A 57,671-nucleotide genomic window follows, 5' to 3' on the forward strand; every position below is an offset into this window, starting at 1 on the left:
GGATTCTAGAGGGCTTTATGTCTGGTGTTCCACGTGAGATCGATGAGACTGCCTATATTGATGGTTACAGTTTCCCTAAGTTCTTTATCAAAATTTTTCTTCCATTAGTGCGTTCAGGAATCGGCGTTACTGCCTTCTTCTGTTTCATGTTCAGTTGGGTCGAACTGTTATTAGCAAGAACATTAACGTCAGTAGACGCCAAACCTATTTCGGCGGTAATGACTCGAACCGTCAGTGCATCAGGCATTGATTGGGGTGTCCTGGCTGCTGCCGGCGTACTGACTATTTTACCGGGTATTTTGGTTGTTTGGTTCGTTAGAAATCATGTCGCCAAAGGATTTGCTTTAGGCCGTGTTTAACCTTCAAAAATTTAAGAGGACTACATTATGAGTTGGATGGCTTGGACAACACCTTCAGCCCTATTTTTCAGCACAATCGCTTTAATGCTGGTCACGATGACGGTATTAGAAATTAGGTATCCCTGCGTTGAGCGTAAAGGATTCCTACCCATAAGCACGACAAGAGGAGATAGGCTTTTTATTGGACTATTAAGCGCCGCTTTTATTCATTTAGGCTTTGTTGGCTTTAGTGAGTTAAGCATCTGGGTTCCTTTCAGTTTATCCATAATCTGGTTAGGTTCACTGATGAAATGGGGTTAATCCTTAAAAATGAAACACAATAAATGTACTCAAAGGAGCAAGGAAATGCACAAAAACAACACATTTACGGTCCGGAGTTTGACCATCGCTTGTTTACTAGCAACAGCACCAGCCATAAGCTGGGCTGATCAATATTCTGATGCCGCACAGAAATGGATGTCATCTGAATTTAGCCCTTCTACATTAACCAATGAGCAACAAAAAAAGGAACTGCAGTGGTTTATTGATGCTGCTAAACCTTTTCGAGGTATGGAGATCAATGTTGCTTCAGAGACAATCACAACTCATGAATATGAATCGAAAGTCCTTGCTAAAGCATTTACTGAGATCACTGGTATCACGATCACTCACGATCTGATTCAGGAAGGGGACGTAGTTGAAAAACTACAAACTCAAATGCAATCAGGTCGAAATATCTATGATGCATACGTGAATGACTCAGATCTTATAGGTACTCATTTTCGTTATAAAAAAGTGGTTCCTATCAGTGACATGATGGCGGGTGATGGCAAGCAATTCACCCTTCCAACTCTTGATTTAAATGACTTCATCGGTTTAAGTTTCACAACAGGACCAAATGGTAAGTTGTGGCAACTTCCAGACCAGCAATTCGCAAACCTCTATTGGTTCCGTGCTGATTGGTTTGAACGTGAAGATTTGAAAGCCAAATTTAAACAAACCTACGGTTACGAGTTAGGGGTTCCTCTTAACTGGTCTGCTTATGAAGACATTGCTGAGTTCTTTTCAAATGGCGTTAAAACCATTGATGGAGAGCGTGTATATGGACATATGGACTATGGTAAAAAAGATCCTTCACTTGGATGGCGCTTTACCGATTCATGGTTCTCTATGGCCGGTGCCGGTGATAAAGGCATTCCGAACGGCTTCCCTGTTGATGAGTGGGGTATCCGAATGGAAGGTTGTAACCCTGTCGGTTCGAGTGTCACTCGTGGTGGTGCAACGAATGGCCCAGCGGCCGTGTATGCAACCACTAAATATGTTGATTGGTTAAAGCAGTATGCGCCACCTGAAGCTCAAGGCATGACCTTTGGTGAAGCTGGTCCGGTTCCAGCCCAAGGTTCAATTGCCCAGCAGATCTTTTGGTACACCGCTTTTACTGCTGATATGGTCAAACCAGGCCTACCTGTTGTGAATGAAGATGGTACACCAAAATGGCGTATGGCACCCTCTCCTCGTGGTCCATACTGGGAAGATGGCATGAAACTAGGTTATCAAGATGCAGGTGCATGGACCTTCTTAGACAGTACTCCAGTAGATCGTCGTAATGCAGCATGGTTATATGCACAATTTGTTGTGTCTAAAACCGTTAGCTTGAAAAAGACGCTCGTGGGGCTAACCCCTATTCGTGAATCCGATATTAATTCAGATGCTATGACACAAGCTGCGCCTAAACTGGGTGGTTTGGTTGAGTTTTATCGTAGTGATGCACGTAAGCAGTGGACACCTACCGGCTTGAATGTGCCTGATTATCCTAAACTTGCACAGCTATGGTGGCAGTATGTGTCAGAAGCAGCAAGTGGCGAGAAATCACCACAGAAAGCTCTGGATGGATTAGCTGCAGCTCAAGACAAAGTAATGAAACGTTTAGAGCGTAGTAAAGTTCAAGGTGAATGTGGTCCTAAGCTGAACCCTGAACGTGATGCTGCTTATTGGTTAGCACAACCTGGGTCACCAAAAGCGAAGCTTCAAAACGAGAAACCTCAAGGAAAAACGATTCCTTATAAAGAGTTAATTGCAACCAAGTAATTACTCTGATTAATGTGGTGTATAGGCTTGGGTCTATTCACCACTTTTTTTGACTCATTTCCCAAGGTATTAGTATGATTTCAGAAAAAAAATACATTGTCGCTCTAGATCAAGGCACGACAAGTTCACGCGCCGTTATCTTTGATCATGATGCGAATGTCGTCAGCTCTGCACAAAGAGAGTTATCTCAAATATTCCCAAAAGCAGGTTGGGTTGAACACGACCCACTAGAAATATATGCATCTCAGAGCTCTACATTAGTTGAAGCGATGACCAAGGCTGAAATCAATTCTGATGAAATAGCGGCGATTGGAATAACTAACCAGCGTGAAACGACGATTGTATGGAATCGTCACACGGGCAAACCTATTTATAACGCTATCGTTTGGCAGTGCCGCAGAACCGCTCAAATCTGCGATGATTATAAGAAACAGGGCCTAGAGCAGTACATTAAACAGAACACGGGATTGGTTCTCGACCCTTACTTCTCTGGCACTAAGATTAAGTGGATACTTGATAATGTTGAGGGTGCAAGAGACTCTGCCGAAGCGGGTGACTTACTCTTTGGTACGGTAGATACGTGGTTATCTTGGAAGATGACACAAGGTCGTGTACACGTTACTGATTACACCAACGCTTCTCGAACTATGTTGTTTAATATTAATACATTACAGTGGGATGAAAAGCTACTCAACGCCTTTGACATTCCGTTAAGCATGATGCCGGAAGTCAAAAAATCGTCTGAGACATTTGGCATGGCAAACTTGGGAGGCAAAGGGGGGACTAGGATCCCTATTGCAGGCCGAGCGGGTGACCAACAAGCTGCACTTTTTGGCCATTTGTGTGTCGATGCTGGTCAGGCCAAAAACACCTATGGAACCGGCTGTTTTCTTTTAATGAATACGGGAAAATCTAAAGTTAGCTCGACTAATGGCTTATTAACGACTTTAGCGTGCGGTCCAAAAGGTGAAGTAGGTTATGCGCTCGAAGGTGCTGTCTTTATGGCTGGAGCATCAATTCAATGGCTAAGGGATGAGATGAAAATGCTCTCTGACGCCAGTGACAGTGAGTATTTTGCTGAGAAAGTCGCCACGTCTAATGGCGTTTACGTCGTTCCAGCATTCACTGGACTCGGTGCTCCCTATTGGGACCCATACGCCAGAGGTGCAATCCTTGGACTGACTCGTGGAGTAAATGCGAATCACATTGTTAGAGCGACGTTAGAGAGTATTGCTTATCAAACCCGAGATGTTCTTGATGCAATGCAAACCGATTCGGACATTGAACTGCGTTCTTTAAAAGTGGATGGCGGGGCCGTCACCAATAATTTCTTGATGCAATTTCAAGCTGATTTATTAGACATTCATGTTGATAGACCAAAAACAAAAGAAGTTACCGCCATGGGAGCCGCTTTTCTCGCCGGTCTGGCGGTCGGTTTTTGGAACGATTTAGATGAAGTAAAAGACCGTGCTGAAATTGAGCAACGCTTTATTCCTGATGGTGATAAAGAGAAGCGAGAAAGACGCTATTCAGGCTGGTGTCGAGCAGTAGCATGCTCACACGGTTGGATTGAACATTAACCATAGATTTATGGCTAGAGTGCATTAGGTTGTTTTTATTGGGTCCAAAATGATTTCATATTCGTTGAAATTTATTCTTGTTGGCCCATATTCCCTTTTTGTCATAAAGACCTCTTCCGAAAACTGCATTGAAACACGCGGGAAGATCCTGTTCTTTACTGTGATGGTATTCTTTTTAAGCCGTTGGTTAAGATCTTCTTCTTTGAGTTTTAGCTGACGCATCGCTTTAGCTATCGATTCATTATTGCTCTTTTTCATCTCGGCGACGTTAGCGACTAATTCATCACTTCGTTCTTCTTTTGGCAATTTTGAAAGGTTTAACTCTGAACGAACCACCTCCATCGTCTCCTCTTGAGCCGACTTAAAAACCTCTTTGAATCGCCCTATCTGCTTTTTATGTTTTCGGTAATCAGTAAAAGCAAAAATACGAGTTTCTGTATCTGCTGTCGTTCCTAAATTAACCGTCGTCACACTATTTGCAGCATGTATTTCGCCCCCACAGATAAGACCATGTTCAGAGGTCGCATCCATCACAGTGACATTTTTTCCGCTCTTAATATAACTGTGGTTAGAGTGCAGCGTTAAGTTGATGTCTCTACCCGCTTGTACATCTGAGAACTGTGCGAATTTGGCCGTGATCTCTCCAGCCGCTTTTACGAAGCAGGAGTACTCTTCTCCTTCAGCTACTTGATGGCCAATAATCCCTCTCAACGCGATTACATCTCCATGCGCTTGTACATCCGCAGATTCAATGTAGCCTCCGACAGTAATCGTTCCTGTCGCTCTCACTTTCATGCCCGGAGTAATATCGCCATTAATGATCACACTCCCTTTAAACTTGACATGCCCAGTGGTGATATCAACAGCTTTTAAACATAAGGTGTCATCAACAAAAGCACCTCGGCTCTCTAACCAAGGCATACCCGCAACCGTCGCTACCAGTACATTAGGGTTCTCACTCGATACTTTGGTCCCCTTACCCGGTTTAAAATCGGTATCTTCGCCTGGGGTTGGTGAAAGAACATCACCGATCAAATTAAAACCATGAGAGCCAAATGTTGGCGGCTGTCGTTTCATAAGAGGATCATCGATTTCAACCGTGATGGTTTCACCCAAATCACGCATATCTACCGTGCCATCTTCCAACTCCTGTGGTTGCCTTACCTGTTCACGTACATCACTTACCATAGGTAAGAACGTCGCGTCTTCACCATTAATAGCAGGCTGCCCTTTAGCGATAACATGTGTATAGAGTTCGCCCGGTTTGAGTATACGACTTTGCAAAATCACTTTTTGTAGGGCTTTTTTACTGATCCCTTTCGCAATCTTCTTCTCAGAAATCACTTTGACCAATTTGGCCCCGGTTAGCGCGTCTCCACCGTAGGCACCAACCACCTGCATAGTTGCAACCATTTGGTCTTCGGAGAGTTCAAGAGAGAGTTCAGCATCTTTACGCTCAGCAATTATAATGCCGTCATCTTGACTGCCGTTTTTAAGGTCAAAAATGAATAAATTTATATTGCCTTCATTAATGAGATAATCTTGTACACCCATTTTTTCTAACTCAAGATCGAGTCCAACACGGTCGAGTTCAGACTCCATGGTAAAGTCTTCTGGGATCCGCGAGGTCACCAATTTTTTGTCATCAGAAAGTAGTAATAATGAGTGCCACATATAAAGGTTTTGTCCTTCTTCGTTACTGCTTTGGTTTATTGAATAATTATTTCATAGCCATAATTTAATACAATACTTAACGCTTAAGATTGGGAGCGAAGTGTTGACGTAGCTAACACTTTAGTGATTGTAACAGAAATGATTGTGCATAATATTCAGGATAAATCACGTCAAAATATCATCATTGCGTCAATTTACCGTCAATTATTCTTTTATCACTCGGCGACCCAATCGTTCCCCTTAGGCCAATATCATTGTCATTAATTCGATATTTTACAGACCCTTCCGGCTTGGTTTGAGTGGTGATAAAGATCGTAGTAATTATTTTGGTTGAGTTATTCGAGTTATGTATTTAAGTTGATATGATGCAGCCATCACATCAAGAGGCTCACTTCGAGGGCATGTATATAGAGTGAGAGCGTATAGTTGCTTTCTCTCACTCAACGCATTCTTTATAAGCGTTTGGTGGTTTCAGGGTCAAAGAATACGGCCTTGGTTACATCCAACTCCACACTCATTTTATCCCCTATTTTAACATTGCATTCAGGAGAGATTCGACACGCCAATTTTTTCCCTTCCATCTGAGTAATAGCAATGGTATCTGCCCCTGTTGGTTCTAAAACATCCACCTTCAAATCCAAAATCGAGGTTAAGTTAGCTGAGTGGTTGGACGACTTCATCTCAGTGATATTTTCAGGGCGGATCCCCATCACCACACGTTCGCCATCACGCTCACGTAACATCATGGGTAATCTGATCTGTTGAGGAAATTTTGATCCTGTATTTACGTAAGCTGCTGGTTGTTCCTTCTCATTAAGAGTCACCGTTATCTCGATAAAATTCATCGACGGTGATCCCATAAATCCGGCAACAAACATATCATTAGGCGTGTCGTAAATCTCTTTCGGTGTCCCAAGCTGTAGCAACTCACCATCCTTCATCACGGCGATTCTATCTGCTAATGTCATCGCTTCAATTTGATCATGGGTCACATAGACAATGGTGGTATTAAGTTTTTGATGCAACTGTTTGATCTGCGTACGCATTTCAACCCTTAGTTTGGCATCCAAATTAGATAACGGCTCATCAAACAGATAGATTTTAGGCTTTCTTGCTAATGCCCTACCCATCGCGACACGCTGCCTCTGCCCACCAGATAATTGCGCTGGTTTTCTATCTAAGAGCTCTTCTATCTGCAGTAGTGTCGCAACGCGATCAACCTCTTGCGCAATAATCGCTTTATCCATTTTACGTATTTTAAGTGCAAACTCTATGTTGCCTCTAACTGTCATGTTTGGATATAACGCATAGGATTGAAACACCATTGCAATATCACGATCTTTCGGCTCAACTTGTCCAACATCGATATCATCAATGAGTATTTCACCTGAGGTTATCTCTTCCAAACCAGCGATGGTATTCATCAAGGTGGACTTTCCGCAGCCTGAAGGGCCGACGAGTATCAGAAACTCCCCCGATTCAATACTGATATCAATCCCTTTCAACGTCTCTTGGCCTGCATTTCTGTACGTCTTTCTTATCTGTTTCATTTGCAACGTTGCCATGATTCTATCCTTTTACTGAACCTGCTGTTAAACCACGAACAAAGTACTTACCTGCAAGTACGTACACCACCAAAGTCGGTAATGCGGCAATAATTGCGGCTGCCATATCTACGTTATACTCTTTGATCCCTGTACTGGTATTCACTAAATTGTTTAATGCAACGGTAATGGGTTGCGTTTCTGAGCCGGAGTACACCACACCGAACAAAAAATCGTTCCATATCGCGGTAAATTGCCAGATGACTGTGACCATGACAATTGGGGTTGATATTGGTAACAAGATTTTAAAGAAGATGGTAAAAAAACCTGCACCATCGAGTTTAGCGGCTTTTACCAGCTCATCGGGTACCGATATATAGAAGTTTCTAAAAAACAGAGTGGTAAAAGCTAAGCCATAAATCACATGTACCATCACCAGTCCCATTGTGGTATTGGCCAATCCTAACTTCCCTAATGTTGCCGCCATAGGGAGGAGGATGACTTGGAATGGAATAAAGCAACCAAAAAGTAGAAGACTAAACAGTAAGTCTGAGCCTCTAAACTTCCATTTACTGATCACATATCCATTGAAAGCGCCTAAGATGGTTGAAATAGCAACCGCGGGAATAACCATTTGAAATGAATTCCAAAAGTACCCTTTTATACCTTCACACTTTACCCCTGTGCAGGCTGTTGACCACGCTTTGTCCCAAGCACCGAATACCCACTCCTGTGGCAATGAGATTAAGTTACCCGATTTAATGTCCGGTAGGGTTTTTAATGACGTTATCACCATCACAAACAGTGGCATTAAATAGATAACACAAAATACCAAGAGCACGCTGTATATAAATACGCGTCCTAACGTTTTTGATGTGATCATGAGCGCTTCTCCCTAAGCTCTGAGTAGAGATATGGCACTAAAATAGCCAATATTCCGCCAAGCATCATCATGGCACTGGCCGCACCTAATGCCACTTGACCTCGTGTAAATGAGTGCGCATACATAAACAGTGCGGGCAAATCCGAAGAGTATCCCGGCCCACCTGATGTCAAAGCAGTCACTAAATCAAAACTCTTGATCGCTATGTGCGAAGTGATGATCACTGCACTGAAAAAAACGGGTCTCAAACAGGGAAGAATGATTTTGAGATAGATTGTCGTTAAGGGGGCTCCATCCATTTGTGCTGCTTTAATAATCGAATCATCTATGCCGCGTAAACCTGCCAGAAACATGGCCATAACAAATCCAGAGGATTGCCACACTGCCGCGATGACAAGGGTATAAACCGACATTTCCGAATCCACTAACCAATCAAACGTAAAATCCCCAAATCCCCAGTCTCTTACCAACTTCTGAACCCCTAACCCAGGGTTTAATATCCATTTCCATGCCGTTCCCGTCACAATAAATGATAACGCCATTGGGTAGAGATAAATGGTTCGAATAACCCCCTCTTGTCGAATGTTCTGATCAAGGAAAATGGCCAACAATACCCCTAATGCTAGGGAGATGATGATGAACAGTACTCCAAATAACGCTAAGTTGAGTGACGAGGTTAACCAACGATCATTCTCTAACAACTTTTCGTATTGGAGGGTACCTTTAAAATTGAAGGCTGGCAGGAAACGAGCGTTGGTAAAAGAGAGTGCTGCCGTCCATAAAATATAACCGTAAATACAGACAACGGTGACTATCATCGTAGGTGCCATGACTAACTGTGGTAACCATTTCTGTAACCTGTCGGACAGACGAAAGCCCGCCTTAGGTTTGCTAAAGGCCCTATCCATTTCTATTTGCTCCATTGTTGAAATTTTGATGGTTAGGCTATCTCAGCCTAACCATCACACTGCTATTCACACAACGAGTGCTTACATTGCAGATTTAACCGCTCGAGCTAACTTATCTGCTGCTTTGGTTGGGTCTGCGGATTTATCATTAAAGAAGTTGGTAACAACATCATAGATAGCCCCTTGCGCATAACTGGTGGTTGACAGTCCATGCGCCATACTTGGCACTAAATCACCACTTTTTGCACTGGATTTAAAGGTGGCCATTGAGTCAAGAGCACACTGATCAAATTTAGACATATCCATATCTAAACGTACAGGTATTGACCCTTTATTAAGATTAAAGACTTCTTGGAAATCTTTAGTTAGAATAGTTTTCGCCAGATCTTTCTGCGCTTGCTCATTACTTTTATCTCCAAGGTCAAAGAAGGCAAAACTATCGATGTTAAACGTAAACTGGCCATCCGTACCCGGTGATGGTGCACAGATGTAATCTTTAGCCGGCACTTTACCCGCCGCGCTAAATTCACCTTTTGCCCAATCTCCCATGATCTGCATAGCCGCTTCGCCATTTATCACCATTGAGGTAGCGACATTCCAATCTCGGCCAGGAGAGTTACTGTCGATATAGTCATGCACTTTTTTAAACTTGGTAAATACTTCTACCATTTTTGGACCGGAAAGCACTGTCATATCAAGGTCAACGAAGGCTTTGTTATAATCCTCTGAACCGAGAACATCTAACGCCACCGCTTCAAAGACAGTTGCGTCCTGCCAAGGTTGTCCACCGTGTGCCAATGCGATATAACCCGCTTTTTTAATTTTTTCTGCTTGGACAAAGAAATCATCCATCGACGTCGGAACCGTCGCGCCTGATTTCTCTAAAACTTCTGGATTGGCCCATAACCAGTTAACTCTATGTACATTCACTGGCACGGCTACGTAATCGCCTTTGTGCTTCATTACTTTGGTGACAACGGCGGGTAAAATTGAGTCCCATTGCTCTTTTGTAGCCACATCATCCAGTGACGTCAAGAAACCTAAATCTCCCCACTCCTGAATATCGTGACCTTTTATTTGTGCTGCTGAAGGTGGGTTACCCGAAACTGCGCGAGTTTTCAGCACCGTCATGGCACTTTCACCGCCACCACCCGCAACGGCGAAATCTTTCCAGCTATGCCCTTGTTGTTCCATCATTTCTTTAAGAACAGCCACTGATTTTGCTTCACCACCGGCAGTCCACCAATGTAGGACTTCAACTTCGCCCGATACTGCTGTCATAGGTAAAATGAGTGAGCTGGCTAACGTAACTATTTTGAGAGTATGTTTACTATTCATCATTATTCTCTTCCATCCGTAGGGTTTGTATCAACACATAACACTGATACCTTCAGTGTAAGGAATAAATCGAATTGTGCTGTAACAGAGTGATGTAAAATTGTAACAGTTGCGTTACATTATGACTCATTCACTACCCTTGGAATGGATATCGATGCTCGTAACCCTCCAGTGCGCACGTTAGAGATGTTAAGTTCACCACCATGGCCGCGAATGATGTTCTTCGAAATGCCCAAACCTAGCCCGTGTCCCTCTTTAGTGTGATCCATCCGATAATATGGTTCAAATACGTTAGTTAAGTCACTTTCTGGTATGCCCGGACCACAATCATCAATGGTGATTAAAAGATAATCCCCGTTCTCTTTCACATCAACAAACACTGAACTTCCGTACTTAACGCCATTATCGATTAAGTTTGATAAACAGCGTTTCAGTGCAAGTGGCTTACACTGCAATGGTTTGATGGATTTCGCTCTGATCGACACTCTCTCGTGCTTATTATTGTAGGTTTCCGCGATGAAATTCAGCAGTGTCTTAATGTCGACTTCCATAATATTTTCATGAATATCAGTATCTTTTACACACTGTAATGCCCCTTTGACCATCATCTCAAGGTCATCAAGATCTTGGGTAAATTTAGCCTCTTTCATAGGGTCATCAATCAATTCAACACGAAGGCGTAAACGTGTTATGGGGGTTTTTAAATCGTGGGAAATGGCACTGAATAGGTGTTCTCTATCTTGAATATAGCGGCGTAAGCGTAACTGCATTCGATTAAATGCTCTGGTCGCAGTGATCAGTTCCGTTGCACCCGCTTCCTGTAATGGCGCTTGGTCGATATCCATACTGAGGTGGTTTGCAGCATGTGCTAGTCGTTTTAACGGTTTCGTTTGTAATCGCACCATAATAAAAATAAACAGCAACAATAGAGCAGTAATAAATCCAAAAAACCACACTTGTTGTGTCGTTAATATATCATCAGATAACATCATATATGGGGCAGGCAACACAGCTGCAATATAAATCCATTCATTGGTATCTAATTCAAACTGTACCACTAAAATGGGTGGATAAAACGGTTCTAAAGATAGGGTATGGTGTGCCCATGATCTCGGTAGATCACTGAGTAAAATATCGTTTTTTAATATGTGTAATTCCTCAGGTCTAGAAAACTCCACTTTTATCACTTTTTGACGGGGCAGTTTTTCCGCTAACACCTCTTTAAAAGTTTTGATCGCTGCCTCTTTCAATTGAGTCGATTTAAACGGCTCAATAACGATCTCCTCTTTGTTAAAAGAGACAAAATAACGTGTACCTCCCGCATTACGAAGCTGATCAAGTACAATATGACGATACTCAATTGGAAGAGACTGAAAAAAGGTCACGGTAGAGGTAAAACTTAGAGCCATGCTTGTCGACGCGGACTCTAAGCCTTCAAGTTCCCTCACTTTAGAGTGACTGTACCAAATAGCGGTGGCAATGAATTGAGCGAGAAAAACGGAAAGCAGTGTCAACCACAGCATTCTTGAAACTAACGAACTTGGACGCACACTGGTTAACGCTGCATTAATATCAAGATTTTTAAACATGTTTAACGGTGGCTAAGAATTGATACCCCGCCCCTCTTACCGTTTTGATCAGTTTGGAATTTTTCCCGTTATCATTTAACTGTTGCCGTAAGCGACTTACCTGAACGTCAATCCCACGCTCTAAAGGTAGCGCATCACGCCCTTTGGTGGTGTTTGAGATTTTGTCACGATCGAGAATCTGATTAGGGTGAGTAAGAAACAGCATCAACAGTGAAAAATCACTGCCTGTGAGCTCTACCTCTTTACCACTTATTTGATGATGTAAACGGTGTGAAACGGTATTTAATGACCAACAATCAAATTCCAGCACGGTTGAGGCCGATTCAGAGTCTGACTGGTTTGCTCGTCTAAGAACGGCTTTAATTCTCGCTAACAGTTGTCTTGGGCTGAAGGGCTTAGCAACATAATCATCAGCTCCAATCTCTAAGCCAATAATTTGATCCGTTTCATCAGAAACAGCGGTTAACATAATTATAGGAACATTAGAGGTTTTTCTAATTTTCTGACACAGTACAAATCCATCATCACCGGGCATCATGATATCCATTAAGATGAGATCCGGCATGAAACGGCCTAAGTGCTCTGTTAACTCAACACCTTCAGCAGCAAGTGTTACATCAAAGCCCTGTTTAGTAAGGTACTCATCTAATAACTCTCGGATCTCTTGGTCATCATCAACAACAATAATCTTCTTATTATCAAACACAGATTCACTCTTCCTATTGCTTGGCAAATGGTGCTGTTTTATTACGGCTATTGTAGTTATAAAGTTTACTAATGTATTTGTTAATGGCTCAAACAGTGAAGCACTTAACTAATCTACAATTAACTAGATAGGTAAGAGGTTGCAAATAGAGCTGTATGAATATACAGTTATCTCATCTTCTTGTTCATTGGATAAGCATATGCACACCTATCAAGAAAAATGTTCTCGACCACTCTCAGTGTCATTTAGCCCTGAATCAAAATGGCAACAGTGCAGCGTTTGCCAGCAGATGGCGCTGTGTGAGCAGACTATCGGAGCAACCAATGTATGGATAAAAGCGAAATTGGGTGTTGCCAAGCAAGTTTGGCGCTGCGAACAATGTACACCGTCAAGAGAGTGGGACTAAGAGGATAAAAATAAATACGTTTTTTGCTGTAAAAGATCAGACAGTTGATTACTATAACTCTACTAAAATTGCATTGAGAGCACTATGAAGAAAATTGCCGTTTTTGTAGATGTACAGAACATCTATTACACCACCCGACAAGCTTTTGGGCGACAATTTAACTATCGAAAATTTTGGGATCGTTTAGGTTATGAGGGAGAGATTGTATCGGCCACTGCCTATGCAATTGCTCGTGCTGATGATGGGCAAATTAAATTTCAAGATGCATTAAGACACATAGGCTTTGACGTCAAACTAAAACCTTTTATCCAACGTAGTGACGGTTCAGCGAAAGGGGACTGGGATGTAGGCATCACTGTAGACATCATGGAGCTAGCTCCAACAGTTGATAGCGTTGTCCTGCTCTCGGGAGATGGTGACTTCGACATTCTATTAGAGCGTATTAATCAAACATACAGTGTCAATACTGAGGTCTACGGGGTAGAAACACTCACCGCTAAATCCCTTATAGATGCTGCATCCGTGTTCCACCCTATAGAGCAAGATATCTTACTCTAAACCACTACTGATTTGACACTCTCCTCTCTACCTCAACCCGGTTACGTCCATTTTTCTTTGCTCTGTAGAGTGCGTTATCTGCCTTGATAATGCACTCTTCCATTGGACTTCCCTCGTATTTCATTAAGCCAAACGACGCGGTGACGTCTATCTGTTTTGGCCAAGTATGCTTTTCAACATTTTTTCTCAGCTGATTGGTGCATTGATGTGCCTGACTAAAAGAGATACCTTCAAAAATAATAAGAAACTCCTCCCCTCCCCATCGCATTACCAACGTCGATTCAGGTAATGATTGCGTCATCACCTTGCTAAATTCGACTAAGGTTTCATCACCTATTGCGTGACCATATTGATCATTTATGTTCTTAAAATGGTCGATGTCCGCCATGGCAATCGTAATTCTCGTTCCCTGTAGCTGTTGTTCTGAAAAATATTGGTATAACTCTTCAATTCCATTGCGGTTACGCAGCCCGGTTAAAGGATCTATGGCAACTTTCTCTTCCAACTTCACAATCTCTTTTTTCAATAGCTGTTTTTTATGCTCAACTTCCTTCAAATCGTTGTGCATCATATAGATTGTCGTGCTAATGTAAATGAGTCCAAACGCCACCCATACTGAGAGGATAAACCACAGAATCTCATCTTCTGGTATCCATTTCCCATGAAAAGTGATGCTGTTAATTTTGATGATGTAGTTTCCCGCACTCACTATGTTGGCATCGAATCCAGAGATGCCAACTTCTATAGAAACCGTATTACTGAAGTCCACCCCTGTCTCTTCCAATCGGTTAGTAAATTGGTTGATCCACCAGCTTGGAACGTTAAAATAGTCAAGGGGGGTACGTTTGCCAGGAACCATATAATCAGGGTCAAACTCCATCTGATTAAACTTGTCTGAGAGAGGGTCGTCAGTACTGTACGTTTTGTTGTGATTACGAGCAAACAGTCGAATTAACTGCCCTTTAGGTCCTTGATAATCAATATCAAACTCTATCGATTTAAATTTAGAGAGGTCGTAACCAATAGACTTATCTTTGCTGCTAATTTTAAAAGCAACTTCACAATAGGGTGAGGTATGAACCGATTTAATGTCGCACTCCAGAACAAGGGAGTCCCCCTCTTTTTTGAGTGTCCCTCTCGACGTTCCGCCATAATCTTGATCGGTATTGACCACCATTTTATTGGGAGATGAACCATTGAGAACATAGGTTTTATTAAAGAGATAGTGATAACTCACTAAAGAGATAACGGTTGCGGCAATAAGAAGCACAAAGAAGTATGCGGTAAATTTTTGATTCATTGTGCCCCAGTTTACTAAATAATGATCGATTGTGACGAAAAACTGCCTGTAGATAGCCTAGTATAAACGTGGATTTTTTTTTATTAACAATTTCGTGTCAATTATCAATGTAAACGCGAGATGCTTTCAAAAAAGTACATTTAACACCCTGCTTACAATCCATGCCATTATTTCTCTATAATGTCCTCTTATTCATTACGATGTGAGCCTTTTCCTTTTTTAGAAGTGTTTATTATGAAAAAACAGATCTCATTATTCCTAGCATTAACAGCCTTGTCATTTAATCTACTTGCTGATGCCCACAGCGACTTTGTTGCTGGAGAAATACTTTACGACCAAAACAGGCCATCTGAAGCGTTAACTACTTTTATTGAAGCGGCTAAAGCAGGATCCGTAGACGCTCAAAATAGAGTGGGAACCATGTATGCAAAAGGTATTGGAACTGACACCAACTATGACCACGCCCTAATATGGTTCCGTACGGCTGCAAAAAATGACCATCCTGAAGCTATCTATAACGTTGGAAAAATGTACCAATTAGGGCTTGGTATGGAAAAAAATCCAACAATCGCCATACAGTGGTATACCCATGCTTTAGCACTCGACTCTGCAGAAGCGGCCAATAATCTTGCTGATATGTATTTAAAAGGCAGTGCTGTGGAACAAAATACTGAAAAAGCAAAAGCCTTGTTTGTTCAAGCCGCTGAACTGGGCAGTGCAGTCGCTCAACGGAACCTTGGCTTCCTCTATTTCAATGGTAAGGGTATTAAACAAGACATGAATGAATCCTATTTTTGGTTTGATATTGCCGCCAGTAACCACTATCCCGATGCAGCACACTATCGCGATTTTATTGCCTCAAAATTGACCCCAAAAAACCTAGCAAAGCAACAACAACGAGCTTCAGATTGGCTAACACAACGTGAAGATAAACCAAAGAGCAACGTACCTAACAACATCACTGCGAGTTAATCACGGTCTCTACATAATAAAAAAGCTGCCATTATTGGCAGCTTTTTTTATTTGCTTTTAACCGTTATACGTCGACGGTTTCAAGTTTCTCAATACGTGCAGCCGATACCTTAAATTCAGGTATTTTGGCATATGGGTCAAGATTACTGCTTGATGTCAATGCATTCGCCGGAGCTTCAGCAAAGTGGAACGGGACAAATATTACCCCCGTTTGCATCCGCTTAGTCACAAATGCAGGGGTCTCAATAACACCTCTACGTGAAGTAATTCTGATCATCTCACTGTTAGCAATATTTAAACGTTCAGCATCTTCGACTGAAATCATAACTCTTGGACCTGCAAGGTTGTTGAGCCCTTTGGTTTTACGAGTCATGGTTCCTGTATGATACTGCTCCAACAAACGTCCAGTAGTCAATACCATCGGGTACTCTTCATCAGGTCTTTCAGCGGCATATTTAAACTCAATCGCCGTAAATTGCCCTTTACCACGTAGAATGTTCTCTGCATGCATAATTCGCGTACCATCACCGTCAACTTCACGACATGGCCACTGAATCCCCTCTTCACCAATGCGATCCCAAGTAATGCCAGTGTATTGCGGTGTCACATCTGCAATCTCTTGGGTAATCTCTGCGACTGATTGGTAGTTCCACTTCCCACCCATAGCATTCGCAATGTCTTGAATAATCTTCCAGTCTTCGCGTGCTTCGCCAGGAGCTTGCAGTGCAGGATTTAACCGTTGGACACGACGTTCCGTGTTCGTGAAGTGCCCGGCTTTCTCTGCAAAAGAAAACGAAGGAAGAACCACATCAGCATAGTGTGCAGTCTCAGTCATAAAGATATCTTGTACCACTAAGAAATCGATTTTTTCTAATGCTTCGATAACATGAGCTTGGTTAGGATCACTCAGTACTGGATTCTCCCCCATCACGTACAAACCATTGACGCAGCCTTGATACGCGCCTTCTATGATTTCGGTTAACGTTAACCCTTCTTCTTTTGGTAGTGTGTCTGAATCCCATGCTTTAGCGAACTTTTCCTGTATTTCTGGTTTATTCAGTTTCTGATAACCAGGATAATTATTAGGTAACGCCCCCATATCGCAGGCGCCTTGAACATTTGATTGTCCTCTAAGTGGGTTAATCCCTCCGCCTTCAATACCAATATTTCCACACAGCAACTGTAAGTTAGCCACCGAGCGTACATTGTCATGCCCTGTGGTGTGTTGCGTGATTCCCATAGAGTAGTAGATAGCCGTTTTATCTGCCGTCCCAATTAAGCGAGCCATTTCAATAATGTTTTTCGCTTGCACTCCGGTAATCAGTTCGACATTGTCTGCTGAGTACTTGTCATCCAATACTTCAGATTCTAGCTCAAAGTAGCCTTCACACTTGTCTGCTATAAATGCATCATCTTGCCAACCATTTTTAATGATTTGATGCATGATGCCATTCAGCAACATCACATCGGTTCCTGGTCGTTGCGCCACATAGAGTAAGGCATCATCGGCAATCTTGATTTTTTTCGGATCCGCTACAATCAGTCTAGCGCCATTGTGACGAATAGCTTGCTTAATATGCGAACCAATAATTGGGTGGGCAGAAGTCGTGTCTGAACCAATGATGAAAATAACATCCGAGTGTTTAATGCTCGGAATATCATTGGTCATAGCTCCGCTGCCTAATGACGCTTCAAGGCCCGTTACCGTTGTGGAGTGACAGAGTCTTGCACAGTGGTCTAGGTTATTGGTTTCAAACTCTCTTCTCACCAATTTCTGGAACACGTAGTTATCTTCATTTGTGGTTTTTGCTGAGGAGAACCCAGCTAGAGCGTTACCGCCTTTGCTTGCTTTAATAGTACTGAACTTATCAGCAACCAGTTTAATCGCTTCTTCCCAGCTTGCTGGCTGTAACACGCCATCTTTGCGAATCAGTGGCACATCCAGACGTTGCTTGCTCTGAATAAAGTCAAAGCCAAAACGCCCTTTCACACACAACATGCCTTCGTTGACTGGTGAGTTATTACTGCCTTGTACATAACGAATCTTATTTTTTGCGTCATCGACAAACATGGTCAACTTACAACCCACACCACAGTAGGTGCAGATGGTATCAACTTGACGTAACATCTCGACGCGACCTTGCGATTTGTCTCTTGCATCCACTAGAGCACCAACCGGACAAGCTTGTACACATGCCCCGCACTGTACGCAGTTCGAATCACCCATATTAAATGTTCGATCAAAGCCTGGACGGCACTGTGGGCGTCCTGCACTGCTTCCATCTTCATTGGTTTCAAATTGAATTACGCTGTGAACGTTGGTCTCATTACACACATCAACACACTGCCCACAACTGATGCAGCGGTTTCTATCAAATACGATAAATTCTGATGAGTCATCGACAGCAAACTTTTTACGATCTTCAGCAAATAGATCCTCACTTTCTACCTTATATTCGGTACCAAGGTCGCGAAGGTCACAGTTTGTGTTCACCTGACAGGCACACTCTAAACAGCGCGCAGCCTCATCAATGGCATCTTGGTTATCATACCCAGTTTCAACTTCTTCAAAACTCTGCTCTCGCTGAGCGGTCGTAAGTTCAGGCATCACTTTACGCATCACTTTCACGATGTTCTGATACTGTGTCGCCTCCACTTGTGAGATTTTCTTCTCTTTCTGCGAGTTAAACGCTTTAACCGGTATATTTTCCATATCGCCGTTAAAGAATCGGTCTATCGCTTCAGCGGCAATACGTCCATCAGCAACAGCTTCAACTGCCGTCGCCGGTCCGCGTCTAAAGTCACCAATACAGAAGATATTATTGATACCAGAGTGCATGGTGTCATCATTAGCGTCCGCCGTTAACCAACGGGTTAGTGGCAGATCAAGCTCTTCACTTTCTAAGAAACTCACATCGGGTTTTTGCGATACCGCTGGGATGACCGTATCAAATGCTTCAGTGAAATATTCGCCCGTTGGTTCAGGACGACGTCGACCCGATGAATCAGCGTCACCCAACGCCATTTTTTCTAGCTTAATGGCTGACACTCGACCACTGCTGTCTGCAATGTTCTCTACTGGATTGGTTAAGAAGTGAAATTTCACCCCTTCATGTTCAGCCTCTACAATTTCATAATCTTCCGCTGGCATTTCAGCGCGGGTTCTACGATAGATAATGGTGGTATCAGCACCTGTTCTTGCTGCCGTTCTGGCGCAATCTATCGCGGTATTACCACCACCGATCACAGCCACTTTTTTACCCGTGGTATAACTCTGTACCGTTGTGAAATCTTTTAAGTAATCGACACCAAGATAGCAACCCTCTAAGTCACTGCCTTCGTATTTCATGTCGACCGCTTGAGAGGCACCAATCGCCATACAGACAGCATCAAACTCTTGGGTCAATTGACTGAGGCTAAAATCTTCACCCAGTTTTTTGTTCAATTCGATACTCATGCCATTTTTACACATGATCTCTATCTCTTTATCCAAGATAGATTTTGGTAAACGATATTCAGGAATGCCATATCGTAACCAACCACCGGCAGCGGGCATCGATTCAAGTACAGTCACTTCATACCCTTCATTGGTTAGGTAGTAACCACAAGTCAGTCCGCCAGGTCCACTACCGACTACGGCAATTTTTTTACCTTTCGCCGCTTTCTGTGGTGGGATATAACTCTCTTGTGAGTGCAAATCAATGTCAGAGGCATGGCGTTTTAATTGACGAATGGCAATAGGCTCATCGACCAGTCCTCGCCGACACTCTGTTTCACAAAATGCTGGGCATACACGCCCAATAGAGAGTGGCATAGGTAAAGTTCGCTTAATGACTTCAACCGCTTTGGTGTGTTCGTTTTGTGCAATGTAATGGAGGTAGGATTGTACATCCACCCCAGCAGGACAAGCGGTTTGACAAGGTGCTAAGCAATCTGCGTAGTGGTCGGAAAGAATGTTACTTAATGCGGTTTGTCTATGGATGGTGAGGGCTGGAGATTGTGTAGTAATAGTCATGCCGGATTCAACCGTTATTTCACAGGACCGTTTAATCTCGCCATCTATCTCAACGACACACACATCACAAGGGACTTTTTCACCACGAGTATTGAGACCGCAAAGAGAAGGAATATCAATGTTATTATCTTTCGCTACTTGCAGAATGGATTTGGATTCAGAAAAGTGTAGGTTAATACTATCTATTATTATTGATTTCATGCTTACTCACTATTGCTTTTGCCTTTTTTATTATTTTTGGGCAGGACAAATGATGAACTCTCATCAAAAAATTATTCTTTTATTGATCTGATAATACGTCTCAACAATCAAACTAACTTTGATTTGAAACAGGGAAAAAGACATTTATCAATAAAGGTAGGCTTGCAAAGAATGTTTGTTGCTAAAAATTAAAAAAGAGCCCATCAAGGACTCTTAAACTACTCACTAATAGGTATTAGTCTCATTTATTCTGCTGGTTTGATAGAATGGATACGCTCGCAAAACTAAACAATACGACCATGAAATAGAGCGCCGACGTTGTGGCAATTGAAGCGATGCTGCTGGCAGAAATCAGTTCAGACAGCACGCTTAATCCATAAGTGAGTATGACGACACCCATCAAGCTAACACAGAGTATCTTGACTCTTACTCTTGGTGATTTTGGACTATTGTAATGACTAAATGCCTTTAAGCTTAACGCCATCGCAACCGCTGCTGCTGATATATAGACACAACTCGCAATGTGCAAGACAACACCAGTAATACCAATACCACAAGCAATCACCCACCAAAAAATAGGAGACGCTAATATCACATCGGTTGAGTGGTTAGGTTTGCTCTCTAATCGAACAAAGTGCCACACTACCAGTAATCCCAGCGCAATCCCTGCTAATGAGTCTGAGATAAACTGCACCCCTAACCATATCCGAGCGACCGAGGTCCCTAACGCTAAACAGATGAACAGTGGTATAAAGCGTCTTCGAAGCTGTTCACCGTATATGGATGAGAGTTCACGCCATACCATCGCGTAAATAATCACCGATATCATTGAGTTTATACTTGGTAGCCCATAACCATTAGCTGCTATCTGCTGAATCTGTGGAATATAAATATATGGACGAGGCCAAGCCATTCCTTGTTTCGCAACAATGGCAAATACCACACTGATTAAGAGTGCAAAGATGAGCTTTAAGCTAAACTCACGTCCAAACAACACCAAACAAAAAGGAAATAATAAAAAAATGAAATACTGCTCGCTAACGAAGTTGAGTGACCACAATAAGCTTTGCACCACATTGGAGATAATCTGTGGCATATCATCAATTGCATGTTGAAACTCAACAATCCAATTTAACTCAACTTGATGCATGGTGGAAGCGGCTTCAATAAGTTGATCGTAATAGGCAACATCACTCTCAATCTCATTAGTAATCCATTGGGCAATCAGTGGAAACTGCAGCGGAAATCGATACTCACTTTCATTGATATAATTCAGGTCGGCTAAAAAAACCTCCCTGACTTCACTGCCATAATGGGGGGCGAACCACGACGGAATAATATGAAAGCCAGCTCGTGGTTCAAAACCGCTGGCTAGAATTTCCGTATCACTGTGGCAAGAGTAAATAACAGCGCTGGTATCGGTATCCAATAAATTCATAGCGGTAACAACTAAACCTGTCTCTTCCCACACTTCTCGCTCTGCCGCTTGTTGGTAGGTTTCACCCTCGTTAATACCTCCCCCAGGAAGTGAGAGTTTTCCCGTGATCAACTCTTTGATCATAACCACTTTTTCACCAACGTGAATGACGCAGACCGACCCCACAATATTTTCTGGGATCTCAGTGATTCTGCTACCTGTTTGTTGTTCTAACGCTTCAGTAGAATGCACAGGGAGAAAAAAGCCAAATAAAAGGATAGAAAACATGGCATAGATAAGGATGCGGGACGGGTTGTAGACCACTTAATTAGCTCCGTAAAATAATAGGCGTAGTGTAATGGAATATGAGTGGTTATCAATAAACTATTCGGATAAATCCTTTCTTAGCCAATGTATATGGGGAGATAATTGTTTTGATTGATAAAAGTGTAGTGCCGATTTGTTAAAATCCCACACTTCAACAAACAACTGTTTCACGCCGTAATCCAAAAATTCCTGCTCAATCCGATCGAAGAGTTGTTCAGCAATACCCTGGCGTCGATAGCGAGGAATAACATACAACTCATCAACCGAGCCCATCATTACAGGTTTACTGACTACCGACACCAATTCACTAAAATTGCCAGTAACAAAACCGACTATCAGCTCCCCCTCCTCGTCTGTTTTCTCGAGGGCAATATAGAGAAGACATTCAGGTTCATTTAAATAGAGAGCAATATTTTTCTCTTCACTGATCTCATCGGCACTTTTAAAATGTTCAGGGCAAGCCTGATGATGAAAATGATGCAAATCATACATCAGTTTATTCAGCTGTTCTAAATCTAAAATGTCAGCGCTTCGAATAGTGATCATGGCAATAAAATCGCTTTTTAAAAAATGATATAGCCCATTCTAAGCGTATAGCTGGTTGCTGACTATGAGTTATTATCGATTTACTTTAATAATAACTTTGCATTCCGAGCAGATATGTCAATACTTTATTTAATAAATGAAGATAGATGCACATACTGAGGACACTAATAGTAGTAAACTCGTTATGTCGGTTTGAATAATTATCCGCAGTGGTTTGGAGTCAATTATCTTAGTTGGTTATAAAAGAGCAGCAAGTAAAAAAATACTGGTTATTAACCGAAAAGGGGGAGCAGGCAAATCAACCCTCGCTATCTCTATCGCTTCGCTTTACGCCCACCATGGAATGAAAACCGAAATGATTGATCTGGACCCTCAAGAGACCAGTTATTTTTGGGGCTCTAAAAATGCAGATGTAAGAGCTCAAAAATATCAACCCTCTTCGCATATTCCATTTTCATTAGCACTGCGTCTTGAAGCTGATACTGAAATTACTGTGGTTGACTCACCCTCTAATTTCAGTCTGTTCGAAATGGAAAAATATGTCTCTATGGTGGATAAAATCGTATTTCCACTCCAACCTTCACCGATTGATATTCATTCAATGTTGAAGTTTGTTAAACAGTTAATTTCATCAAAAGTATTTAGCCGAAATAATGTTGAATTGGCGTTTGTAATTACTCGTGCCAGTAAAAGTAATATTGGTCATGAATGTGTTGAAAATGTATTAAAGCACATGAAATACCCACTTTTAGGTGCCATGACTGAAGATAATTGTTACCAAGAGATGTTCTCAACTCAAACCTGTTTTTTAGACATCAATCCGGAAGTTGATGATGAATTATGGCAAAAGTTAACCCAATGGGTTGGTATTGAGATACCCAATAAAGAGAGTGATTTACCTGACAATATCACTGATTTTGTGAAAGCGAGCGATAAAAAAAAACAGAAACGACGATTCCCCTTTTCGCTTCAGTCTTAGCTGTTACATCAACCTTTACCCTTCAAGCTCAGGCAGCTAGACAAAAACAGAACCCCTCCAGACGCCGCCCATATATACGCCCCCAAAAGCGGCTCAATATCCATTATTGATATATCTGGGCCTACCAGTGCTTGGTGATGTAATAAAAAGATAACCATTAAAAGTACGGTTAAAATAGCAAAATTGATCGCACGTCTATTTTGTTGTTTATAGCTATTTACCAAACTACAGATAAACGTAAAATTGGCTAAAACAGGAATCCCTACCAAAGCCATTTCCATCGCAGAGAAGAGTTCTACAATATTAAAGCTAACCACTGCATTGATAATGAGCTGAATCACCACGCCGCAAATAAAGATCAATTGGATTAGACCCGATAGGAACGCTTTCCAACCATAGATAATATCGGGCACTTGGCTACTGTACATTGAGGGAGCCGCGAGCACAGGGAGTACAAAAGAGGTGGTTAACAACAATATTGCACTATATTGAATCAACGTTAATATATTAAACTGATTTTTACTCGATACTACCATTAAACAACCTGTACTAAATTGACATAACTGGTGACTAAAAGGCCACTCATTAGTAGCTACAATTTAGTGCTGCTTATGGTATTTGTACATGATAATTCCTGCTGTTAATTATCTTTATCCGCACATTATGAACACAATGAAACTAATGATCTGTTGATTTAGATCACAAATAAAATACTATATAAATCAATTGATATGGGTAAGTTAATACTTATTAATAAATTCTATGTGGTTAATTATTTTACGCCAAATCAAATATGACACAGGTTGCAATCTACATGTCACATATAATCGATGTTTTATATTATTAAGCTCTCATTTAATGCCGGTCTAATAAAACCATTGTGACGGTCTAAGCACGCTTTCGCCTTTGCAGCATCAATACTGGCCATCACCATTAAAATCGCTGTTTTACAGTGATACTGGCACTCACATAAGGCCTCAATCGCCTCCTCTTCGCTGCACCCTGTCGCTTCTACAACAATGTTCTTTTGTCTCTGAATGAGCTTGGCATTTGTTGCTTCAACGTCCACCATTAAATTGCCAAACACCTTACCCGTTTTTATCATCGCCGCAGTGGTGATCATGTTCAGAACCAATTTCTGGGCTGTCCCCGCTTTCATTCGAGAAGAGCCAGTAACCACTTCAGGGCCAACTACTGGCGTAATAGCGAACTGAGCCAGATTGTTCATCGGGCTATTCGGATTACAACTTAAAGACGCAACACACCCACCCTGAGAAAGTGCATACTCCATTGCTGACAACACATACGGAGTTCGCCCACTTGCCGCAATGCCGATCAATACGTCCTTGCGACAAAACGACAACTGTTGCAAATCATGAATCGCTAACTCTCTGTTATCTTCTGCATTCTCTACTGCTTTTAAGATGGCTTGGTGTCCACCTGCAATGAGACCCACAACCAAATCTGCACTAACGCCAAAAGTCGGAGGGCATTCACTTGCATCTAATATCCCCAATCGTCCAGATGTACCTGCACCGACATAAATAAGCCTTCCACCTTGCTGAAAAGCATTTGCCACCGCATCAACCACCTTAGTGATTGCTGGTAATGTCAGTTCAACTGCCAATGCTACTTTCTGGTCTTCATGATTAATCACTTTCAGCATGTCTAATGTAGAAAGCGTATCTATCTTTTCACTGTTCACATTTCGGCTTTCTGTCATTAAAGAAGATAAATCTATTTTCATGGTTATGGCTCAATGTTATTGGCTAAGGAAAATCGGTTGCACAGTAAACATATCTCTCATGCAGGTCTTTTACTGATGATTAAAATAGGTTTGTTGCAATATATACATGCGTTTTACATCGCAATACTGACCATTGATAAAGATCTCAGCTTTCAAATTACCCTCTTCAATAAAACCCGATTTTTCATACAGATGAATTGCTTTTTCATTATCTAACGCCACCTGTAGATAGACTTTGTGTAAATTTAAGATGGTGAATGCATAGTTTAGGGCTCGGCGAATTAAAAGCGAAGCGTACCCTTGCCCTTGATACTCAGGAGTAATTATTATCTGGAATTCAGCTCTACGGTGGATATAGTTAATTTCGACCAGCTCCACCAACCCAATCTGCTGTTGGTGGTTATCTTCGGCGATAAACCGTCGCTCAGTACTGTCGTGGATATGTTTATTATAGAGCTCTTCGAGTTCATCAAACGACTCATACGGCTCTTCAAACCAATAAGACATGATGGTACGGTTATTGTTTAATTGATGAATAAAACGCAAATCTGTTCTTTCTAATGCACGCAGTTTTATTTCGTTACTCATTTAATGTCTCACAAAAAGTAATGTAGAAATCTACTGTTACTTATTACAACGAAATTAGCTATTTGGGAAGCGTTTTATCATGACAATTATTTTAACGTTTATGTGCTCTACGAATTTCACGCCACTCATCTCGTAACACCCCGTACTTTACTGAGTCGTAGTAATACCCTTGGTAATAGCGCACCTTTCGAATCCGAGCCTCCTGCTTTAGTCCTAACCTCTCAGCACAAGACATCATTCTAGGATTTCCAGACCACGTGGTTAGCCCTACTCGCTCAATATCTATAGACTCAAAGAGGTAGTCGATCCAAGCTATTAGGGCTTTTCGACCGAGACCATGACACCAACAGCTAGGATCGTACAAAATGATACCCATTTCTAGCCATCTTGTTACTTCACACTCCCAGTAGTAACTAACAGAACCGACTGGCTTATCCCCGACCATAATCAGCAACATATCGTCACCTAAGCATAATCGTCTAAAAAGTCCGTGTTCAAACTCTTGAATGGTGGGGGTTTGGTAGGGAAAGTAAGGACCATTAAACTGAGTCCACTGCTCATCATCAGTGATCAGATGGTACAAAACATTTAGTTCATCAGCACAAGCCGATTTGAGGGTCACATAGTCATGAGTAATCGTCGTCATCCTTGTCTCCAAAGTGGCTGTTATTCCATAACAATTCTCATTATAGGTTACTACTTAACCCTGAATAATTCGTAGCGCCAATCCACAGATATAAAAGGTTTAGTTCTATTTAGGTGCTAGACCCATGTCTTCTAGGCGTAACAAGATTTCCGTTTTTCTGGTTCTAGAGACTTCCTGCCAATGAACATTTTCTCTGGCACCAATAATGGCATAAATGGAATTCAACCCAGTTCCTTTCACATCGGCTTTTAATAAGCGGTATAACTCGAAAGGGTCTATTGCCATAAAGTCATCGACACTGTGAACATCGACAATGGCTAAAATCTCTTCGCTCTTAGGGCCAAAACCCTTCAAATCTCTTAATCTCATACTGACTGCTTAACCTATACTAGGATCAAATAATGGGTAAAAATTTGGTTACATTAACGTATACTACCACTCTATTATCATTCTATCTGGCTCTGTTAAACATGATCACCTTGGTTACTAATTACGGCAATATCAACATTGAAATCAACCTTGATAAAGCTCCTGTCAGTTCAAAGAATTTTTTAAAATATTGCCAAGATGGCTTTTATGATGGAACCATTTTTCATCGTGTTATCGAAGGGTTTATGATTCAAGGGGGCGGATTTACACCCGAAATGTACGAAAAACCAACTCGATCGGCAATACCCAATGAAGCGAACCGTGGTTTAAAAAACCTGACCGGTACCCTTTCAATGGCCCGTACTGATGCTCCACATTCCGCCACTGGACAGTTTTTTATCAATCTCGCTGATAACGACTTTCTAGACCATACAGCGACAACAAACAATGGCTGGGGGTATGCTGTATTTGGTAAAGTCTCAGCGGGCATGGACATTGTTACTTCAATGACTAACGTTAAAACCCACTCGAAGGAGGGTCATGACGATGTTCCTGTTGAGCCCATCATTATTGAGCAAGTTATACTCGATGCTTCCTATCGTTAATAGTCGTTACTCTGTTTGAGTGTACTTATGTAACGCCTTAATATTTAGGTCTATACTGTAAGAAGCCCTTAACAGGAGATAGCTGATGAACAATGATAATGAATATCTATCTCAATCTAATCAGTCGATTATTGACCTTGAAAAATGGCAGCAAATTGCGGATCTTTTGGCGGAGCTGTTTAACGCACCAACCTGTGCGATTGTTCAATTACATCAGCACACTTTCAACGTTTTGAAAGTCAGTAATACTGAAAAAACCCTCCTTAAACGTGATCAGCAATGGTCATGGGAGTTCGGTGGGCTCTGTCGTCATATGTTAGAAACCAATTCCAAACTGTACGTTCCTGATACTCAGTGTGATTCGCGTTGGTCTAACAATGAGGCAATCAACTCCGACTTAAAACGTTCCTACTTAGGCTATCCTTTGCTTTGGCCAGATGGCTCTCAATTTGGAACTCTCTGTATCATTGACTCTGCACCCACGAACTACTCCTCTACGTTACAAAAAGTGCTCGCTCATTTTGCTCAGTTGATCATGTCCGATCTGAAAATGTACAAAGATTATCAAGCATTAGAGGAACTAGCATTAACAGATTCAATGACCGGCGTGTATAACCGACGTGGTTTAACACTATTAGGAGAGCAAAAGTTAAAAGATGCCAAACGTTATCAAAGTTCAATTGGCGTGATCTATTTAGACATTGATAACCTTAAACAGGTAAATGATACCTTTACACATAATGCCGGCGACAAATGCATCACCACTCTATCCAAAGTTCTACAACGTAATTTTAGAGAGAGCGACCTAATCGCCCGTGTGGGAGGAGATGAGTTTATCGTTATTTCTCAAATTGGCTCTAGACTCGAACTCACCACTATCGCTAACCGCATAGAGAAATGTTACGCCAATACTGTAAAAGGAAATGTACAACTCGAGCGCAGCTCGGTCAGTTACGGTACGAGCATCCTCGATTGTTATAGCACCTTGCCATTTGAAACCTTATTAGAAGAAGCCGATCGAAATATGTACCAACATAAACATAAAAAAAATCCTCAGAAGAGTAATCGTTTTAGCGACTAGTTATTACGTGAAAAAATGACTAGTTATAACGATCTTCTAAATTTATATCCCAACAGGGATAGCGACTCGATCTAATGCTGCGTCTAATGTAATCATTAAGGTTAATCGATATGTCGCACAATATTTTGATTAAAACCCATTAATACAACGGCTCACTATTAACTCACTCATTCTTAAACATTATGAATGTAATATGATACTGGGTGTGTAATAACAAAAAGCAGCTCTCACCAATAACACTAATTATTCATATTAACTGTACCTTTTTAGGTCTTTACGTTAATTTAGTTCATTATTATCATGATATTTCTTATGGTTAAGACAACTAAAATGAATGAGTTAGAAATCAAGATTCAACTTGATAAAAGTTGGGAGATTATGCAGTTTGATACTCAATCTGCATTTGACATCATTCATTGCATCCTATCTTCAACTTTTGTAACCAAAGAAATAAAAGCGGAATGTGAGCTGCATTTAGGCTGGTGTTTTGTCTATCAAGGTGAACCTGAAGTGGCCTCTCAACACTTTCTAGAATCTACCTCTCTGTACAGCGCCATTCATAATAAACCTAAAATGATTCGTTGCTTTAACGGCTTAGGCGTCTCTTATATGGAGCAGAGCCTTTACCAATCGGCGATAGAGTCTCTTACTCAAGCACTGCAACTCTTTACTAACGTTGATGAGTTAGCGCTGGAAATCCCTATACTGCTAAATATCGCAACAATCTATTTAGAATTAGATAATTCTAAAGCGGCGCTCATTACCTTAGAACAAGTTCGGACTATCTTCGAAGACAAGTCAATCAAAGCTGATATTACTGATGATAATCTTAGTCTTTTCCATAGCTGTATGGCGGAAGCGTTACAAGCGACAAATGAGCTCGACAAAGCCGAACTACACCTTATCACATCAAAACAGTTAGCAGAGATCAGTCAGTGCAGTTTGATCATTTTCCTCTCCGACTTAGGCACTGTGCGTCAATATAAATTGAAGAATGAACTACCTAGCGCTTTAGCCGCTTATGAACAATTACTCAAACGATTTAATCGTTCAACAGCAGGGGTTTCATACCATATTGCGCAATATGAATATGCACACACTTTTTTCTTGCTTAATCAATTCGATGACGCGATCGGTCGCTTAAATGCGATGATTAACAGCTTCACGCATAACCGCAAATCTACCATCATTATTAAAGCGCAAGAACTATTAAGTCACTGCTATGCAAAAACTGGCTTATTTGAAAAAGCCTTTAATACCTTAAAGAAAGTCTCGATTGATAAAGAGTGGTTAGATGGTGAAGAGGCACAGCAACAACTTGAGTTATTTAAACAGAAAAACCGCATTGACGATTTGAAGCAAAAAGTCGATTCAGAACGTGAAATGCGCTTAGAGCTACAAACACTTCATAATCGATTCCTATTGATCGAAAAACTGGGCCAAGACCTCGCCTCAAGTCTTGATATGACGGTGGTGATTTCCAAATTATACACTGCCGTTTCCGAAGTGATGAACGTCAGTGCTCTATGTCTTGGCATTCATAATCCACTAAAGAACGGTTTAGATTTTGATTATGCTATTGAGTTTGACGAGCAATTATCTCCCTATCAGATTCCACTTATTGAGGCGATCAGCTTTAATGCACGCTGCTTTATTCAACAGGAGACGGTATTAATAGGCCGGGATGAGATTCTCACTACCTCCGATCTTGAGATCGGTGATATTCGTATGCACTCTGCCATTTTTATCCCTATTAGTATGAATGACTCTCCGATTGGTGTGCTCACTCTTCAAAGTGTCGATGCGAATGTATTTGACCCACAATTGGTCTCCCTACTACAAGGGATCACTAACTACCTCACAATCGCGGTCACCAATAGCATAAGTCATAATAAGATTATTGAGCTGCACGATAGCTTGCAAGATGAAAAAGATGAGATTGAATATTTAGCCCTTCATGATGGTTTGACACAACTGCCCAACCGACGAATGTTGTTAGAGCACGTTAACACCATGATTCAATACTCCGTGGATAACAGTACCTACTTCCATATGCTCTATTTGGATCTGAATGGTTTCAAACAAGTGAACGATCAGTTTGGACACAGTGTTGGTGACAAACTTTTGATCGCCCTTTCTGACAGAATGAAAGCCTACTTTAACCACATTGGTATGTTTTCTCGTATTGGCGGTGATGAATTTGTCTTTATCATTCCAAACTCAATCTCAACCGAGGGTATTGATCCGCTGATTACTCATATCAGCAAGGTAATCGATACCCCGTTCGAGCTTAACGATCAACAGCTTCGTATCTCATCCAGTATTGGTCGTGCTCAATTTCCACAAGACGGTACTTCTTTTGATGAGCTACTACATGTTGCTGATTTGGCTATGTATAAAGTAAAGAAATCGATTCATTAATTAGTATTTCCAATGCCAAGTACTATCTACTTAACACTCTCTTCATTTTAGCACCCGAACAGTTTGCAACCTTTTATCACCTTTTGTTCTCAGTGTAATGACACGTAAACTAATTAGCATTCCAGAACAAATACTGATTAGGCCGATAACAGCGGTTATTTCAAGTGGTTCGTCAAGTAAAAACACACTTAGGAGTAATGATACTGGTGGCGCTAAGCAGGCAAAAACCGCCCCTTGAGTTGCCCCTAGGATTGATACTGCTTTTGAATAACAATAGAGCGCAACAATTCCCACTAATACACCTTGAAATACCCCATGCATAATCAAACCTTCAATAGGGATTCGTTCAATCATATTGCTGATATTCATTACAAAAAGTGGAAAGCAAAAGAGTGCAGATACCACAGAAACTAACGCGGTGGCAACCCATGCGTTAAGTTCCCAATATTTACATAACAATGTGTATGAAGCCCACAGTAACCCACAGCCGATAAACATGACATCCCCCATCAATGTTGAAGTGCTAGCGGTACCGACACTACTTCCTCCAATAATAGCAACGCCTATTACGATAAATAGTATCCCAATCAGTTTTGATGGTTTCATTGATTCTTTAAACCAAAGAACGCTACCCAGTGTTGAGAAAAGAAGCATAGTGCTTGGGGTAATCAACCCAAAGTGTGCACTGCTTGAGACTTGCAGGCCTGTGGTCGCTAATAGAACATAGGGCGCACCAGCACCTATGGCAAGTAGCACTCCTTTTGTTGTTATTGTACGAAGTGAAATCGAACGATAGAAAAGCACAGGCAACAAAATGGCCCCTGCTACCAAGAACCTCAGTAACGTAATATCAACACCAGATAGATGTTGAATCGTCGCTAATTTCGATATTACTGGCCAACTGCCCCACATAAATGAAGCAACCAAACCTAATCCAACGCCCAAAATGACATTTTTTTTAATCTGTTCCATTTTCTCTCCATTTAATGCTTTTAAAACTTGTCTCTATTTTAGATTTACAAAGGCTGTGAGTTGCATCTAAAATCATCAAATAGAGCCGATTTTCGGCTATTTAGTTTAATAACTGAAGGTTTTCTGCAAATGGATGAGTTTGAACGTCAAATATTGAGAATAATGCAAACAGACACACGAAAAACCACCGAAGAGATTGGCTTTGAATTAGGGCTGTCAGCGACTTCAGTACAACGTAAGATTAAAAAATTACGTCAATCTGGTGCTATTCAAAAAGAGATTGCCGTTCTTAATGGTGCTGAAATTGGTGGATTTGTCACGGTGATCGTAGAAGTTGTGATGGTCAGGGGCGGCGCTGCAATTATCGACAGCTTTAGGAATAAAATTGAAAAATGCCCTGAAGTACAACAGTGCTATTACGTAGCTGGAGATAATGATTTTGTTTTAATCATCACAGCCGAAAATATGATGAAATATGAAGAGGTGACTAGAGAGCTATTTTTAAACGACTCGACCGTTCATAAGTTCCAAACCAATGTTGTGATGAAAGAGGTTAAGGTTGGGCTAGATATTCCTATTTAGTACACAATGAATTAAAACAATTCGACTTCTCTGCTTCTACAATAATTGCCAGCTTCTATCACAAATGCTCTAATACCTTATATCGGCACTAACCTTTGGATTTCTGTATGAAAAACGATCATCAACCTAGCTTTTTCTTCTTCGATTACGAAACTTGGGGCGTTAGCCCGGCGAAAGATAGGCCTTGCCAGTTTGCAGGGGTTCGTACTGATATGGATTTCAATATCATTGGTGAGCCGTTGGTGATCTATTGTAAACCACCGGCCGATTACCTTCCCTCTCCTGAGGCGGCGCTAATTACCGGTATTAAGCCTCAATTAACCATTGAGAAGGGGTTAACTGAGCAAGAGTTTATTACACAAATCCACAATGAGTTTGCTACACCCAATACCTGCTCTCTTGGGTATAACAATATCCGATTTGATGATGAAGTGACTCGCTATACCTTATACCGTAACTTCTTTGACCCATATGCGTGGAGTTGGCAAAACGGTAACTCTCGTTGGGATCTACTTGATGTAATGCGCGCGGTGTATGCTTTGCGCCCTGATGGCATAAACTGGCCTGTAGACGAAGAAGGAAAACCAAGCTTTAGACTGGAAAAGCTGTCGCTAGAAAATGATATTGAACATGCCAATGCGCATGATGCCATGGCGGATGTTCATGCAACGATCGAATTAGCGAAAAAGCTCAAACAAGCACAGCCAAAGATGTTCGACTATTTATTGAATATGCGTCACAAGAGAAAGCTGAATGAGCTGGTTGATATTGTTAATCTTACCCCGCTGATGCATGTCTCCGGGATGTTTGGTACTGAGTGCTCGAATACCTCTTGGATTGTTCCTGTTGCGTGGCATCCTAGTAATAACAATGCGGTGATCACCGTGAATGTCGCCATGGATCCAACTCCATTGTTAGAACTCTCTGTTGATGAGATAAAACAAAGAATGTACACCAAGCGTGCTGATTTGGCCCCTGGTGAACTTCCGATTCCGGTTAAGTTGGTTCATTTAAATAAGTGCCCTATCTTAGCTCCTGCCAAAACCCTTACCGCTGAAAATGCCCAAACCATAGGGATTGACCGTCAAGCCTGTTTAAGCCATTTAGCCCTGATTAAACAAAACCCAGAGATTCGCCAAAAATTAATTCAGCTATTTGCTATTGAACGTGAATACGAAAATGATAATAATGTAGATACTCAGCTGTACAGTGGTTTCTTCTCTAACGCAGATAAAACGACCATTGATATCATTCGAAACTCATCTCCATCACAATTGATCGATTTTGAATTGAATGTCGAAGACCCTCGAATAAAGCCGCTGTTGTTTCGCTACCGTGCCCGCAATTTCCCTGACACCTTAGATGAACAAGAGCAGATGCGTTGGGCTAACTATCTGCGTGATTACTATGAAACACACCTTCCTGAGTACATGGAAAACCTGCAACAAAAGTTTGCAGAAAATGAAGGCAATGAGAAGAATATCCAAATTCTTACCTCTCTATATCAATATGTAGAGAACATCGCCTCATAATCAACCTCATCGATAAGAGTTTGCTGTGATTATAGTTAAGTATCTGCGTTCCTTTGCCATCGTGATGGCTTGCCTTCTTGTGGGCAATTATCTTCAAAATGTTACCGGATTGGCCATATCCGGTAGCATCATCGGTATGTTACTCCTGTTTCTCTTTTTAGCATCAGGGATCGTCAAACCAAGTTGGGCTAAAGAGAGCTCGGTATTGTTGGTTCGAAGTATGATGCTGTTATTCATTCCAGTCTCTGTTGGTTTGATTGACCACCTGGATCTGTTACAACAAAATGCGCTCTCAATATTAGTGAGCACCGCTGGTGGCACTTTAATCATGATTGTGTTTTTAGCCCTACTGATTCAAAAACTCGAAGGGGGCAGTAAGTAACATGTGGATCATACTCACTCTGGTTGTATTTTATCTCGCTCGTGCTTTTGCCCGTAAATACCCACACCCACTTAATAGTGCGTTTTTGATAAGCATGTTCATCATTATTCCAACCTTGTTGTTATTGGACATTCCTTACGATACGTACTTTAGGGATAATTACCCTATCCACTATCTGTTGCAACCTGCTGTGGTGGCTCTGGCTTATCCATTGTATGAACAGCTTCCCGCTATTCGTGCGCACTGGAAATTGATCCTATTTACCTGCACAGTTGGCTGTTTTATGTCGATGTTGGTTTCTGGTGTGATTGCTATACTGCTTGGTGCCGAGATGCACCTTGTGGCAGCTATCTTGCCTAAATCAGTCACTACTCCTATCTCAATGGCCATTGCTGAACAGTTAGGGGGAGAGCCTGCCATTGCTTCTATTCTAGTTATCATTGCTGGTGTTACCGGATCAATATTCGCCTACCCAATCTATAAAGCGATCAATATCAACAACTCGGTGGCTAAAGGAATCACCATGGGCTGTGTTTCTCATGGGTTAGGAACCGCTAAATCCGTTGAAGTACATGCTAAAGACGGTGCATTCAGTTCTTTAGCTATGGTGATCTGCGGTGTCATTACCTCTTTAATTGCACCAGTGATTTTTTCACTGTTAACCCTCATGAATCAATACCTATGAATGACATCTATGAGGAATTAAATTCATAAGGTGCAAATTGTTTGCGCTATATCTCTCATTTGTAGATATTCAATGCAACAACAATCACTTATATGTGACGTGCGTCACTGGAATATTGAAACTCTGTGGTTACACTGTTTCTCCATATTCAAAAGGACGCCGTTATGTCTGTATCACAACAATCTACTCTTCATCAACGTCTTAACGATGCGGTTGCTGCGCTTCCTAGCTCCATTCAAGCTTCTGTTTCTGCCATTGTTCTTAGTGCCGAGTTTCGCTCGGTGATCACCAAAGCACAGTTTCAGCAGCTACTGAATGAAAGTGGTTTGCCTGACCGAGACTTGCGTTTGGCCATGCTTCCATTGGCTGCCGCTTATTCTGTGGCTCCTATTTCCAATTTCTATGTAGGAGCCATTGCGCGTGGCTTATCTGGCAACCTCTATTTTGGTGCCAATATGGAAATTCTAGGGTTGCAGTTAGGTCAAACGGTCCATGCCGAGCAATCTGCTATCAGTTACGCCTGGGTGAATGGTGAAACGGGCATCTCGGATATGACCATCAATTTTAGTCCTTGCGGCCATTGCCGCCAATTCATGAACGAACTGAGTACAGCATCAGAGCTCACCATACAGTTGCCTGAACGTGAGCAAAAAACCTTACAAGCTTATCTTCCTGAATCTTTTGGCCCTTCTGACCTCGACATAACGACACCATTAATGGCGACGGTTGATCACCAGTTGACTTGTCAAAGTGATCATCCATTGATAATCGCCGCGCTTTCTGCCACCAATAAGAGTCATGCCCCATACAGTCACAACGTCAGTGGCGTGGCAATTGAAACCGCTGACGGCCAGATCTTCATGGGGATGTACGCAGAAAATGCAGCATTCAACCCAAGCTTACCACCTCTACAAGTGGCCTTGGTGAATATGAATATGTCAGGAAGCTCTTTCAATAATATCCGTGCCGTCGCACTGGTTGAACGTACCAATGCTGCTGTTAGCCACCTCGTTGACACCCAAGGCACACTCGAGGCAATAAACCCAGATATTGAAATGGAGTATCTTACTCTTTAAAAATGTTTAATAGTTTGTAGGTGCTGTTGCACAGTTTGGCCAGTAATGTTGAGTTGCTGGTCTTTTTTTTGAAATTTAACGCAATCGATTGCGTCCTTAAAAAAATGCCGTATTATTTGCCTCCACTTCTTGAATTCAACACATTTTATTTATCTATATAGGTTTTATATGTTTGGTACAGCAACATCAACGGATGCAACCCGGGTTTTACTTCTAGGATCAGGCGAACTGGGTAAAGAGGTGGCTATCGAATGTCAACGTCTCGGTCTTGAAGTCATTGCCGTTGATCGTTATGAGAATGCCCCAGCAATGCAAGTAGCACATCGAAGCTATGTTTTGGATATGTTAGATGGTGAAGCATTAGAACGCTTAATCGCTGCAGAGAAGCCGCATTATGTCGTGCCCGAAATTGAAGCCATTGCTACCGCCTCTCTGCTTAAAATGGAACAACAAGGTGTCAACATTGTACCCACTGCACGTGCGACTCAACTTACCATGAACCGTGAGGGAATTCGTCGCCTAGCAGCTGAAGAACTCAATATTCCTACTTCTGCTTATCAGTTTGCTGACAACTTTGATGACTTTACCGCTGCGGTTCAATCTGTAGGGACTCCTTGCGTCGTAAAACCAGTCATGAGTTCATCGGGGAAAGGACAGAGTGTCATTAAAACTCAAGCCGATATTCAAACGGCTTGGGACTACGCACAAGAAGGCGGGCGTACAGGCGCTGGTCGTGTCATTGTTGAAGGGTTTATTGATTTTGATTATGAAATCTCTCTGCTTACCGTCAGCGCCGTGGATGGTATTCATTTCTGTGCGCCAATCGGCCACCGCCAAGAGGGCGGTGATTACAGAGAGTCATGGCAACCACAAGCCATGACAGAAGTTGCATTACAACATGCTCAACAAGCGGCTGAAAAAGTAGTCAACGCCTTGGGTGGATATGGGTTGTTTGGGGTTGAGCTATTTATTAAAGGTGACAACATCTATTTTAACGAAGTCTCCCCTCGCCCACACGATACTGGTTTGGTGACGTTAATATCTCAAGAACTGTCTGAATTTGCACTTCATGTTCGTGCATTTACTGGATTGCCTATCAACTCAGTAGTGCAGTACGGACCGAGTGCTTCTGCCGTTATTATGGGTGATGGTACATCAACCAATATTCAATTTGAGGGTGTTGCCAAGGCGCTGGCGCAGCCGCAAACTCAAGTTCGGCTGTTTGGTAAACCAGATATCGATGGTTGCCGCCGTTTAGGTGTCTCTATTACTCGCCGTCAAGATATTGATAGCGCAGTGAAGGATGCTATCAGCAGTGCCCATCAAGTGAGCATCCGCTATTAATCACTAACTGTTTGTTTCATTGGTAAAGTCAGCCTTGTTGCTGACTTTTTTGGTCTCGCTGGCCATAAATATTAGAAAATGGCATCAATTATGCTGGGTTTTTAACCAAGGTAATAACAGCGGGACAGTATCATGAAACAGACAATATGGTTATTAATCGACAGTAGACACTTCGGCGGCATCGAGAGTCATATCCTTCAATTGGCAAAAGCGTTGCAGCAAGAGCAACACCCAGTCCACATCATTTTCTTAAAAAAATACCCTGAAAAACATCCCCTTGCCACTGCACTTTCCAAAGCTGGCCTGCCATACATTTCACTTCACAACACCTTTTCTGGCCTTAATCAGCTGCTTAAAAGTTCACCTCCATCCATTATGCATACACATGGTTACAAAGCGGGCATTGTGGGTCGACTCATGGGAATTATCCACTCTGTGCCAGTGATCAGTAGCTTCCACGCTGGCGAAAATAAACAAGGAAAATTAGCCATTTACGATCTTATTGATCGCTACAGCTCTTTTTTATCCACTCAAAGGATTGCCGTCAGTGAGCCCATTGCTCACTCCGTTCCATTTAAAACGACAGTGATCAATAATTTCCTTTCCAATGTTAAACAACCCATCAGTCAAGGTGGCAATGTGGCGTTTGTTGGCCGCTTAAGTTACGAAAAAGGCGCCGACCGGATTTTGACATTAGCCAAAAATATGCCGCAAACTCACTTTGATATTTATGGTGACGGCCCTGAAAGAGAGATGCTACAACATGCAGCGACCGACAACGTTACTTTTCACGGTCAGCAAGATATGAGTAAACAGTGGTCGAATGTTGGTGTACTTCTCATGCCTTCTCGCTTTGAAGGATTGCCGATGGCGGCGATTGAAGCGATGGCTAGAGGCATTCCCGTGATCGGTTTTAATGTTGGCTCCCTCAACAAATTGATTAAGAACGAAAATAATGGCTGGTTGATCCCTGACCAGCGGGTGCTGTTATTTCAAGATGCCCTTTTTGCTTATCTGAATCAATTACCGACTCAGCGACGCCAATATCAACAAGCTGCTCAAAAGACCGTTCGTCAGGGTTTTTCTGATCAGGCGATTTTGCCTCAACTGCTTAACCTATATCGAGTGGCGTAATCGTTTAATGCGATGCAATTTGCAATTTTTAATTCAATATTCATAAGGTAATAACCCTAAGACACTGGAAAATAACGAAAACAATTATGGCCTCACTCTTGCTGTCTTTTTAGTAACACTTTCAGTAGGACAATGGTTATGATTAGACAGAGAAAGAAAGCGATCTTATTCATACATTTTGGTGAGAACTGGATTCGCGGAAGTGAACGCTGCCTACTTGATTTAATGCAGCATCTACCTGCTCACTTTCAACCCATTTTATGGTGCAATCAAGAGAAAATGCAGCAAGAGGCCAAAGCACTTGGCATAAAGACATATCGAAGCAACCTCTCTTCATTGCACCTTATTCAAAACGTCTTAATGGGCTGTGACATTGTTCGTCAACACAGAATCCGCTTGGTTCACGCCAATAATGCCGCTCCTGTTTGGCTTTCAACCCTATTAGCACGTAACTTCCATCTTCCTATGATGGTTCACTTACACTCTTTATATCCACTTTATCAACGTTGGATGTTTGGCCTTCCACTTGTCAGCATGGCAGTCGGAGTAAGTGACGCTGTCACCACTCAGCTCCTCGACGATGGTTTCTCACCGAACCACGTCACTAAAATCAGTAATGGCATCGATACTCAACTTCTCGAGTTTCAACGCTCTACCCCACTGAAGAAATCTTTGGGTCTTAAACAGTCAGACTATTTAATGGTGACGGTCGGATCGTTAATTCATCGTAAAGGCGTCGATAACCTGCTCCATGTTCTCTATCTTTTTGCCCAAGAGGGTCGCCCCATACATTTAGCTATACTAGGTGAAGGCCCCGATAAGAAAAAGTTGATGAATTTGAGTAAAAAGCTGGGTATTAGTAAACGCGTTCATTTTTGTGGTGAACAGACCCAAGTGGTTGCACAGATGAAAAATAGTGCAGACCTTTTTGTGTCGGCAACACGTGAAGATGTCTTCGGTTTAGTGTTTACCGAAGCTGGCGTGGCAAAACTGCCCGTTGTAGCTCCCGATGTGGGTGGTATCAGCGAAGTGGTTAACCACGAGCATAATGGATTACTCTATAAAGAAGGGGATATTAAACAGCTATATCAAAGCATCAAACGCTGTTATCTCAATCCAGAGTTTAGCCGTAGTCTTGCCCATGCAGGGTATCGACGTGCGCATCAGTATTTCGATATACATAGAAACGCTTCAAAGATGTGTGCGGTGTACTCTCAGCTGTTAGCCCCACAATATCGTCAAACCGCATTCAACTTTGTGCCTAAATTTCATCAAGTAACCACTGCATTTCGCCGTGCAACGCAAGTGCTACTCAGACTGACTTTTCCCCAGAGCCAACCTTCTAATAAATAGAGGTGTTCGTTATGAAACGTACTAAGATTTTGATTTTTGACCCCATTAATTCACAAGGTGGTTCTAAAATTGCCACCGCCCATTTTCTTGATTGTTTGCCTAATAGTTATCACTGTTATGTGTTGACCAGTTACCCTGAACATTGGCAGACCTTCACCGAAAATAGAGACAATTGCCATACCGTTTCACTGTGGCAATTCAGCCGATTACTTAATAGTGAATCGGGCTACTGGTATCTGGTTCGCCATTTTTTAATGGCACTTCAATTACTATTATTACGCATAACTACAGGGCCTTTTCAACTCGCTATTGGTGCGTCATGTCCATCGGTCGACTTTGCGCTCCATATGGCAAAATACGGTCGCCTTTTCCCTGTATTGCAGCTTATTCATGGTCCGATAGCCAAATCAAAACTGGTCGCTAGAGCACTCATCGCTTCCGATTTAGTCTTCTTCTTGCCATCAGCTCAATCCTCTATTGCGCGTTGTTTATCTAGTGTTCTTGATGACAGTGAGATCAATGACCTGTTTACCCAAGACCGTTACCAGATCATGATCAATGGTTTGCCTAGCCATCATTGGCCACAACCCTACAAACATGACCAAACAAGCATGTCTGTGTTGTGGGCAGCGTCGCTGCTCAAATGGAAAGGTCTCTCCCTTTTGTTACTTGCCCTAGAGAATATGCCAAGGCGCATCTCGACTTCGGTCTGTTACATTCGACCAAAATCAACCCCTCTTGACACGGATGTCGCCCCTCAAGATATTGAGAACATTACTTGGTACGACAATCCTGAAGCGTATGACCAAATACGTTCTCAACACTCAATATTTGTCTCGACCAGCACTTCTGAGCCCTTCGGACTCTCTATTTTAGAAGCGATGGCTGCTGGATTATGTCCGGTGATCCCTGCCGATGATGCATGGTGGGATAGGCAGTTAGTCGATGGCTACCACTGCTTAAAGTATACACCTGGTGATTTTGTTGACCTCGCTTGTAAGCTGCAATCATTACAACATAACCCTGATTTGGCTCACCTATTAGGTAAACGGGCAATGGTAATGGCCAAATCTGCTTATACCACAGAGCACTGTTACCACCACCTAATTGAAAAAGTGACCGAAATCAGCTATGCAGAACACAGCGGTACTGAACGTTATGTTTAGCCCAAAGCGACCTATCAGCCTGTTGCTTAGTCTGAAGCGCAATCTTGCTTTGCAACAGACTCTCTATTTTGGTGCCAGTATCGCACTGATGAAAGGCGTGTCGTTATTGATGCTCCCTTGGTTAGCCACACAGCTCTCACAGATTGAGTTTGGTCAACTGGAGACATTAACGGTACTGGCGATTTTAGGCAGTATTGTGTTCGCCGCCGGGCTTGAGCAGACCCTCTATAAATACGTTGGGTTTGCAGAGTCAGATGAGGATAAGCGGCAAGTTGCCGCTACTCTTTATGGGTTGTGTCTCTGTGTGTTTTTATTAGTGTGCTTCTCTTTTCCTCTTCTCACTCAACTTTCTCAGTGGTTGCTTCCTGGTAGTGCTGACAAGCTGCATATTCAATTGATTATCGCTCAAGTGGCTTTAGAGTCCTGCATTGCCGTCCCACTGGGCTGGTTGAGACTCAACGATCGAGCCAACCTCTTCTTTCTTTTTACTGCTGGTAGAGCGGTTCTTCACGCCATGCTCACCATTCTATTTATGCATGTTATTGGTGGCATAACCGCGGTGCTAGTAGCCGGATTAATTGCGGCGGTCCTCCAAGCTGTTGGTTTAGCCATTTTGCAATTCCGCACCAGTGGCATTACCTTAGACACACATACCCTGAAGCCAATTATTCTCTACGCGTTGCCTGTTATTGGTAGTGGTTTAGCAAACTTTCCTTTAATGGGGTTAGATCGCTGGTTGATTGCTGCCTACAGTCAATTGGATCTGCTTGCCAGCTTCGCGGTTGCCGCTAAATTCTCTTTGGGTGCCGTACTGCTGCTGCAACCTTTTACCATGTGGTGGGCCCCTAAACGCTTTACAGTACTTGCTAGCCCAGGAGGACATAAAAAAGCACTGCAGGTCCAGCTTGCTGGTTTGTCATTAATGCTGTTTATCTGTATGCAGATTGCTCTATTCTCTCCTGTTGTTATCGCCTGGCTGTTTCCACCTCAGTATGCTTTAGCCGCCGATTTCATTCCTCTTTTCTTGCTTATCATGTTGTTTAAAGAGGCCACTGAACTGGTCAATATTGGCTGTTTTTGTCAACACTCCACCACCCATCAATTTTACATTAACCTTAGTGCCTCCCTGTGCGGCAGTTCGTTGATGTGGGTGAGTGCAGCGTGGATTGCTAGCGACGCACTCTCGGTGGTTTATTGGGTATTAGTCGGCTTATTAGTGGCTCAGTGCATGCGGGTTATGTTGTTCTACTATTTCAGTCAACGATTTTTACCTTTGCCGTACCCATTACGTAGAGTGGTGATTGCCTCGCTATTAGGCATTAGTTTTATCATGTATACGCCTCACATTGAGGCAATGTCAATGGTGCTTATTTTCTCATTATCTCTTTTGACCCTCTTTTCATTTCTTGCTTGGTCATCAATACAAAAACGCCTTGGTACCACCATTAGTCAGGAGCAGTAAAATGGGAAAACATCACTATTTCCTTACTTTCAGCTGCTGCTTATTTGTCTCTGCCGGCTGGTTCCTACTTCCTAATCCCTACATGGTAGTTGTCGTCGCACTGTTGCCGTTGGCGTTTCTGTTTACCATTAACGCCACCTTTTTATTGATCACCCTCTTTGTGGTGTTCTCTTTCTTTCGCATTCACGAAGCGTTGCCTTTTCTTTACTCTTTAAAAATCCCGTTGATGCTCTCTCTCGGTTCAATGTGTGCATTGCTGTGGCATTTAGTGGTAACGAAAAAGATTGATATTTATTGGACGCATGAACAGACCGTGATGTCTCTGTTTTTTATTTTGGTTGCCATTGGCGTGGTCATGGCGGGAAATCGTCCGGTGGCGTTAACCTATTTCACCGCTATCTACTGGAAAATCGCTCTGATGTCGTTTGCGATACTACTACTCACTCGTGAACAACAACATTTTGCGTATTCAGCCAGAATTTATGTCATTTCAGGGAGCTTGGTCGCGGTAGTGGCTTTAATGAACAAGGTGTCTGGAATTGGTCTGGTAGAAGGGAGTCGCGTTACCATAGGAAGAGACTTTGGGTCAGTGCTTGGCGATCCGAACGATCTCTCTTTGGTATTAATGTTCCCTGCTGCATTTGCAACCAGTTTACTCCTCTCTCCACGTATGACTCCTCTCTCTAGGCTACTAGGTGGCATTGGTATCATCTTAATCTTGTTGGCGATATTAGCGACTCAGAGTCGGGGGGGCATGTTAGGCATTTTGGCTGTCTTTGCTGTTTTTGCTTATCGAAATATAAAATCAAAAGCCCTACTTATTTCATTAGGTATGGTCGTGGCCGCTGGTATGTTTGTCATGGCCCAAATGTCTGAGCGCAGTTTTGGAGGCAATACTGAAGTCGGAGTTGATGAGTCATCTATGGGCCGTCTTTATGCGTGGCAGGCCGCATTTAGAATGGCCGTTGATAACCCATTAACGGGCGTGGGTATTGATAATTTTTACTACAACTATTTCTACTACAGCGCCCATTGGGATGGACTCAACCATGCGGTTCACAGTACCTGGTTTGGAATTTTGGCTGAAACGGGATTTTTAGGATTATTGGTATTTATCTACCTTATCGCCGTTCTGATTTCCTCTTGTCGTCGTTCATTATCCCTAATCGAAAAAAACCGCGCCACAGTGCCTGCTGATATCTACATGTCTGCACAAGCTCTATTAGCTGGACTGGCAGGGACCGTCGTATCCGGAACATTTTTAACTCAAGGCTTCACTTGGCCAATCTACATTTTAGCTGCCCTTGTGATTGCTTTAGGACAGTGGTGCCGCACCCATATTCGTTCTACCAGCCGTACCGGTCGTTGTGCATAATGCAAATTTCACTCTCACTTTGCGAATTGTTACCTTTCAAGCTCACTTTCCCTTGAGGATTTACTGGTAAGCCATTGATTTATCCAGCTGTAAACTGGCTCATTTCATGCAATACCCAAAGGGAACTGTAATGATTAAATGGGATGACTTATGCAGACTAACAATCAAAATCAACGTTCAATGCTTGTGTTTGGAGAAGATTGGGGCGGACTGCCAAGCAGCACTCAACACTTAATCAGTCAACTGATCTCACACCATGATTACCATATTGATTGGGTCAATTCGATTGGCCTACGTCGCCCTAAGATCACCGCTAGAGATGCGAAACGTCTCGTCCGAAAGGTCGTCGCAATGTTCCCTTCAAATCGTGTGAAGCCTATTAAACACCAAACTGACAACAGCGGGCCATCGAATCTGATTTATCCAAAGACCTTACCGGCACCACAATCAAGGCCCATACGAAAATTGGCTGCGCACCTACTCTCTAAACAGATCTCGAACCAAACCTCAATTGATACAGAGACACTTATTTGGACCTCTCTGCCTACCGCCATTGACACCATTTTGGCCCTCCCTTCAAAAGGGGTGATTTACTACGCTGGTGATGACTTTGCCGCATTAACTGGCGTCGACCATCAAACGGTTATCGCCAGAGAAAAATTATTACTCGAAAAAGCAGATTTAGTGATTGCTGCCAGTGTCGCTATCTACCATCTTTTGGTTCAGCGCTGCGGTTGTAATAAAAAGATTCGGTTATTACCTCACGGCGTTAATTGTAAAGAGTTTATGACCCCGGCAAGCAGAGCATTAGATCTTCCCAATGATGGGCAGCCGATCGCTGGCTTCTATGGCTCCATTTCGAGTTGGTTAGATCAAGCTCTCCTCAGTGAAGTGATGGCAAGGTTGCCCAATTGGCATTTTGTTTTTATTGGCAATATTGAAACGGATATTACCCGATTACGTCGTTTACCTAATTTCATTTGGCTTGGCAGTAAACCTCATAACCAACTTGCTTGTTACAGTCAGCACTGGACCGCATCGCTGCTTCCCTTTATTGATAACCAGCAGATTAGGGCATGCAACCCACTAAAACTCCAGGAGTATATTCTGGTCGGAAAACCAATCATCTCCACCCCATTTCCTGCTTTGCAGCCCTATAAAACAGGCGTTACCCAAGTTAGAAGCCCAGATCAAATGGTATTAGCTCTTAAAGCCGCACAAGACTCATCGACACACATATCTTTAGCGCTACGTTCTCTTCAACGTCAAGTAGAGAAACAGAGCTGGCAGGAAAAAGCGATAACACTTCAACACTGGTTAGGTGATTTATGAGTACTCCAAAGAGCAGCTTATCGGCACGACTCTATCTGTTTATGTGTGGGGCGTGGCGTCAAAGGTACACCTTAGTCATCAGTATACTTTTAATGCCAATATTAAGCATTGTGGCTGCTACTTTGACGCCAAAAAATTACCAATCACACACCAGTATGTTGATTCAAGAGACATCAAAAATGAATCCATTTTTACAGGATTTTTCTGTCTCTGCCATGCTAAAGGAGCGTATGGCGGCGTTACAAACACTGCTTCACAGTCGACATATTCTCGGTGCAGTAGCTAAAGAACGTGGATTTATTACTGATAACTCTTCAGCTCAAGAGTATGAGCAGGCTATCAACAAACTCTCTCAATCCCTTACTTTAACGATGGCGGGCAAAGACTTAATACGTATTGACGTTGAAGCCAGTACCCCAGATGGCATCAAAGAGACACTCAGTGTTATTAGCCACCACTTTATTGATCAGCTTTTGGCTCCAGAGCGCTCATCTATGAAAGACTCGACTCAATTTTTAGCCACACTGCTTAAAGAGCGTGAGGCCGATTTGGTCATTTCGGAACAGCGCCTCGCTGACTACAAGAATCGGAACGCGACAGAGCTGCCTGAATTGCACTCAAGTAATGTTTCTCGATTAACTCAGTTACAAAAAGTACTGGCCGAAAAAGAGTCAGAACTGGCTGGAGCGAAAAAAAATCTTGGCGGTTTAAACCTACAACTGTCAAAAACCAATCCGGTCATTGGCCGCTTAGAAGAGCAGATCGTTAATCTTAAATCCCAATTGGCTATTCTAAGAGCAAGTTACACAGATGGTCACAGTAGAGTTCAAGGCATATTACGTCAGCTCACTATGTTAGAGAACGAACGCCAACAGTCGCTGAGCCAAGATAATCATACTATCGACAGCGATCAGTTATGGGATATTGCTAATACCGTTTCAATTGATAGTGACAGCAAGCAATCGCAGCCTTTGTTAATTTCCCAGCTGGAAAACCTGCAATTGGCCAGAAGTAAAGTAAGCAGTTTACAAGAGGAAGTGAAGCGATTGAAAGAGCTGCTCACACCACTGCTTAAGCAAATCAATCAATTTGGTGAACATGAACGCCTGTTGGTTCAACTTGAGCGTGACATTTCGGTGAAGCGTGAGCTTTACAATGACCTTGCCAAACGTTTTGAAATGGCAAAAATTACTAGCTCCTTGGGTGATTATGAACAAGAGAAGCGCATCAAAATCATTGATCTTCCTTTTACTCCAAGTGTGCCTACCAATTTATCGTTGTTGACCTACTTAATACTTGGTCTCTTTTCAGGGGCCGCGCTTGGTTCTGGGCTTGCCCTGTTAATTGAACTATCCGATTCAACCATTCGCCGCAAATCTCAGATTCTTAACATTGCTGGTACACCGACACTGGCTCGAATTCCTCCAATTCAGGCCCAAGTTTCTTCTTAACGAGATGGGAGTCAATATCAGCTTGCAATCTGCTTTGCAAGCTGCAATCCCAAACTCAGAAAACCCTACAAATACGCATTCACCCACAATAAATCAGTGACTTATACATGGCACGCTCTATGCAATTCTATTGTTATTAACTCCCTAAATTATTTTATCTCTACAGAGGGTACTCGTATGAAATCACCATGTATCGTTGAAGTGATTCAACACTTAAAGCCTGGCGGTATTGAGAGTTTAGTTTTAGATTTAAACCACTTTATCTCCAAAGATCATCAAACTTACATTGTCTGTTTAGAAGGCAGTTTTGAAGAGAGCTTAACGTATTGGCCAAAACTCGAAAACATCAAAGAGCGTCTTATTTTTCTTAATAAACCGGCTAAATTTGATACTAGTCTGTTCTTCAAGCTCGCAGTATTGTTTAAACAACTTAGAGCAACTGCAGTACATACCCACCACATTGGCCCTCTTTTTTATGCCGGGGTTGCAGCTAGAATGGCCATGATTTCAACCTTGGTTCATACCGAACACGACTCATGGTACTTACGTGATGACCACCAGAGAAACATTCAACAAAAGCTCTATTTTTGGTTAAAACCAACGGTTGTCGCTGACGCTCATGCCGTATCAGAAGACATTGAAAAATATCTTAACTATTCAGGTTCCACCATCATTCACAATGGGATTGATACTCATAAATTTACGCTAGGTAACCAACAGAAGGCACGTCAACAGTTTGAGTTACCTGACAATTGCTACATTGTTGGTTCGAGTGGCCGTTTAGAACCAGAGAAAGGCCATCATATTCTCATTGATGCCATGACTAGACTGCCTAAGCATATTATTTTAGTCATCGCTGGATTCGGTTCTCAATACCTCAAACTTAAGCAGAAAATCTTTGAGTTAGAGCTTCACAACCAAGTTTTTCTTCTTGGTCGCGTGAAAGATATGCCAAGTTTCTATCATGCCATCGACCTCTTCTGTCTTCCCTCACTGGAAGAGGGAATGCCCCTAGCACCACTAGAAGCACAATCTTGCGGGGTCCCTGTTGTACTGACCACCGCAGGCGGCAGCCAGGAAGCGCTCTGCCCTATCACTGGAACCTTAGTTCCCAAAGGGAGCAGTCGCGCGCTAGCCAGTAGTATCTTAGACGCTTCTATGTGCAGTCAGAAAGCTGAGCCCTCACGTCAATTCATTCTAGAGAATGCGGATATCTACCAGACGGTGAATGCCTATCTATCTCTGTTCGGACACACTACACCGATTCCACCACGTCTTAAGCATAGCGCTTAAGTATTGAGGTTATGATGATGAATTATCTCTTCTATTCAACTGAGTATGGTTATTTGCCACTGTTCACATTGGTTGCAATGGCTACCATTGTGTATCACCATGTAGGCTACCCCGTGCTGCTTAAATTTTGGGGGAAGAAGAAAAACACACAAAAAAACAAACCCATTAAATCGTGTCACTTACCGTCCATCAGCATCATCATGCCCGCTTATAATGAGCAAGCTTACATAGAGGCGAAAATCTACAACTTGGGCAGCCTGAATTATCCAAGTAATAAACTAACCATCTATATTGTTTGCGATGGATGTAGCGACCTTACTTTCTTCAAAGCAAAACGTGCACTAAAGCAGCCTGAAAATCGGCATCTACACGTCGAACTAATCAACCTAGAAAAGAACATTGGTAAAGTAGCAATCATTAATAACATGATGGAAAAAGTAGAGAGTGATTGGGTCGCATTAACCGATGTATCAGCCCTAATTTCAATCGATGCTTTTTTGATAGCCTCGCAACATATGCACCGTGCCGATCCTGCTGAGAAACCAATCGGGGTGATTTGCAGCCACTATCAAGTCATTAATCCAGGCTCTACTGGCGAAGAGGTTTACTGGCAATATCAGTGCAATATCAAACAACGTGAAGCTAATATTGAATCGACTCTTGGTGCCCATGGTGCACTCTATCTGTTTAAAAGCGAACTCTATACTCCATTGAGTGAAACCATCATCAATGATGATTTCGTATTGCCTATGCAGATTGTTGCCAAGGGATATCGCAATATTTACCTACCAAACATGAATGCGATTGAACTTGAAAAAGCCAGTGATGAACAAGATAGCCATCGTCGCCGTCGTATTTCAGCAGGGAATATTCAACAACTATTAACGCTATACAGGATATTATTAGGTCAAGCTGGTGCGCGGGTGGCTATCATCTTTATCTCTGGTAAATATTTACGCGTTTTAATGCCACTCTTTATGATTTTCTGTTTGATTTCAAATGGATTTTTGTATGACTGCAATCTCTTTTTTACTGTACTTCTCATCTTGCAACTGACTGCTTACCTCTGTGCATTGGTTGGTTACCTATGGGGTAAACAATCACCCTTTATTTTTAAAACAGCGCAATACATTGTCAGTGGTCACCTATCAAATCTACTCGGTGCGATGGAATACCTTCGCTCTCGTGAAACTCACTTTATTCAAAAAAATAGCTAACGAGGTATATCCTATGGACATGAACAGACAATACTGTAGCTACATCGACCCAAATGTCATCGCCTGTAAACGAGTGATGGATATGGTTCTCTCGTCAGTTGGACTGCTGCTTTTTATGCCGCTTTTACCGTTTATTGCCTTAGCGATCAAACTTGATTCTAAGGGGCCTGTGTTTTTTCACCAAACACGAATTGGTCGAACGGAAGGTGATCATACACATTTGTTTAATATGATTAAATTGCGAACCATGGTCAATGATGCAGAGAGAAAGACAGGGGCCGTTTGGGCGGTAAAAAACGACCCAAGAATCACCTCTGTGGGTATGTTTTTACGTAAGACGCGGCTTGATGAGTTTCCGCAACTGATCAATGTATTGATGGGGGATATGTCCATCATTGGCCCTCGTCCTGAACGCCCGGGGTTGTATGGCAAACTTGAGAAAGAGATCCCCTACTTTGCCGAAAGAACCTACAACGTGGTGCCAGGTATCACTGGGCTTGCCCAAGTCAGTCAAGGGTATGACACCTGTATTGAAGACGTTCGATCTAAGTTAACCTTTGACCACTCATACGCGCTCAATCTAACCTCTATCACCCTATGGCTTAAAATGGATCTCTTTATCTCAATTAAAACATTACGCATTATGGTAACGGCTCAAGGTCAATAAGCTTTCTTTTTCTTTCTCAATTTGCAACTTGCTATGCAGGTTGCAATTTTTTTATCTTCATAATCAGAATAAATAATTTTAACCTCATTAAATCAATGACTTATTTTCGGCACGATTACTGCTCTATTAATAATGAAACCAATCATTGAGGGAAATATTATGAACATGATTCTACGAGATACACACAATAGCAATCAGATAGTTGCCGGGCTTAATGGCGATTTTGACTCCCTTAATATCACAGAGGTAAGAGAGGAGTTAGAACAGACCATCATGAACTCAGCAGCAGACAACGTTGTTCTTGATTTAAGTAATGTAGATTTTATTGATTCATCAGGTATCGGTGCCATCGTCTTCCTTTACAAAAGACTACACGGCAGTCAGCGTCATCTCGAGCTTATTGGGGCGAAAGGTCAACCAAAGCAACTGCTCGAATTACTTCGCATCTCACAAGCTATTCCTGTTACTTGGGCTGCAGAGTAAGGAGTGACTATGAAAAAGGTTAATCTGCTTTATCTCACTATCACCCTGTTAACCGGATGTGTTAGTTGGCCTGAGGCTGGAAAAGGTGGTGCAGGAGAGTTTAGCATCTCTCAAGTTGCACCAGTTGAAGCCGATCAACCTGTCTCTGCAAGTCACGGTTTGCGTTTTGATTACGAGCTGCAACGCCAGTTTTTAGTGATGCTTGTGATGAACGGCGCTCAAGCGTGTTTCCCTGCAACCGTTTCACAATTGAAACAACGTGAAAACCGTATTGCTCGAGAATTACAAGCTGAGATGTTATTTGATGCGGCAAATACACTACTGGTTCAACGTCAACAAACTGAACAACTTGAAAAACAGCTCACCGCCGTCAATAGTGAAGGTGACTGTTCCATTGCGCATATTGGGAGCTCATCTGCCACTCAAATGGCCTCTACCATCGAAAACCTACTGAATTCTGATAATCAATTTAGCAGTAACTCTAGTGAGCTCAACCCTAAATACATAGGTCGATTAGCCGAAGCAGTTGCCCTTTTAAAACTGCAACCCAACTATCAATTGCAAATCTACGGCCACACCGATGCAACCGGCAGCAGTGAATATAACAACATTCTCTCTGAGGCCCGTGCTAAGCAAGTGGCGAGATACTTACAAATACTAGGATTGAACCCTAAACAGTTTGAAATTGTTGCCATGGGTGAGAACGAGTTACTGTTTGAAGACAGCAGCCCACAAAATCGTTTAGTCAATCGAAGAGTGAGCATTACCCTAAAAGAGGGACAGAACAATGAGTAAATACCTATTGTTGACCATTTACCTATTGAGTGCGACTTGTTACGCCAATGCCGATATCAAAGTACAAGTTGGCGATCTTATCCGTGTTGCGCTTCCCGGTGAAGCGTCTCTTAATGGCGAATTTGCTGTTGACAAACGTGGCCGTGTTATTTTACCTGAAGTAGGCGCTATTGAGGTGGCGAATCTGAGTGAACAGGAGATGAAAATAACCATCACCAAAGAGCTTCGCAAGGTTTTTCAGGACTTATCTAATTTAAATGTCTACATTCACGAACGCCGCCTGTTGATCTATGTGTATGGTTATGTAGAGAACCCAGGGCCCGTCGTACTGCCAAACAGTGCCAATATACAGATGGCGCTCCGAGAAGCAGGTGGACTACGAATTGGCGCTCAATTGGATAAACTTCAACTGCACAGAGAGCAAAAAACAACTGTATTTGACTATAAAGCCTATCTCAATTCAGGTAGTAATCGTACGCTTCCAGAGCTTCGTTCATTGGATACCCTTTTTATCCCATCGTCTCCTATCACCGGTAACATTGAGGTGGAATTTGATCCCGCTAAACAGAGTGTCGCGGGGGATGCGTCAGAGTCAAAATTAGCGGTTAAAATTTTTGGTGAAGTTAACAGTCCCGGTCTGTTCTCTTATAAAGAAGGAAGTACACTCATTGATGTCTTGATGCTCTCTGGAGGGGTCACCCGATATGCTGGGGTCGAGCAGATCAGAGTGATTAATAACAATGTGCCATCCACGTTTAATCTAAAACGGTATTTAGACACAGGAAACGCCGAATTACTGCCAAGTTTGCAACAAGGGGCCACGGTTTTTGTCCCTCGCCAAGAGGAGGAGATAAAAGCGGGCTCAAACACCGTGTACGTCATGGGAGAAGTATTTAAGCCTGGAGCCTACGAGGGAAAAGCTGGCGCAACCTTTATGGATGTACTGGCCAATGCGGGTGGTCCAACCCGATTCGCCGAGAGTAGACAGATAAAAATCATCAAATCAAGTGGTAAGGTTATCCCTTTTGATATGACGGCTTATGCAGACGGTACTGTCACTAATATCCCCTCTATTGGACCGGGTGATGCGATATTCATCCCTGAAAAAACAGACATTAACGAAAAGTCTTGGTTAAAAATCTCACCCAACAGAGCCGTTAATGTGATTGGTGAAGTTGAAAAGCCAGGTCGCTACGAATGGTCAAATGAGATGAGCCTACTTGATCTGCTTGCGCATGCCGGAGGCCCAACGTCAAAAGCGGACACCAGCACCATTGAGATGTTGATTCCTCAAGGTAAACAGCAACAAAAAGTCATTTTTAATCTCGACAGCTACATCAAATCGTCTGGTCAATCTCAAGCTCTACCTACCATCATCGCGGGTACCGTGATTCGAGTACATGAACTGCCATTAGACCCAATGGACAATAAATCGCAATGGGTACGTCAATCTGCGGATAAGTCTATCTATATATTTGGTCAAGTTGGCTCACCGGGGCGTTACCGTTTCACTAACGATATGTCATTTTTGGATCTGCTCTCTGCCGCAGATGGTCCTACTCAGAACGCTGATATTCGCAACATTCGTGTGAGTCATCGAGGTGAAGTAAAAGCCAAAGTCAGTAAACTGGATTTGGCCATGTATTTTGAAACTGGCGATGAGAACTTACTTCCTGATATCAAAACTGGGGACAGTATCTACATCCCAGAAAAAGACAGAATGTGGTTAAGTCAATCAAAAGAGACCACCATTCGTGTGCTTGGCGCAGTCAATAGTCCTGGTCGTTATCAATTTAATGACACCATGACCATTTTGGATCTACTGGCAGAAGCAGGTGGCCCTACAGATAACGCCTATTTAGAAAAAATAACAGTCGTTAATGTCTCTTGTTGTAAAGACCAAGCCACCAGCTTTGATCTTTTAGAGTTTAGCCGTACTGCCAACTTTACTAAGCTGCCACTGATTCGAGTGGGCGACACTATCTACATTCCTAATAAAGATGACAGCTCATTGGTCAAAGCAAGAGAGAGCCTAACCGACATATTCCAGATGGTCTCTATTGCTGTGCTACTTGGACTTTTGTAAACCATGACCACATTTGGAGGCAGACATGAACATGGACACGGTTGAATACAGTGTTGCTGACCAGTTACAGCGATATCAGGAGATGGCACAAATCTATTTTCAGATGTGTCGCCAAAATATACGCTCTATGGCGGTAATGAGCACTTCTGAAGGAGAAGGTTGCAGCACGTTGCTGGCAGCGTTGGCTCAACGAAACCTGTTAAATGGTCGCTCAACACTGATCGTTGATTTAAACCTCTATCACCCCAGTATTGAACCAATTTTAGCGGTTGATACCATTGTTAATGATAAGGAAACCCAGCAAATATCCTTAGTTAATATGAAACATAGCTCAAGTGTTTTTACTAGTATCAGCATCTCTGATAGTCAAAATAAGTTAATGAAATGTTCAGGTTCATTGCAGAGTCAAATCGAACTATGGTTGACGAAATTCGACACGGTTTTGATTGATGCAGGGGCCATAAACCAGTTTAACCAACAGAACTTACCAGCCGAACAGATAGCTGCAGCCTGCGATAGTTCCATTTTGGTTGTACTTGCAGGCACCACTACTGAGGAGATGTTGCAGTCGGCCATCAACCGTCTTAATGAAACTAAAGTCAGCCTTCTTGGGGTGGTAATTAATGATAAAGATAACCCAAAATTGATTGATGAGTTATGCCGAAAAATACGACAACTAGAAAAGTTTGCACCTACACTTATAAGTAGGATTTGCACAAAACTTAAGGCTATTCACCTGTTTAATGTAGAAGTGTAAAGTAAATTCACATGGAGGCATGCGATGGGATTACGAGTTAAAACCCTCTCTACCATTGCAATAGTAGAAGTGGTTCTATTAGTGCTATTGATTGGTGCCAGTCTGTTTGCTCTGCAGAAATACCATCAAACCAAATTAGCAAAACACGCTGAATATACCGGCAACCTATTAGCGGCAGCGGCGTGTGAATCTCTGGTTAAAAACAATACCACTAAGCTCGACAAACTGCTTAACACCGTGATTAAAGACAAAGACCTGATTCATGTCAGCATCACTGGTATCAATAATGTGATGGTTGAACAGAGCAGAGTGCATTCCCATCAAATAAATAAAGAAAACCTCTACACCATCGAAGTGCCGATCAACGAAGGAGATGAATATTTCGGTAATGTCAAAATGACCTTCGAGATAGGATCTATTGCACATATTCTTCAAGAAGTTAAAAGTTGGGGACTGGCACTAATTGTGATTAAACTGCTATGCATTACTTTCCTTATTTACCTATTAAGTACTTGGCTTAACCGTCAACTCTATAGCTTAAAACATGGCGTAAACATGATCAGTAATATGGGGCCAGGTCATCAGATTGAAGTGAATGACAACAGTGACATCAACCATATCGTCCTTGCCTTTAACCAGATGTCACGCCATCTTGCTCAGTCGCATCAAAATCTAAATGATTCCATAAAAGATCAAAAACAGATCGCCTCGTTAGCCTGTAAAAGCACCACTCTTTACAAAGCGATCCTCTCCTCTTCTTTAGATGGCATCATCACCATAGATAATCGAAATAAAGTAATTGAATTCAACAATAAAGCAGAGGAGATCTTTGGTTGGAATCAATCTGAATTATTAGGCTCTTCAATCATTGAAAAACGGTTAATACCAGCCTATAACAGTCTTTTTGAAAAGCATTCAAACCAATACGTTACCAACGAGAAAAACTATGATTTTGACCAGATATTCATTTGGAAAGCCCGTCATAAAAATGGACACCTCATTCCTATCGAAGTGGTTATCTCCCCTATTCAGTTAGGTGATGACACGTTATTCACCGCTTTTATTCGTGACATACGACCAAAACTCTATGCTGAGCAAGAGATGCGTCTTGCGGCCCACGCTTTTGACTCAATAGAAGCGATGTTTATTACTGACAAAGAAGGCTTTATTCTTCGCACAAATCCCGCATTTACTCAAGTGACTGGTTTTAGTAATGAAGAGGTATTAAGACAGAAACCGAGTATTCTCGCTTCAGGTCAGCATGATGACAGTTTCTACAAAGAGATGTGGGAGGTCTTATTACTGACAAACCAGTGGCAAGGTGAAATCATCAATAAGAGAAAAAATGGCGAACTCTACCCACAACACTTGTGCATTAGCGCCGTGAAAGATGAAAAGAATAGAGTTACTCACTATGTCGCTCACTTTGTTGATATCAGTGAGCAAAAGAAGAATGAACAGCAGCTCAAACAAGCGAGCCAAAATGCCGAACTTGCGAACCAAGCCAAAAGCCGCTTTCTTGCAACCATGAGCCACGAAATACGCTCCCCGTTAAATGCGATTATCGCCATGACGGATATGTTGTTAGAGTCGCCATTAAACAATGAACAAAAAGAGTTGGCTCAAGTCGCTTCTCAAGGTGGACATACTCTCATCACCTTAATCAACAACATACTGGATTTTAGTAAAATTGAGTCTGACCACTTAATTCTCCAAGAAGACTGGTTCAGCTTACACCAAACTGCGGAAGCCGTGGTTAGCCTATTTTCACTTCAGGCCCAGCAGAAAAACATCTCCGTCAATTTGGTCCTCGACCCACATTTGAACCAGAGCTATTTTGGTGACCCGCTCAGAGTGAGTCAAATCTTGATTAATATATTAAGCAATGCCATCAAGTTTACTGAGCAGGGTGGCATAGAGATGTTCATTCGCCTTAACCTAACAAATGGCATTGAAATTACCATTTCTGATACTGGTATTGGAATTAGCGAAGAGGATCAGAAAATGATATTTGCTGAATTCATTCAAGCTGATAGTAATAACAACCGCCGTTTTTCAGGAAGTGGCTTAGGGCTAGCAATCAGTAAACGTCTTATCGAACTGATGAACGGTAAGATTACCGTCAATAGTAAAGAAGGCCTGGGATCTACATTCAATATTTGGCTCCCGATTCTTCCTGCAGCTCACTCAGAACATATCGTCACTGATGAACAGCTCTCAGCCATACAGGACATTGCTTATTTTCACTCAATTGATAATGAAATATTCAGTTCAGCCCTAAAAAAGCAACTCTCTCTACTCGGGATTTCCCTTCACAGCATCGAAGAAATTGACGCTTCCTCAACCACACAATCAATCATTTTCATTGATAATGATAGCAGTGGCTACCGCTGTGAAGAGTTTATAGACTTACCTAAAGAGACATTTAAATTCATTAATTTATTACCTATTGAAAAACAGAGCATCTATCAAACTTTAAAACCAAAAGGTTACGATGGTTATTTGACAACCCCTATTAAACTTGACTCTTTAATGCAGTTGCTTACCGCAGACCGCTGTCATAGAGAGCAGCTGTCTCTGTATGGGCAAAAGCGTGAACCGCGACAAATTGAACCTAATACCGCACCGCCTTGTGATCAACCAAGCATACTGCTGGTAGAAGATAGCCCAACTAATCAAGCGGTTGCCAATGCACTGCTAAAGTGCATCAGCAGCAACATCACTATTGCCGAAAATGGAAAATACGCCGTTGAATTTGCTAAACAGCAAAAGTTTGATCTGATATTAATGGACTTAGCAATGCCCGTTATGGATGGGATAGAAGCGACTAAGCTCATTCGAAGCGGCGCAGGATTAAACCATCAGACTGCGATTATTGCAATGACTGCCAATGCCTTTACCGAAGATAAAAAGGAGTGTTTAGACTCTGGCATGGACGATTTCTTAACTAAACCATTAGACAAAGATCTATTTAGGAGCAGTGTGAATAAATGGCTGAACACCACCACGACAGAAGCGACCTCACAAATTGTGCTTGAACACACCATTTCTCGTTCACAACCTATACTTAATGAAGCCGTAATAGAACAGTTGCTTAAAGATATTCCTAAACCCATTTTAACTGACATTTTAGACACATTTCATGAAGAGACGTTAAAACGAACAACCGACATTGAAGCACTGCTCAATACTAAGGATTGGGACGGTCTGGAGACTGAGTTTCATACTTTAAAAAGCAGCGCAGGCAATGTCGGGTTAGCCGCCCTACAAGACGTTGCAAAAAAAATGGAGTATGAGTGCAGAGATTTCCGTTCCATGAGTGTGTCATTTTCCCATCTATCGATACTCATTAGTGAATCACTCACTGCCTTAAATCAACACAAAGAGAACATCTGACTGGAGTAGATTATGCCGACCTTACCAAAAGTACTATTAATTGAAGACAGTCCGTCATTAGCGTCTACTTATCAACACTATTTAGCCAATGAAGCGATTGTATTAACCGTAGTTACTAATGGAGAACAAGCAAAAGAGAGCATTCGTGTTCAGGTTCCTGACCTCATTCTGCTCGATTTAAAGTTGCCTGATATCTCAGGTCAAGAAGTATTGGTATGGATAAAAGAACACAAATACCCTAGTGCTGTCGTTGTCATGACCGCCTACAGTTCTATCGATATAGCCGTAGAGATAATGCAACTGGG

The 57,671-nt window shown here is 42.2% G+C and carries 50 protein-coding genes (2 of these 50 cut by a window edge); 33 read left to right on the top strand and 17 right to left on the bottom strand.

What is annotated here, in order from left to right; all coding sequences use genetic code 11:
• The 4 genes from L4C32_RS02330 to glpK all read left to right on the top strand — a co-directional run.
• A protein-coding gene (locus L4C32_RS02330; protein WP_428195242.1) for a carbohydrate ABC transporter permease crosses the window boundary here: on the top strand, positions 1-359 show its 3' end. The gene continues 442 nt to the left of window position 1, outside the view; 359 of the gene's 801 nt are visible here — the last part of the coding sequence; its start codon lies off the left edge, out of view; it ends in the stop codon at positions 357-359.
• Between the two features lie 27 nt (positions 360-386).
• Positions 387-659, top strand: coding sequence for a DUF2160 domain-containing protein (locus tag L4C32_RS02335; protein WP_428195243.1), 273 nt, complete (start codon positions 387-389; stop codon positions 657-659).
• Positions 660-704: 45 nt separating this feature from the next.
• The gene (locus tag L4C32_RS02340) at positions 705-2,426 is read left to right on the top strand and encodes an ABC transporter substrate-binding protein (protein WP_428195244.1); all 1,722 of its coding nucleotides are present in this window, start codon (positions 705-707) and stop codon (positions 2,424-2,426) included.
• Positions 2,427-2,503: 77 nt separating this feature from the next.
• Complete coding sequence (gene glpK, locus L4C32_RS02345) at positions 2,504-4,006, top strand: glycerol kinase GlpK (RefSeq protein ID WP_428195293.1); 1,503 nt, start codon at positions 2,504-2,506, stop codon at positions 4,004-4,006.
• 24 nt (positions 4,007-4,030) lie between these two features.
• Here the strand turns inward: glpK and L4C32_RS02350 are convergent, their stop codons facing one another.
• The 7 genes from L4C32_RS02350 to L4C32_RS02380 form a co-directional block, all read right to left on the bottom strand.
• Positions 4,031-5,680, bottom strand: a complete 1,650-nt coding sequence (locus tag L4C32_RS02350) for a flagellar assembly protein A (RefSeq protein ID WP_428195245.1) — start codon at positions 5,678-5,680, stop codon at positions 4,031-4,033.
• Between the two features lie 452 nt (positions 5,681-6,132).
• The gene (locus L4C32_RS02355; protein ID WP_428195246.1) at positions 6,133-7,245 is read right to left on the bottom strand and encodes an ABC transporter ATP-binding protein; all 1,113 of its coding nucleotides are present in this window, start codon (positions 7,243-7,245) and stop codon (positions 6,133-6,135) included.
• Between the two features lie 4 nt (positions 7,246-7,249).
• Positions 7,250-8,107, bottom strand: a complete 858-nt coding sequence (locus L4C32_RS02360) for a carbohydrate ABC transporter permease (RefSeq protein ID WP_428195247.1) — start codon at positions 8,105-8,107, stop codon at positions 7,250-7,252.
• Positions 8,104-9,015, bottom strand: a complete 912-nt coding sequence (locus L4C32_RS02365; RefSeq protein ID WP_428195248.1) for a carbohydrate ABC transporter permease — start codon at positions 9,013-9,015, stop codon at positions 8,104-8,106. Before L4C32_RS02365 ends, L4C32_RS02360 begins: the two co-directional genes overlap by 4 nt.
• A gap of 81 nt (positions 9,016-9,096) precedes the next feature.
• The gene (locus tag L4C32_RS02370; protein WP_428195294.1) at positions 9,097-10,296 is read right to left on the bottom strand and encodes an ABC transporter substrate-binding protein; all 1,200 of its coding nucleotides are present in this window, start codon (positions 10,294-10,296) and stop codon (positions 9,097-9,099) included.
• A 176-nt stretch (positions 10,297-10,472) separates the two neighbouring features.
• Complete coding sequence (locus L4C32_RS02375) at positions 10,473-11,942, bottom strand: ATP-binding protein (protein WP_428195249.1); 1,470 nt, start codon at positions 11,940-11,942, stop codon at positions 10,473-10,475.
• Positions 11,935-12,648: a response regulator gene (locus L4C32_RS02380; RefSeq protein ID WP_428195250.1), complete on the bottom strand. Its 714-nt coding sequence runs from the start codon at positions 12,646-12,648 to the stop codon at positions 11,935-11,937. Before L4C32_RS02380 ends, L4C32_RS02375 begins: the two co-directional genes overlap by 8 nt.
• 199 nt (positions 12,649-12,847) lie before the next feature.
• Between L4C32_RS02380 and L4C32_RS02385 the strand changes: the two genes are divergently transcribed.
• Both L4C32_RS02385 and L4C32_RS02390 read left to right on the top strand, forming a co-directional pair.
• Complete coding sequence (locus tag L4C32_RS02385; RefSeq protein ID WP_428195251.1) at positions 12,848-13,054, top strand: hypothetical protein; 207 nt, start codon at positions 12,848-12,850, stop codon at positions 13,052-13,054.
• Positions 13,055-13,138: 84 nt separating this feature from the next.
• Positions 13,139-13,612 (top strand): LabA-like NYN domain-containing protein, encoded by a 474-nt coding sequence (locus tag L4C32_RS02390; protein ID WP_428195252.1) that lies wholly within the window; start codon positions 13,139-13,141, stop codon positions 13,610-13,612.
• A 4-nt stretch (positions 13,613-13,616) separates the two neighbouring features.
• Here the strand turns inward: L4C32_RS02390 and L4C32_RS02395 are convergent, their stop codons facing one another.
• Entirely contained in the window at positions 13,617-14,912 is a 1,296-nt protein-coding gene (locus L4C32_RS02395) for a GGDEF domain-containing protein (RefSeq protein WP_428195253.1), read from the bottom strand.
• 234 nt (positions 14,913-15,146) lie between these two features.
• Between L4C32_RS02395 and L4C32_RS02400 the strand changes: the two genes are divergently transcribed.
• Positions 15,147-15,884 carry a tetratricopeptide repeat protein gene (locus tag L4C32_RS02400; protein WP_428195254.1) on the top strand — a complete coding sequence of 246 codons (738 nt, stop codon included), beginning with the start codon at positions 15,147-15,149 and terminating at the stop codon, positions 15,882-15,884.
• Between the two features lie 64 nt (positions 15,885-15,948).
• Here the strand turns inward: L4C32_RS02400 and fdhF are convergent, their stop codons facing one another.
• The 3 genes from fdhF to L4C32_RS02415 all read right to left on the bottom strand — a co-directional run bounded on the left by fdhF (position 15,949) and on the right by L4C32_RS02415 (position 22,396).
• Positions 15,949-20,100: a formate dehydrogenase subunit alpha gene (gene fdhF, locus L4C32_RS02405; protein ID WP_428195255.1), complete on the bottom strand. Its 4,152-nt coding sequence runs from the start codon at positions 20,098-20,100 to the stop codon at positions 15,949-15,951.
• 241 nt (positions 20,101-20,341) lie between these two features.
• Positions 20,342-21,841, bottom strand: coding sequence for a bifunctional NUDIX hydrolase/phosphatase PAP2 family protein (locus tag L4C32_RS02410; RefSeq protein ID WP_428195256.1), 1,500 nt, complete (start codon positions 21,839-21,841; stop codon positions 20,342-20,344).
• 60 nt (positions 21,842-21,901) lie between these two features.
• Entirely contained in the window at positions 21,902-22,396 is a 495-nt protein-coding gene (locus L4C32_RS02415; protein ID WP_428195295.1) for a GNAT family N-acetyltransferase, read from the bottom strand.
• A 208-nt stretch (positions 22,397-22,604) separates the two neighbouring features.
• Here L4C32_RS02415 and L4C32_RS02420 point away from each other — a divergent pair, with 208 nt between their 5' ends.
• Positions 22,605-23,369 carry a ParA family protein gene (locus L4C32_RS02420; RefSeq protein ID WP_428195257.1) on the top strand — a complete coding sequence of 255 codons (765 nt, stop codon included), beginning with the start codon at positions 22,605-22,607 and terminating at the stop codon, positions 23,367-23,369.
• 8 nt (positions 23,370-23,377) lie between these two features.
• Here L4C32_RS02420 and L4C32_RS02425 read toward each other — a convergent pair whose 3' ends face one another.
• From L4C32_RS02425 to L4C32_RS02445, 5 genes are all read right to left on the bottom strand, one after another.
• Complete coding sequence (locus tag L4C32_RS02425; protein ID WP_428195258.1) at positions 23,378-23,905, bottom strand: hypothetical protein; 528 nt, start codon at positions 23,903-23,905, stop codon at positions 23,378-23,380.
• 299 nt (positions 23,906-24,204) lie between these two features.
• Positions 24,205-25,116 carry an N-acetylmuramic acid 6-phosphate etherase gene (gene murQ / locus L4C32_RS02430; protein ID WP_428195259.1) on the bottom strand — a complete coding sequence of 304 codons (912 nt, stop codon included), beginning with the start codon at positions 25,114-25,116 and terminating at the stop codon, positions 24,205-24,207.
• Positions 25,117-25,185: 69 nt separating this feature from the next.
• Entirely contained in the window at positions 25,186-25,704 is a 519-nt protein-coding gene (gene speG, locus L4C32_RS02435; RefSeq protein WP_428195260.1) for a spermidine N1-acetyltransferase, read from the bottom strand.
• Positions 25,705-25,795: 91 nt separating this feature from the next.
• Complete coding sequence (locus tag L4C32_RS02440) at positions 25,796-26,350, bottom strand: GNAT family N-acetyltransferase (protein ID WP_428195261.1); 555 nt, start codon at positions 26,348-26,350, stop codon at positions 25,796-25,798.
• Positions 26,351-26,455: 105 nt separating this feature from the next.
• Positions 26,456-26,719 (bottom strand): TfoX/Sxy family DNA transformation protein, encoded by a 264-nt coding sequence (locus tag L4C32_RS02445; protein ID WP_428195262.1) that lies wholly within the window; start codon positions 26,717-26,719, stop codon positions 26,456-26,458.
• Between the two features lie 101 nt (positions 26,720-26,820).
• Here L4C32_RS02445 and L4C32_RS02450 point away from each other — a divergent pair, with 101 nt between their 5' ends.
• The 3 genes from L4C32_RS02450 to L4C32_RS02460 all read left to right on the top strand — a co-directional run bounded on the left by L4C32_RS02450 (position 26,821) and on the right by L4C32_RS02460 (position 30,826).
• Positions 26,821-27,324, top strand: a complete 504-nt coding sequence (locus tag L4C32_RS02450; RefSeq protein ID WP_428195296.1) for a peptidylprolyl isomerase — start codon at positions 26,821-26,823, stop codon at positions 27,322-27,324.
• A gap of 85 nt (positions 27,325-27,409) precedes the next feature.
• Complete coding sequence (locus L4C32_RS02455) at positions 27,410-28,405, top strand: sensor domain-containing diguanylate cyclase (protein WP_428195263.1); 996 nt, start codon at positions 27,410-27,412, stop codon at positions 28,403-28,405.
• 330 nt (positions 28,406-28,735) lie between these two features.
• Positions 28,736-30,826, top strand: a complete 2,091-nt coding sequence (locus tag L4C32_RS02460; protein ID WP_428195264.1) for a diguanylate cyclase domain-containing protein — start codon at positions 28,736-28,738, stop codon at positions 30,824-30,826.
• A gap of 42 nt (positions 30,827-30,868) precedes the next feature.
• Here L4C32_RS02460 and L4C32_RS02465 read toward each other — a convergent pair whose 3' ends face one another.
• Complete coding sequence (locus L4C32_RS02465; protein ID WP_428195265.1) at positions 30,869-31,798, bottom strand: DMT family transporter; 930 nt, start codon at positions 31,796-31,798, stop codon at positions 30,869-30,871.
• A gap of 129 nt (positions 31,799-31,927) precedes the next feature.
• On the opposite strand from L4C32_RS02465, the gene L4C32_RS02470 reads away from it, so the two are divergent.
• The 22 genes from L4C32_RS02470 to L4C32_RS02575 form a co-directional block, all read left to right on the top strand.
• The gene (locus tag L4C32_RS02470; RefSeq protein WP_428195266.1) at positions 31,928-32,380 is read left to right on the top strand and encodes an Lrp/AsnC family transcriptional regulator; all 453 of its coding nucleotides are present in this window, start codon (positions 31,928-31,930) and stop codon (positions 32,378-32,380) included.
• Positions 32,381-32,487: 107 nt separating this feature from the next.
• Positions 32,488-33,912, top strand: a complete 1,425-nt coding sequence (gene sbcB, locus L4C32_RS02475) for an exodeoxyribonuclease I (protein ID WP_428195267.1) — start codon at positions 32,488-32,490, stop codon at positions 33,910-33,912.
• Between the two features lie 25 nt (positions 33,913-33,937).
• Entirely contained in the window at positions 33,938-34,294 is a 357-nt protein-coding gene (locus L4C32_RS02480; RefSeq protein ID WP_428195268.1) for a CidA/LrgA family protein, read from the top strand.
• 1 nt (position 34,295) lies between these two features.
• On the top strand, positions 34,296-34,979 hold the full coding sequence (locus L4C32_RS02485) for an LrgB family protein (RefSeq protein ID WP_428195269.1): 684 nt from the start codon (positions 34,296-34,298) through the stop codon (positions 34,977-34,979).
• Positions 34,980-35,143: 164 nt separating this feature from the next.
• On the top strand, positions 35,144-36,055 hold the full coding sequence (gene cdd, locus L4C32_RS02490) for a cytidine deaminase (protein ID WP_428195270.1): 912 nt from the start codon (positions 35,144-35,146) through the stop codon (positions 36,053-36,055).
• Between the two features lie 168 nt (positions 36,056-36,223).
• Positions 36,224-37,399: a formate-dependent phosphoribosylglycinamide formyltransferase gene (gene purT, locus L4C32_RS02495; RefSeq protein WP_428195271.1), complete on the top strand. Its 1,176-nt coding sequence runs from the start codon at positions 36,224-36,226 to the stop codon at positions 37,397-37,399.
• A 132-nt stretch (positions 37,400-37,531) separates the two neighbouring features.
• Positions 37,532-38,533, top strand: coding sequence for a glycosyltransferase family 4 protein (locus L4C32_RS02500; RefSeq protein WP_428195272.1), 1,002 nt, complete (start codon positions 37,532-37,534; stop codon positions 38,531-38,533).
• Positions 38,534-38,671: 138 nt separating this feature from the next.
• A complete protein-coding gene (locus L4C32_RS02505; protein WP_428195273.1) occupies positions 38,672-39,886 on the top strand; it encodes a glycosyltransferase in 1,215 nt (404 codons plus the stop codon).
• Between the two features lie 11 nt (positions 39,887-39,897).
• Positions 39,898-41,052 (top strand): glycosyltransferase, encoded by a 1,155-nt coding sequence (locus tag L4C32_RS02510; protein ID WP_428195274.1) that lies wholly within the window; start codon positions 39,898-39,900, stop codon positions 41,050-41,052.
• Positions 41,018-42,514 carry a lipopolysaccharide biosynthesis protein gene (locus L4C32_RS02515; RefSeq protein WP_428195275.1) on the top strand — a complete coding sequence of 499 codons (1,497 nt, stop codon included), beginning with the start codon at positions 41,018-41,020 and terminating at the stop codon, positions 42,512-42,514. Before L4C32_RS02510 ends, L4C32_RS02515 begins: the two co-directional genes overlap by 35 nt.
• 1 nt (position 42,515) lies before the next feature.
• A complete protein-coding gene (locus L4C32_RS02520) occupies positions 42,516-43,889 on the top strand; it encodes an O-antigen ligase family protein (protein ID WP_428195276.1) in 1,374 nt (457 codons plus the stop codon).
• A 150-nt stretch (positions 43,890-44,039) separates the two neighbouring features.
• On the top strand, positions 44,040-45,221 hold the full coding sequence (locus L4C32_RS02525) for a glycosyltransferase family protein (RefSeq protein WP_428195277.1): 1,182 nt from the start codon (positions 44,040-44,042) through the stop codon (positions 45,219-45,221).
• The gene (locus L4C32_RS02530; RefSeq protein ID WP_428195278.1) at positions 45,218-46,672 is read left to right on the top strand and encodes a GumC family protein; all 1,455 of its coding nucleotides are present in this window, start codon (positions 45,218-45,220) and stop codon (positions 46,670-46,672) included. The genes L4C32_RS02525 and L4C32_RS02530 overlap by 4 nt, the downstream gene beginning before the upstream one ends.
• Positions 46,673-46,849: 177 nt before the next feature.
• On the top strand, positions 46,850-47,965 hold the full coding sequence (locus tag L4C32_RS02535; protein WP_428195279.1) for a glycosyltransferase: 1,116 nt from the start codon (positions 46,850-46,852) through the stop codon (positions 47,963-47,965).
• A gap of 11 nt (positions 47,966-47,976) precedes the next feature.
• Positions 47,977-49,182, top strand: a complete 1,206-nt coding sequence (locus L4C32_RS02540; protein WP_428195280.1) for a glycosyltransferase family 2 protein — start codon at positions 47,977-47,979, stop codon at positions 49,180-49,182.
• A 19-nt stretch (positions 49,183-49,201) separates the two neighbouring features.
• A complete protein-coding gene (locus L4C32_RS02545; protein WP_428195297.1) occupies positions 49,202-49,849 on the top strand; it encodes a sugar transferase in 648 nt (215 codons plus the stop codon).
• A gap of 159 nt (positions 49,850-50,008) precedes the next feature.
• Positions 50,009-50,332: an STAS domain-containing protein gene (locus tag L4C32_RS02550; RefSeq protein WP_428195281.1), complete on the top strand. Its 324-nt coding sequence runs from the start codon at positions 50,009-50,011 to the stop codon at positions 50,330-50,332.
• A 9-nt stretch (positions 50,333-50,341) separates the two neighbouring features.
• Complete coding sequence (locus L4C32_RS02555; RefSeq protein ID WP_428195282.1) at positions 50,342-51,127, top strand: OmpA family protein; 786 nt, start codon at positions 50,342-50,344, stop codon at positions 51,125-51,127.
• The gene (locus L4C32_RS02560) at positions 51,120-53,213 is read left to right on the top strand and encodes an SLBB domain-containing protein (protein ID WP_428195283.1); all 2,094 of its coding nucleotides are present in this window, start codon (positions 51,120-51,122) and stop codon (positions 53,211-53,213) included. Before L4C32_RS02555 ends, L4C32_RS02560 begins: the two co-directional genes overlap by 8 nt.
• A 25-nt stretch (positions 53,214-53,238) precedes the next feature.
• Positions 53,239-53,970: a tyrosine-protein kinase family protein gene (locus L4C32_RS02565; protein WP_428195284.1), complete on the top strand. Its 732-nt coding sequence runs from the start codon at positions 53,239-53,241 to the stop codon at positions 53,968-53,970.
• A gap of 24 nt (positions 53,971-53,994) precedes the next feature.
• Positions 53,995-57,366: a PAS domain S-box protein gene (locus tag L4C32_RS02570; protein ID WP_428195285.1), complete on the top strand. Its 3,372-nt coding sequence runs from the start codon at positions 53,995-53,997 to the stop codon at positions 57,364-57,366.
• A 12-nt stretch (positions 57,367-57,378) separates the two neighbouring features.
• Positions 57,379-57,671 carry the 5' portion of a sigma-54-dependent transcriptional regulator gene (locus L4C32_RS02575; RefSeq protein ID WP_428195286.1) on the top strand. Its footprint extends 1,102 nt past the window's final position, so 293 of the gene's 1,395 nt are visible here — the first part of the coding sequence; the start codon lies at positions 57,379-57,381; its stop codon lies beyond the right edge, outside the window.

The organism is Aliivibrio kagoshimensis (assembly GCF_050337105.1).
GTDB lineage: Bacteria > Pseudomonadota > Gammaproteobacteria > Enterobacterales > Vibrionaceae > Aliivibrio_A > Aliivibrio_A kagoshimensis.

Bases quoted from the DNA above. Each gene is read 5' to 3' on its own strand.
- L4C32_RS02335 (WP_428195243.1), top strand. From the start codon at position 387: ATGAGTTGGATGGCTTGGACAACACCTTCAGCCCTATTTTTCAGCACA.
- L4C32_RS02340 (WP_428195244.1), top strand. From the start codon at position 705: ATGCACAAAAACAACACATTTACGGTCCGGAGTTTGACCATCGCTTGT.
- L4C32_RS02350 (WP_428195245.1), bottom strand. From the start codon at position 5,680: ATGTGGCACTCATTATTACTACTTTCTGATGACAAAAAATTGGTGACC.
- L4C32_RS02355 (WP_428195246.1), bottom strand. From the start codon at position 7,245: ATGGCAACGTTGCAAATGAAACAGATAAGAAAGACGTACAGAAATGCA.
- L4C32_RS02360 (WP_428195247.1), bottom strand. From the start codon at position 8,107: ATGATCACATCAAAAACGTTAGGACGCGTATTTATATACAGCGTGCTC.
- L4C32_RS02365 (WP_428195248.1), bottom strand. From the start codon at position 9,015: ATGGATAGGGCCTTTAGCAAACCTAAGGCGGGCTTTCGTCTGTCCGAC.
- L4C32_RS02370 (WP_428195294.1), bottom strand. From the start codon at position 10,296: ATGACAGCAGTATCGGGCGAAGTTGAAGTCCTACATTGGTGGACTGCC.
- L4C32_RS02375 (WP_428195249.1), bottom strand. From the start codon at position 11,942: ATGTTTAAAAATCTTGATATTAATGCAGCGTTAACCAGTGTGCGTCCA.
- L4C32_RS02385 (WP_428195251.1), top strand. From the start codon at position 12,848: ATGCACACCTATCAAGAAAAATGTTCTCGACCACTCTCAGTGTCATTT.
- L4C32_RS02390 (WP_428195252.1), top strand. From the start codon at position 13,139: ATGAAGAAAATTGCCGTTTTTGTAGATGTACAGAACATCTATTACACC.
- L4C32_RS02395 (WP_428195253.1), bottom strand. From the start codon at position 14,912: ATGAATCAAAAATTTACCGCATACTTCTTTGTGCTTCTTATTGCCGCA.
- L4C32_RS02400 (WP_428195254.1), top strand. From the start codon at position 15,147: ATGAAAAAACAGATCTCATTATTCCTAGCATTAACAGCCTTGTCATTT.
- fdhF (WP_428195255.1), bottom strand. From the start codon at position 20,100: ATGAAATCAATAATAATAGATAGTATTAACCTACACTTTTCTGAATCC.
- L4C32_RS02425 (WP_428195258.1), bottom strand. From the start codon at position 23,905: ATGGTAGTATCGAGTAAAAATCAGTTTAATATATTAACGTTGATTCAA.
- murQ (WP_428195259.1), bottom strand. From the start codon at position 25,116: ATGAAAATAGATTTATCTTCTTTAATGACAGAAAGCCGAAATGTGAAC.
- speG (WP_428195260.1), bottom strand. From the start codon at position 25,704: ATGAGTAACGAAATAAAACTGCGTGCATTAGAAAGAACAGATTTGCGT.
- L4C32_RS02440 (WP_428195261.1), bottom strand. From the start codon at position 26,350: ATGACGACGATTACTCATGACTATGTGACCCTCAAATCGGCTTGTGCT.
- L4C32_RS02445 (WP_428195262.1), bottom strand. From the start codon at position 26,719: ATGAGATTAAGAGATTTGAAGGGTTTTGGCCCTAAGAGCGAAGAGATT.
- L4C32_RS02450 (WP_428195296.1), top strand. From the start codon at position 26,821: ATGATCACCTTGGTTACTAATTACGGCAATATCAACATTGAAATCAAC.
- L4C32_RS02455 (WP_428195263.1), top strand. From the start codon at position 27,410: ATGAACAATGATAATGAATATCTATCTCAATCTAATCAGTCGATTATT.
- L4C32_RS02460 (WP_428195264.1), top strand. From the start codon at position 28,736: ATGAATGAGTTAGAAATCAAGATTCAACTTGATAAAAGTTGGGAGATT.
- L4C32_RS02465 (WP_428195265.1), bottom strand. From the start codon at position 31,798: ATGGAACAGATTAAAAAAAATGTCATTTTGGGCGTTGGATTAGGTTTG.
- L4C32_RS02470 (WP_428195266.1), top strand. From the start codon at position 31,928: ATGGATGAGTTTGAACGTCAAATATTGAGAATAATGCAAACAGACACA.
- sbcB (WP_428195267.1), top strand. From the start codon at position 32,488: ATGAAAAACGATCATCAACCTAGCTTTTTCTTCTTCGATTACGAAACT.
- L4C32_RS02485 (WP_428195269.1), top strand. From the start codon at position 34,296: ATGTGGATCATACTCACTCTGGTTGTATTTTATCTCGCTCGTGCTTTT.
- cdd (WP_428195270.1), top strand. From the start codon at position 35,144: ATGTCTGTATCACAACAATCTACTCTTCATCAACGTCTTAACGATGCG.
- purT (WP_428195271.1), top strand. From the start codon at position 36,224: ATGTTTGGTACAGCAACATCAACGGATGCAACCCGGGTTTTACTTCTA.
- L4C32_RS02500 (WP_428195272.1), top strand. From the start codon at position 37,532: ATGAAACAGACAATATGGTTATTAATCGACAGTAGACACTTCGGCGGC.
- L4C32_RS02505 (WP_428195273.1), top strand. From the start codon at position 38,672: ATGATTAGACAGAGAAAGAAAGCGATCTTATTCATACATTTTGGTGAG.
- L4C32_RS02510 (WP_428195274.1), top strand. From the start codon at position 39,898: ATGAAACGTACTAAGATTTTGATTTTTGACCCCATTAATTCACAAGGT.
- L4C32_RS02515 (WP_428195275.1), top strand. From the start codon at position 41,018: ATGCAGAACACAGCGGTACTGAACGTTATGTTTAGCCCAAAGCGACCT.
- L4C32_RS02520 (WP_428195276.1), top strand. From the start codon at position 42,516: ATGGGAAAACATCACTATTTCCTTACTTTCAGCTGCTGCTTATTTGTC.
- L4C32_RS02525 (WP_428195277.1), top strand. From the start codon at position 44,040: ATGCAGACTAACAATCAAAATCAACGTTCAATGCTTGTGTTTGGAGAA.
- L4C32_RS02530 (WP_428195278.1), top strand. From the start codon at position 45,218: ATGAGTACTCCAAAGAGCAGCTTATCGGCACGACTCTATCTGTTTATG.
- L4C32_RS02535 (WP_428195279.1), top strand. From the start codon at position 46,850: ATGAAATCACCATGTATCGTTGAAGTGATTCAACACTTAAAGCCTGGC.
- L4C32_RS02540 (WP_428195280.1), top strand. From the start codon at position 47,977: ATGATGATGAATTATCTCTTCTATTCAACTGAGTATGGTTATTTGCCA.
- L4C32_RS02545 (WP_428195297.1), top strand. From the start codon at position 49,202: ATGAACAGACAATACTGTAGCTACATCGACCCAAATGTCATCGCCTGT.
- L4C32_RS02550 (WP_428195281.1), top strand. From the start codon at position 50,009: ATGAACATGATTCTACGAGATACACACAATAGCAATCAGATAGTTGCC.
- L4C32_RS02555 (WP_428195282.1), top strand. From the start codon at position 50,342: ATGAAAAAGGTTAATCTGCTTTATCTCACTATCACCCTGTTAACCGGA.
- L4C32_RS02560 (WP_428195283.1), top strand. From the start codon at position 51,120: ATGAGTAAATACCTATTGTTGACCATTTACCTATTGAGTGCGACTTGT.
- L4C32_RS02565 (WP_428195284.1), top strand. From the start codon at position 53,239: ATGAACATGGACACGGTTGAATACAGTGTTGCTGACCAGTTACAGCGA.
- L4C32_RS02570 (WP_428195285.1), top strand. From the start codon at position 53,995: ATGGGATTACGAGTTAAAACCCTCTCTACCATTGCAATAGTAGAAGTG.